This window comes from Ollibium composti (genome assembly GCF_004801285.1).
Taxonomy (GTDB): domain Bacteria; phylum Pseudomonadota; class Alphaproteobacteria; order Rhizobiales; family Rhizobiaceae; genus Mesorhizobium; species Mesorhizobium composti.
In genome coordinates, this window is the sequence record NZ_SSNY01000010.1 from 1 (window position 1) to 54,972 (window position 54,972).

At 64.5% G+C, this 54,972-nt stretch carries 58 protein-coding genes and 3 pseudogenes (1 of these 61 only partly in view); 20 read left to right on the forward strand and 41 right to left on the reverse strand.

Going from position 1 to position 54,972, the window contains the following annotated elements:
- Nucleotides 1-129: 129 nt before the first annotated feature.
- Nucleotides 130-571, reverse strand: a pseudogene (locus tag E6C48_RS16340) (IS66 family transposase).
- A 517-nt stretch (nt 572-1,088) separates the two neighbouring features.
- Between E6C48_RS16340 and E6C48_RS16345 the strand changes: the two are divergent.
- Both E6C48_RS16345 and E6C48_RS16350 read left to right on the forward strand, forming a co-directional pair.
- Nucleotides 1,089-1,475: a hypothetical protein gene (locus E6C48_RS16345; protein ID WP_136359146.1), complete on the forward strand. Its 387-nt coding sequence runs from the start codon at nt 1,089-1,091 to the stop codon at nt 1,473-1,475.
- A 387-nt stretch (nt 1,476-1,862) separates the two neighbouring features.
- Nucleotides 1,863-2,471, forward strand: a complete 609-nt coding sequence (locus E6C48_RS16350) for an HAD family hydrolase (RefSeq protein ID WP_136359148.1) — start codon at nt 1,863-1,865, stop codon at nt 2,469-2,471.
- A 27-nt stretch (nt 2,472-2,498) separates the two neighbouring features.
- On the opposite strand, the gene pseI is transcribed toward E6C48_RS16350, so the two are convergent.
- Nucleotides 2,499-3,545, reverse strand: a complete 1,047-nt coding sequence (gene pseI / locus E6C48_RS16355; RefSeq protein ID WP_136359150.1) for a pseudaminic acid synthase — start codon at nt 3,543-3,545, stop codon at nt 2,499-2,501.
- A gap of 203 nt (nt 3,546-3,748) precedes the next feature.
- On the opposite strand from pseI, the gene pseH reads away from it, so the two are divergent.
- Nucleotides 3,749-4,285 carry a UDP-4-amino-4,6-dideoxy-N-acetyl-beta-L-altrosamine N-acetyltransferase gene (pseH, locus tag E6C48_RS16360; RefSeq protein WP_136359152.1) on the forward strand — a complete coding sequence of 179 codons (537 nt, stop codon included), beginning with the start codon at nt 3,749-3,751 and terminating at the stop codon, nt 4,283-4,285.
- A complete protein-coding gene (locus E6C48_RS16365; protein WP_206086520.1) occupies nt 4,282-4,467 on the forward strand; it encodes a hypothetical protein in 186 nt (61 codons plus the stop codon). Before pseH ends, E6C48_RS16365 begins: the two co-directional genes overlap by 4 nt.
- Nucleotides 4,468-4,547: 80 nt before the next feature.
- On the opposite strand, the gene pseC is transcribed toward E6C48_RS16365, so the two are convergent.
- On the reverse strand, nt 4,548-5,753 hold the full coding sequence (gene pseC, locus E6C48_RS16370; RefSeq protein ID WP_136359156.1) for a UDP-4-amino-4,6-dideoxy-N-acetyl-beta-L-altrosamine transaminase: 1,206 nt from the start codon (nt 5,751-5,753) through the stop codon (nt 4,548-4,550).
- Nucleotides 5,754-5,789: 36 nt separating this feature from the next.
- Nucleotides 5,790-6,389, reverse strand: a pseudogene (locus E6C48_RS16375) (SDR family NAD(P)-dependent oxidoreductase); the annotation flags it as partial.
- Between the two features lie 192 nt (nt 6,390-6,581).
- Between E6C48_RS16375 and pseF the strand changes: the two are divergent.
- Nucleotides 6,582-7,295, forward strand: a complete 714-nt coding sequence (gene pseF, locus E6C48_RS16380) for a pseudaminic acid cytidylyltransferase (RefSeq protein ID WP_136359160.1) — start codon at nt 6,582-6,584, stop codon at nt 7,293-7,295.
- A gap of 34 nt (nt 7,296-7,329) precedes the next feature.
- Here pseF and E6C48_RS16385 read toward each other — a convergent pair whose 3' ends face one another.
- A complete protein-coding gene (locus tag E6C48_RS16385; RefSeq protein WP_136359162.1) occupies nt 7,330-8,463 on the reverse strand; it encodes a site-specific DNA-methyltransferase in 1,134 nt (377 codons plus the stop codon).
- 156 nt (nt 8,464-8,619) lie between these two features.
- On the opposite strand from E6C48_RS16385, the gene E6C48_RS16390 reads away from it, so the two are divergent.
- The gene (locus tag E6C48_RS16390; protein ID WP_136359164.1) at nt 8,620-9,306 is read left to right on the forward strand and encodes an HAD family hydrolase; all 687 of its coding nucleotides are present in this window, start codon (nt 8,620-8,622) and stop codon (nt 9,304-9,306) included.
- A gap of 102 nt (nt 9,307-9,408) precedes the next feature.
- On the opposite strand, the gene E6C48_RS16395 is transcribed toward E6C48_RS16390, so the two are convergent.
- Nucleotides 9,409-10,098 (reverse strand): hypothetical protein, encoded by a 690-nt coding sequence (locus E6C48_RS16395; protein ID WP_230978808.1) that lies wholly within the window; start codon nt 10,096-10,098, stop codon nt 9,409-9,411.
- Between the two features lie 128 nt (nt 10,099-10,226).
- Here E6C48_RS16395 and thrC point away from each other — a divergent pair, with 128 nt between their 5' ends.
- Genes thrC through E6C48_RS16415 form a run of 4 tightly spaced genes read left to right on the forward strand, consistent with a single transcriptional unit; the run spans nt 10,227 to nt 16,444 of the window.
- Entirely contained in the window at nt 10,227-11,624 is a 1,398-nt protein-coding gene (gene thrC, locus E6C48_RS16400; protein WP_136359166.1) for a threonine synthase, read from the forward strand.
- A gap of 14 nt (nt 11,625-11,638) precedes the next feature.
- On the forward strand, nt 11,639-12,931 hold the full coding sequence (locus E6C48_RS16405; RefSeq protein ID WP_136359168.1) for a M16 family metallopeptidase: 1,293 nt from the start codon (nt 11,639-11,641) through the stop codon (nt 12,929-12,931).
- Nucleotides 12,932-12,946: 15 nt separating this feature from the next.
- Nucleotides 12,947-13,543 (forward strand): GNAT family N-acetyltransferase, encoded by a 597-nt coding sequence (locus E6C48_RS16410; RefSeq protein ID WP_136359170.1) that lies wholly within the window; start codon nt 12,947-12,949, stop codon nt 13,541-13,543.
- Nucleotides 13,544-13,558: 15 nt separating this feature from the next.
- On the forward strand, nt 13,559-16,444 hold the full coding sequence (locus E6C48_RS16415) for an EAL domain-containing protein (protein WP_136359172.1): 2,886 nt from the start codon (nt 13,559-13,561) through the stop codon (nt 16,442-16,444).
- A gap of 26 nt (nt 16,445-16,470) precedes the next feature.
- Here the strand turns inward: E6C48_RS16415 and E6C48_RS16420 are convergent, their stop codons facing one another.
- Nucleotides 16,471-17,079, reverse strand: coding sequence for a YqgE/AlgH family protein (locus E6C48_RS16420; RefSeq protein ID WP_136359174.1), 609 nt, complete (start codon nt 17,077-17,079; stop codon nt 16,471-16,473).
- 148 nt (nt 17,080-17,227) lie between these two features.
- On the opposite strand from E6C48_RS16420, the gene E6C48_RS16425 reads away from it, so the two are divergent.
- Both E6C48_RS16425 and E6C48_RS16430 read left to right on the forward strand, forming a co-directional pair.
- Nucleotides 17,228-18,034 carry a protein-disulfide reductase DsbD domain-containing protein gene (locus E6C48_RS16425; RefSeq protein ID WP_136359176.1) on the forward strand — a complete coding sequence of 269 codons (807 nt, stop codon included), beginning with the start codon at nt 17,228-17,230 and terminating at the stop codon, nt 18,032-18,034.
- 74 nt (nt 18,035-18,108) lie between these two features.
- Nucleotides 18,109-18,591, forward strand: coding sequence for a peroxiredoxin (locus E6C48_RS16430; protein ID WP_136359178.1), 483 nt, complete (start codon nt 18,109-18,111; stop codon nt 18,589-18,591).
- A 206-nt stretch (nt 18,592-18,797) separates the two neighbouring features.
- On the opposite strand, the gene rnhA is transcribed toward E6C48_RS16430, so the two are convergent.
- From rnhA to coxB, 11 genes are all read right to left on the reverse strand, one after another.
- Nucleotides 18,798-19,346 (reverse strand): ribonuclease HI, encoded by a 549-nt coding sequence (gene rnhA / locus E6C48_RS16435; protein ID WP_136359180.1) that lies wholly within the window; start codon nt 19,344-19,346, stop codon nt 18,798-18,800.
- Nucleotides 19,343-20,323: a homoserine kinase gene (locus E6C48_RS16440; protein WP_136359182.1), complete on the reverse strand. Its 981-nt coding sequence runs from the start codon at nt 20,321-20,323 to the stop codon at nt 19,343-19,345. Before E6C48_RS16440 ends, rnhA begins: the two co-directional genes overlap by 4 nt.
- Nucleotides 20,323-21,327 carry a 4-hydroxy-3-methylbut-2-enyl diphosphate reductase gene (gene ispH, locus E6C48_RS16445; protein WP_136359184.1) on the reverse strand — a complete coding sequence of 335 codons (1,005 nt, stop codon included), beginning with the start codon at nt 21,325-21,327 and terminating at the stop codon, nt 20,323-20,325. Before ispH ends, E6C48_RS16440 begins: the two co-directional genes overlap by 1 nt.
- A gap of 85 nt (nt 21,328-21,412) precedes the next feature.
- Nucleotides 21,413-22,168, reverse strand: coding sequence for an SURF1 family protein (locus E6C48_RS16450; RefSeq protein WP_230978809.1), 756 nt, complete (start codon nt 22,166-22,168; stop codon nt 21,413-21,415).
- A gap of 35 nt (nt 22,169-22,203) precedes the next feature.
- Complete coding sequence (locus E6C48_RS16455; RefSeq protein WP_136359424.1) at nt 22,204-22,590, reverse strand: DUF983 domain-containing protein; 387 nt, start codon at nt 22,588-22,590, stop codon at nt 22,204-22,206.
- Nucleotides 22,591-22,681: 91 nt separating this feature from the next.
- Nucleotides 22,682-23,566 carry a cytochrome c oxidase subunit 3 gene (locus tag E6C48_RS16460; protein WP_136359188.1) on the reverse strand — a complete coding sequence of 295 codons (885 nt, stop codon included), beginning with the start codon at nt 23,564-23,566 and terminating at the stop codon, nt 22,682-22,684.
- Nucleotide 23,567: 1 nt separating this feature from the next.
- Complete coding sequence (locus E6C48_RS16465) at nt 23,568-24,197, reverse strand: cytochrome c oxidase assembly protein (protein ID WP_136359190.1); 630 nt, start codon at nt 24,195-24,197, stop codon at nt 23,568-23,570.
- 8 nt (nt 24,198-24,205) lie between these two features.
- On the reverse strand, nt 24,206-24,370 hold the full coding sequence (locus E6C48_RS22585; protein ID WP_168734558.1) for a hypothetical protein: 165 nt from the start codon (nt 24,368-24,370) through the stop codon (nt 24,206-24,208).
- A gap of 2 nt (nt 24,371-24,372) precedes the next feature.
- Nucleotides 24,373-25,317: a heme o synthase gene (locus E6C48_RS16470; RefSeq protein ID WP_136359192.1), complete on the reverse strand. Its 945-nt coding sequence runs from the start codon at nt 25,315-25,317 to the stop codon at nt 24,373-24,375.
- A gap of 75 nt (nt 25,318-25,392) precedes the next feature.
- Nucleotides 25,393-27,042, reverse strand: a complete 1,650-nt coding sequence (ctaD, locus tag E6C48_RS16475; protein WP_136359194.1) for a cytochrome c oxidase subunit I — start codon at nt 27,040-27,042, stop codon at nt 25,393-25,395.
- A gap of 38 nt (nt 27,043-27,080) precedes the next feature.
- Entirely contained in the window at nt 27,081-27,956 is an 876-nt protein-coding gene (gene coxB / locus E6C48_RS16480) for a cytochrome c oxidase subunit II (protein ID WP_407941005.1), read from the reverse strand.
- A 349-nt stretch (nt 27,957-28,305) separates the two neighbouring features.
- Between coxB and E6C48_RS16485 the strand changes: the two genes are divergently transcribed.
- Nucleotides 28,306-28,851 carry an invasion associated locus B family protein gene (locus E6C48_RS16485; protein WP_136359198.1) on the forward strand — a complete coding sequence of 182 codons (546 nt, stop codon included), beginning with the start codon at nt 28,306-28,308 and terminating at the stop codon, nt 28,849-28,851.
- Nucleotides 28,852-28,858: 7 nt separating this feature from the next.
- Here the strand turns inward: E6C48_RS16485 and E6C48_RS22590 are convergent, their stop codons facing one another.
- Entirely contained in the window at nt 28,859-28,996 is a 138-nt protein-coding gene (locus tag E6C48_RS22590; RefSeq protein ID WP_168734560.1) for a hypothetical protein, read from the reverse strand.
- Nucleotides 28,997-29,101: 105 nt separating this feature from the next.
- Between E6C48_RS22590 and tldD the strand changes: the two genes are divergently transcribed.
- Complete coding sequence (gene tldD, locus E6C48_RS16490; protein WP_136359425.1) at nt 29,102-30,508, forward strand: metalloprotease TldD; 1,407 nt, start codon at nt 29,102-29,104, stop codon at nt 30,506-30,508.
- Nucleotides 30,509-30,582: 74 nt separating this feature from the next.
- Here tldD and E6C48_RS16495 read toward each other — a convergent pair whose 3' ends face one another.
- The 13 genes from E6C48_RS16495 to aroC form a co-directional block, all read right to left on the reverse strand.
- Nucleotides 30,583-31,089, reverse strand: coding sequence for an RES family NAD+ phosphorylase (locus E6C48_RS16495; RefSeq protein WP_136359200.1), 507 nt, complete (start codon nt 31,087-31,089; stop codon nt 30,583-30,585).
- Nucleotides 31,082-31,453, reverse strand: coding sequence for an antitoxin Xre/MbcA/ParS toxin-binding domain-containing protein (locus tag E6C48_RS16500; RefSeq protein ID WP_136359202.1), 372 nt, complete (start codon nt 31,451-31,453; stop codon nt 31,082-31,084). Before E6C48_RS16500 ends, E6C48_RS16495 begins: the two co-directional genes overlap by 8 nt.
- A gap of 71 nt (nt 31,454-31,524) precedes the next feature.
- On the reverse strand, nt 31,525-32,766 hold the full coding sequence (locus E6C48_RS16505; protein WP_136359204.1) for a class I SAM-dependent RNA methyltransferase: 1,242 nt from the start codon (nt 32,764-32,766) through the stop codon (nt 31,525-31,527).
- The gene (locus E6C48_RS16510; RefSeq protein ID WP_136359206.1) at nt 32,763-33,527 is read right to left on the reverse strand and encodes a TlyA family RNA methyltransferase; all 765 of its coding nucleotides are present in this window, start codon (nt 33,525-33,527) and stop codon (nt 32,763-32,765) included. Before E6C48_RS16510 ends, E6C48_RS16505 begins: the two co-directional genes overlap by 4 nt.
- Nucleotides 33,528-33,568: 41 nt before the next feature.
- Nucleotides 33,569-33,853, reverse strand: a complete 285-nt coding sequence (locus tag E6C48_RS16515) for a hypothetical protein (protein ID WP_136359208.1) — start codon at nt 33,851-33,853, stop codon at nt 33,569-33,571.
- Nucleotides 33,854-34,023: 170 nt separating this feature from the next.
- Nucleotides 34,024-35,937, reverse strand: coding sequence for a 1-deoxy-D-xylulose-5-phosphate synthase (dxs, locus tag E6C48_RS16520; protein ID WP_136359210.1), 1,914 nt, complete (start codon nt 35,935-35,937; stop codon nt 34,024-34,026).
- A 101-nt stretch (nt 35,938-36,038) separates the two neighbouring features.
- Nucleotides 36,039-36,956, reverse strand: a complete 918-nt coding sequence (locus E6C48_RS16525; protein WP_136359212.1) for a pirin family protein — start codon at nt 36,954-36,956, stop codon at nt 36,039-36,041.
- Nucleotides 36,957-36,972: 16 nt separating this feature from the next.
- Nucleotides 36,973-37,365 (reverse strand): type II toxin-antitoxin system VapC family toxin, encoded by a 393-nt coding sequence (locus E6C48_RS16530; RefSeq protein ID WP_136359214.1) that lies wholly within the window; start codon nt 37,363-37,365, stop codon nt 36,973-36,975.
- Entirely contained in the window at nt 37,362-37,616 is a 255-nt protein-coding gene (locus E6C48_RS16535) for a type II toxin-antitoxin system Phd/YefM family antitoxin (RefSeq protein WP_136359216.1), read from the reverse strand. Before E6C48_RS16535 ends, E6C48_RS16530 begins: the two co-directional genes overlap by 4 nt.
- Nucleotides 37,617-37,685: 69 nt before the next feature.
- The gene (locus E6C48_RS16540) at nt 37,686-37,937 is read right to left on the reverse strand and encodes an exodeoxyribonuclease VII small subunit (protein ID WP_136359218.1); all 252 of its coding nucleotides are present in this window, start codon (nt 37,935-37,937) and stop codon (nt 37,686-37,688) included.
- Nucleotides 37,938-37,940: 3 nt separating this feature from the next.
- The gene (locus E6C48_RS16545; RefSeq protein ID WP_136359426.1) at nt 37,941-38,867 is read right to left on the reverse strand and encodes a histone deacetylase family protein; all 927 of its coding nucleotides are present in this window, start codon (nt 38,865-38,867) and stop codon (nt 37,941-37,943) included.
- Nucleotides 38,868-38,953: 86 nt separating this feature from the next.
- Complete coding sequence (gene ribB, locus E6C48_RS16550; RefSeq protein ID WP_136359220.1) at nt 38,954-40,051, reverse strand: 3,4-dihydroxy-2-butanone-4-phosphate synthase; 1,098 nt, start codon at nt 40,049-40,051, stop codon at nt 38,954-38,956.
- Between the two features lie 124 nt (nt 40,052-40,175).
- Nucleotides 40,176-41,276 (reverse strand): chorismate synthase, encoded by a 1,101-nt coding sequence (gene aroC, locus E6C48_RS16555; protein ID WP_136359222.1) that lies wholly within the window; start codon nt 41,274-41,276, stop codon nt 40,176-40,178.
- Nucleotides 41,277-41,427: 151 nt separating this feature from the next.
- Between aroC and E6C48_RS16560 the strand changes: the two genes are divergently transcribed.
- Nucleotides 41,428-41,808 (forward strand): VOC family protein, encoded by a 381-nt coding sequence (locus E6C48_RS16560; RefSeq protein WP_136359224.1) that lies wholly within the window; start codon nt 41,428-41,430, stop codon nt 41,806-41,808.
- Between the two features lie 200 nt (nt 41,809-42,008).
- Nucleotides 42,009-42,260, forward strand: a complete 252-nt coding sequence (locus E6C48_RS16565; RefSeq protein ID WP_136359226.1) for a DUF1344 domain-containing protein — start codon at nt 42,009-42,011, stop codon at nt 42,258-42,260.
- A gap of 23 nt (nt 42,261-42,283) precedes the next feature.
- On the opposite strand, the gene E6C48_RS16570 is transcribed toward E6C48_RS16565, so the two are convergent.
- The 4 genes from E6C48_RS16570 to E6C48_RS16585 all read right to left on the reverse strand — a co-directional run bounded on the left by E6C48_RS16570 (nt 42,284) and on the right by E6C48_RS16585 (nt 45,486).
- The gene (locus tag E6C48_RS16570) at nt 42,284-42,871 is read right to left on the reverse strand and encodes a histidine phosphatase family protein (protein ID WP_136359228.1); all 588 of its coding nucleotides are present in this window, start codon (nt 42,869-42,871) and stop codon (nt 42,284-42,286) included.
- Nucleotides 42,872-42,925: 54 nt separating this feature from the next.
- Nucleotides 42,926-43,744, reverse strand: a complete 819-nt coding sequence (gene fabI, locus E6C48_RS16575; RefSeq protein ID WP_136359230.1) for an enoyl-ACP reductase FabI — start codon at nt 43,742-43,744, stop codon at nt 42,926-42,928.
- Between the two features lie 311 nt (nt 43,745-44,055).
- Nucleotides 44,056-45,003 (reverse strand): DnaJ C-terminal domain-containing protein, encoded by a 948-nt coding sequence (locus E6C48_RS16580; protein ID WP_136359232.1) that lies wholly within the window; start codon nt 45,001-45,003, stop codon nt 44,056-44,058.
- A gap of 93 nt (nt 45,004-45,096) precedes the next feature.
- Entirely contained in the window at nt 45,097-45,486 is a 390-nt protein-coding gene (locus E6C48_RS16585; protein ID WP_230978810.1) for an RT0821/Lpp0805 family surface protein, read from the reverse strand.
- A gap of 156 nt (nt 45,487-45,642) precedes the next feature.
- Between E6C48_RS16585 and pdxH the strand changes: the two genes are divergently transcribed.
- Entirely contained in the window at nt 45,643-46,260 is a 618-nt protein-coding gene (gene pdxH / locus E6C48_RS16590; protein ID WP_136359234.1) for a pyridoxamine 5'-phosphate oxidase, read from the forward strand.
- A gap of 86 nt (nt 46,261-46,346) precedes the next feature.
- Here pdxH and E6C48_RS16595 read toward each other — a convergent pair whose 3' ends face one another.
- Nucleotides 46,347-47,096: a crotonase/enoyl-CoA hydratase family protein gene (locus E6C48_RS16595; RefSeq protein ID WP_136359236.1), complete on the reverse strand. Its 750-nt coding sequence runs from the start codon at nt 47,094-47,096 to the stop codon at nt 46,347-46,349.
- A gap of 17 nt (nt 47,097-47,113) precedes the next feature.
- On the reverse strand, nt 47,114-48,892 hold the full coding sequence (locus tag E6C48_RS16600) for an acyl-CoA dehydrogenase (RefSeq protein WP_136359238.1): 1,779 nt from the start codon (nt 48,890-48,892) through the stop codon (nt 47,114-47,116).
- Nucleotides 48,893-49,043: 151 nt separating this feature from the next.
- On the opposite strand from E6C48_RS16600, the gene E6C48_RS16605 reads away from it, so the two are divergent.
- Nucleotides 49,044-49,280, forward strand: coding sequence for a hypothetical protein (locus E6C48_RS16605; protein ID WP_136359240.1), 237 nt, complete (start codon nt 49,044-49,046; stop codon nt 49,278-49,280).
- 96 nt (nt 49,281-49,376) lie between these two features.
- Nucleotides 49,377-50,498, forward strand: a pseudogene (locus E6C48_RS23125) (glycoside hydrolase family 25 protein); the annotation flags it as partial.
- Nucleotides 50,499-50,511: 13 nt separating this feature from the next.
- On the opposite strand, the gene purD reads toward E6C48_RS23125, so the two are convergent.
- Nucleotides 50,512-51,786 (reverse strand): phosphoribosylamine--glycine ligase, encoded by a 1,275-nt coding sequence (purD, locus tag E6C48_RS22845; protein WP_136359244.1) that lies wholly within the window; start codon nt 51,784-51,786, stop codon nt 50,512-50,514.
- Between the two features lie 136 nt (nt 51,787-51,922).
- Between purD and ubiA the strand changes: the two genes are divergently transcribed.
- Entirely contained in the window at nt 51,923-52,906 is a 984-nt protein-coding gene (gene ubiA, locus E6C48_RS16620) for a 4-hydroxybenzoate octaprenyltransferase (RefSeq protein ID WP_136359246.1), read from the forward strand.
- A 32-nt stretch (nt 52,907-52,938) separates the two neighbouring features.
- On the opposite strand, the gene E6C48_RS16625 is transcribed toward ubiA, so the two are convergent.
- Together E6C48_RS16625 and E6C48_RS16630 are read right to left on the reverse strand one after the other, a co-directional pair.
- Nucleotides 52,939-53,505, reverse strand: coding sequence for a DUF6101 family protein (locus E6C48_RS16625; protein WP_136359248.1), 567 nt, complete (start codon nt 53,503-53,505; stop codon nt 52,939-52,941).
- A gap of 179 nt (nt 53,506-53,684) precedes the next feature.
- A protein-coding gene (locus E6C48_RS16630) for an FAD-binding oxidoreductase (protein ID WP_136359250.1) crosses the window boundary here: on the reverse strand, nt 53,685-54,972 show its 3' portion. It continues 143 nt past the right edge of the window; the window shows 1,288 of its 1,431 coding nt (coding positions 144-1,431); its start codon lies off the right edge, out of view; its stop codon occupies nt 53,685-53,687.

The window sequence follows — 54,972 nt, forward strand, 5'->3', positions numbered from 1 at the left end:
GCCCCGATCCTTCACCAGTCTCACCGCCTCGAGCTTGAACTCGCGGCTGAACTTCCTTCTCTGCATTCCAACTCTCCAGTTCCGTTAAACACCTTATCTCGGTGTCCACGAAACCGGCAGCAGGCCACATCAAACGATCCGTTCGAAGTACGGATTGCATCGATACCAAAGGACAACGTGGCGCCCGACATCAGAGTGTTTGCGAGACGCGACCGGGCGCGTCGACCGCGCGTCACTATTGGAGTCGAGTTCGATGCATCCATCATCGAGGAAGCGCGAGAGTTCCTCCCAGAGTGACAGCGTGTAGCGGATCACCTCGGCGAGTTTGGTCTTCTGGCTGATCAGGCCGGGTTTCTCGAGCAACCACGGTTCAAGCTGCGCTACGATCGGCCGGTTCCTCTCTTGGCGCACAGCACAACGTTCATCTGCAGATTGACCGCAGATATCGTCCTCGACGCGATAGAGTTCTGCGATGCACCGCAGCACTTCGCTCACGATCGGCGCTTGACCGGCGCCTGCGCACGTGCGCCCAGCAGAAGGTGAGGGTAGCGCCGCTATTCTCGGCCAGCACCTCATAGTCATCATGTCCGTCGACCTACAGGATACGGCTAAGGCCCGCCAAAGGAGAGATCGGTCGCACCCCTTTCGGTCCCGCGCATACACCTGTTGGCGCTGCCGACGGCGGGAGCCCGTCCACCTATCAAAATGGAGTTCGCTCCAGTATTTAAATAGTCAATTATTCGAATACCTTGAAAGATGGCACCATTCCAGTTGTCATCCCGAAAAAAATAACTATAAATACATCACTTATACGCTCGAATATCAAAGCGCCCACCAGGGATCGCAGTAGAAATTGGCGGTACAGAGGTGAAGATTCAATCGACAAACCGCCGCGCCATATGAAGCTTTTCATGGCATAATGGCATGCCATATGACGCACAAGGCTTGCCATATGACGCACAAGGCTTGCCATATGATATATTCCGGATTATGCAAATGACAATCCCATAGGAAACGAGCCGCCGCACCCTTTTATGAGCGAAATATATTCCTAGATAGGATTGTTTTTCCATAGTCGCAGGTCTTCAATGGTGAAAGATAAAACACAATTTTCCAAATTGATGGTAGAAATATCTAATTATTTTCACTTTTCAAACATTCAATCAACTATAGCTTTCGATGTATCATCGTCAACTTGGAATAGAATAAAAGCAAATAAATTTAAAGGAATTCTTTCAAAAGATCAAGAGCTTAGATGTATTTATATTAAAATTATGATAAATGCTGTGAAAGATTCAAATTTTAAAAATAAATGGATTCATGAATACACAATTTTTACTCCTCAAATAAGAACTCCATTCGAAATAATTCAAGATTCTGGACTTGCTGGCATGGCCATGTTGGTCTTACATCTTAAAAATCCGAACTTTAAGAGTTTTTGGGACACTCGCGGAGATTTGTCCAAGCGGATGTGACACTGCGAATTAATGCCAATCTCTGCCATTCCGCATTTTGAAATAACGGCATCACTTCTTCGACTGAAGCATCTCGGAAAATTTTTGCCTTAATTTTTTCGATTTAGATTTTTTTCTAAGGTTATGATATTTTCTTTAAAAGCAACTCCGGCAACATCGATAGAAGAATGTTCGGAGAAACACAACGTCATAATACACTACAGAATTATGATTGCATTTATGAGCAAGGTCTACGGCTATCGGAGTGCCGCCTAGAGCGCCAACCGTTTGCGATATCGGACCAAACCCAAATTAGATCCAGGTCATCGAGGACGAGAGCATTCAGCCGAAAAAAGCCATCGAGACCACCATTCCCGGTGCGACCAAACCGAAGCGAGTCCCCAAAGCATGACCGAAAACCACCATATCGTCTTCGACATCGGCAAGGTGCTGATCCATTACGACCCGGAATTGCCGTTCAGCCGGCTGATTCCGGACGCGGCGAAACGCAAATGGTTCTTCGACAATGTCTGCACCCACGACTGGAACATCGAGCAGGATCGCGGTCGTACCTGGGAAGACGCCGAGGCGATGCTGATCGCCGAACATCCCGGCCACGCGGAAAACATCCGCAATTTTCGCCGGACCTGGCACGAGATGGTGCCGCACGCCTATGACGACAGCGTTGCCGTCATGGAACGGCTGATCGACGCCGGCTACGACGTGACGATGCTGACCAACTTCGCCGCCGACACATTCGGCGAAGCGCGTGAGCGTTTTTCCTTCCTGAAGAAGCCGCGCGGGGTGACGGTTTCCGGCGAGGTCGGCCTGATCAAACCCGACCGCGCCATCTACGACCGCCACGCCGCAACCTTCGGGCTGGAACCGTCGGCGACCATCTTCATCGACGACAGCCGGGCGAATGTCGACGGCGCCAGGGCCGCCGGTTGGCAGGCGGTGCTGTTCACCGGCGCCAATCGTCTGGAGAGAGACCTTCAGGCCCTCGGGATTTCCTGAACGACGGGCGGCGGGTGGCAAACAGCGTCAGCCGACAAGGTCCCAACTCACCGGCGTCCCCACCGGAGCGTCCTTGCGCGCCCGCTTGCCGAGCACGATGTCATAGAATTTGGGCGGCAGGCCGAAGCCCGGCCGGATGATGCGGACGTTTTCCGCCGAAAGCACGTCACCGGCCTTGACGTCGCGTGAGATGTAAAGGGAGCGCCGGTAGGCCGTGGACTTTTCTTCCGCCGGCCGCACGCCATAGCTGACGGTTCCAAGCGCCTGCCAGGCCCGTTCGGTTTCGACGCGCAGTTGCCTGAACTCATCGGGCTCTAGCGAGAAGGCCGAGTCGACGCCGCCGTCGGCGCGGCTGAGCGTAAAATGCTTTTCGATCAGCACCGCGCCGTGCGCGACGGCGGCGGCCGCCGCGCCGCAGCCCATTGTATGGTCGGAAAGGCCGACTTCGCAGCCGGGAAACGCCTCGCGCAGATGCGGTATCGTGCGCACATTGGTGTTTTCGGGCGTCGCCGGATAGGTGCTGGTGCATTTGAGCAGCACGATATCCAGGCAGCCGGCCGCCCTCGCCGTCCGCACGGCGTCGTCGATCTCGGCCAGGGTCGCCATCCCCGTCGAAACGATCATCGGCCTGCCGGTCGAGGCCACCTTGCGGATCAACGGCAGGTCCGTGCATTCGAACGAAGCGATCTTGAAGGCGGGCACGTCGAGCGACATGAGGAAGTCGGTGGCGGTGTCGTCGAACGGCGTCGAAAAGCAATGCAGGCCGCGGCTCGCCGCGCGCTCCATGATCGGCTTGTGCCATTCCCAGGGCGTATGCGCTTCCTGATAGAGTTCGTAGAGCTGGCGTCCGGCCCAAAGGCTGCCCTCGTCCTCGATGACGAAGCCGGGGGCGCGGATGTCGAGCGTCATCGTGTCGGCGTTATAGGTCTGGAGCTTGATGGCGTTTGCTCCTGAGCGGGCGGCGGCATCGACGATCTCCAGCGCCCGCTCGAGCGACTGATTGTGGTTGCCCGACATTTCCGCGATCAGATAGGGCCGATGACCGAGCCCGATTTCACGACTGCCGATCTTCAAGACATCATCCTTTTTCCTGGGCGGGAGCGCGCCGGCCGCAACTCACGCGGCTGCGATCCAGCCGTTTCTTAGCATCTGGAAAACGAAGCCGACAGGGCTTGCGGGCCTCTGGCCGAAACCGCTGGATGCGGTGTTTTCTTCGGCTATGCTGACCGATCGAAAGACCTCCGGTCCGAAGATCGCGCGCCCGATGGAGGGATGAAATGAACAAGCCCAATGCCGTCGTCTTGCATTTTCGGAACGTGACGGAGCTTTCCGAGGCCGATCTCTCCAAAATCCTCTCGATCAGGAATGAGCCGCCTGTAAGAAACAATATGTACACCAGCCACCAGATTGGAGTTGAAGAGCATAAGTCATGGGTAGACGGCATTCGCTCCTCACCGGACAGGAAGTTCTTTTCCGTCGAACACGAGGGAAACATCGTCGGTGCGGCCGGGCTCAGCGCGATAAATTTCACGCACAAAAGAGCCGACTGGGCGTTCTACATATCGGAGGCCTTCCATGGCCGCGGCATCGGCTCCGCCCTGGAACAGCAGTTCCTCGATCTGGTGTTTTCCACTTTCGACATCGAGAAACTGAATTGCGAAGTCATCGAGTTCAATGAAAAAGTCATCGCCATGCACGAACGCTTCGGCTTTCAGCGCGAGGGGTTTCGACGGGACCACGTCATCCGGGACGACAGGAAGTATGGCGTCGTCCTGATGGGAATAACGAAGGCGGAATGGGAAACCAGGAAATGAAGGACTACAACGCCATCATCGACCAGATCGAGGCGGTCAGGCGCAAGAACAACAAGAACTGGATGGATTTGATGCGGCTTGCCTTCCAACACGCCCCCGAAGAAGCGGCCGCGATCGTTGCGGACATCTACCGGGAAGACGGCGAGATTTCCGCCCTCGCCGCACAGCTCATAGGGAAGTGAAGCCCTGTTCCCAGGCAAAAGCACAGGCGGCCTGAAGGAGGCCACCGGACGGACCCTGGCTCAGACCGATCGCAGCCGGCTCATCGCGACAGCACCTGCCTGACCGCATCGACCACCCGCTCGGCATCCTGGTCGGTCAAGAGCGGATAGTAGGGGATGGACAGCGCTCTGGCGTAGTATGCGTCTGCGCCGGGAAGTTCGACTATGCCGTTGTGCCGAACATAATATGGCTGCCTATGGACTGGGATGTAGTGAACCTGCGTTCCGATACCCAGCGCACGCAGTTCCGCCATCACCCGCGCGCGGTCTCGTCCGAGCGTCGCGAAATCGATCAGTAGCGGATAGAGATGGAGGATAGGCTCGCCGTAAGGCGCAGCAGGCACCGGCGTCACGAGATTGCTCAGGCCTGCGAAGCTCTTGTCGTAGAACGCCTTCAACCAAACGCGGCGCTCGGCGAACCGCGGCAACTTCTTCAACTGCGAATGAGCCAGCATACAAGCGAAGTCGGAAACTCGGTAGTTGAAGCCGAGTTCCTGCATCTCATAGTACCAGGGATTCATGCTTTCATTGCCTGAGAAGGCCAACTCATGATCGACGATCTGCTCCGGCGCCTTGACCACGCCGTGCGACCGCAGCCGTTTTAGCCGTTCGTAGACAACCGGATCCTGTGTAGTGATGACCCCGCCTTCGCCCATGGTGATCGTCTTGACCGGATGGAGCGAGAACACCGTCATCGTCGAGTGGCGGCATGCTCCGACCTTGACCATGGTGCCATGTTCATCACGATAACTTGTGCCCAAGGCATGGCAGGCATCTTCGACCAGCACGATCCCGTGTTCGGCCGCGATGCGGGCGATCTCGGGCATGGCGACGGGATTGCCGTTTAGGTGCACCACCACCGCCATCTTGACCGGTCGCGTCGCGCGGGCAATGGCGGCGCGAAAGGTTTCCGGCGTCACGAGGCCGGTATCGGGATCCGCGTCGGCGAACAGGATGCCGGCGCCCGTGTAGCGCATGCCGTTGGCCGAGGCGAGGAACGACATGGTGGGAGCGATCCCAAGATCTTCCGTTCCGACATGTGTCACTAGGGCAGCCAGATGCAGCGCGACGGTCCCGTTGGCCACGACGACGGCATGGCGTGCGCCGACCGCTTGAGCAAACGCGGTCTCGAACGCCTCAGCAGCCGGCCCAGTGGTAAGCCAATCGCTGCGCAGGCTTTCGGCGACGGCCGCGACGTCGTCCTCATCGATCCAATGACGGCCGTATGGAATGAACTTGTCGGACATGGCAGAGCCTCAGACGCCCGCGCCGGCAACCATCTCGGCCTTGTTCGCCACCAGCTTGCGGAAGAAGGGCAGCACGCTGCCGCGCGAGCCCATGACGTTGCCATAGCGAACCACCGAGAAGCGCGCGCCTGAGCTGCCGGAAATGTTGTTGGCCGCGATGAAGATCTTGTCGGAGGCGAGCTTGGAAGCCCCGTAAAGGTTGATCGGATTGGCGGCCTTGTCGGTGGACAGGGCGACGATCCTCTTCACGCCCTTGTTCAGGGCGGCGCGCACGACGTTTTCAGCGCCGATGATGTTGGTCTGGATGCATTCGAAAGGATTGTATTCGGCGATCGGCACGTGCTTGAGCCCCGCCGCGTGCACGACGTAGTCGACGCCGGCCATGGCCATTTCAAGGCGGGCCTGATCGCGCACGTCGCCGATGAAATAGCGCAGGCAGGGATACTCCTGATTGCCGAGGTCCTGGTTCATCTCGTACTGCTTCAACTCGTCGCGCGAGAAGATGATCAGGCGCGAAGGCTTGAAGCGTTGCAGGACGGTGCGCACGAAAGCCTTGCCGAACGAGCCGGTTCCACCTGTGACCAGAATGGCCTTGCCATCCAGGTTTGGCACGGGCTCGAGAAAACTGCGGATCATGGCGAGACTTCCGGGTGGGGTTGACCGAATGGAACGCGGCTCTCCGGTTCAATACCCGGACTAGCTTGCCCGGAGCCTGCGAAACTTGACCTGACGCCGATATTTCATGGTGTATGTAGGCAGCAGTGCCGGGGACTCGGCGCGAACGAACTGTAACACAACCGGCAAACCTTGCCGGCGAAAGGGAGAGCCATGAAGCCGACTGTCCTGGCGGTGCTGCCCGCGCGCGGCGGAAGCAAGCGCATACCCCGCAAGAACGTGGTGGACTTCCATGGCCAGCCGATGATTTCCTGGCCGATCCAGGCGATCAAGGCGTCCGGCATTGCCGACGCGATCATCGTTTCGACGGACAGCGCCGAAATCCGTGCCGTCGCGGAAAAGTACGGCGCTCAGGTCCCGTTCGAGCGGCCGCCGCACCTTTCCGGCGATTTCGTCGGCACGGCCGAGGTGACCCGGCATGCGCTCGAGTGGTTCGTGGACACTCACGGCAAGCCGCAATACGTGCTGACCGTCTACCCGACAGCCGTTTTCGTTTCGGCCGAAGACATAGCCAGCGCGCTGACGCTGATCGAGCGGGAGGGAACGGACATGGTCTTTTCGGCCGCCGAATTTCCCGCCCCGATCCAGCGGGCCCTCTTCATCGACGACAAGGGCATTGCGCGCATGTTCCAGCCCGAGAACTACCTGCGGCGCTCGCAGGACCTTGTCCCGGCCTATCACGATGCCGGGCAGTTCTATCTGGTCAGGACGGACGTCGCCCTGCAAGGGCTGTCGTTCAACGAGCGGCCCGCATCGCTCTACATCATGCCGCGCGACCGGGTGATCGACATCGACACGGCCGAGGACCTGCGCCTCGCCGAAAAACTGTTCGAGGATTTCCGCAAAACCGGCCCGACGCGGAACTGACGCCGTAGGCTCCGGCTCTCGGCAAAAAAGCTTTTCAGGCTCCGGCCCGCTCCATGCCGAGGCGCGCGATCCTGCGCAACTCGTCGATGGGGGTCAGCCCTCCCGCCCGCTCGTAGTGCCAGAACGTCCAGCCGTTGCAGGCATCCAGGCCTTGCACCTGCGCACCGACCCTGTGGATCGAGCCAGCATTATCGCCGACGACCAGCGTACCGTCGGCACGCACCTTGGCACTCCAGCGCCGCTTGGCATCGCAAAGCGTGGTGCCCGGCGCGATCAGGCCGGTGTCGATGAGACTGACGAAGGCGACGCGCGGCTCGGCGCGCTTGCCGGTCAATACCGCCAGTGAAGCTTCGTCCAGCGGCCTGACCGCCGCGATGCGCTCGTTGGCGGCGTCGATATAGGCCTGCTCGCGTTCGATGCCGACGAAATGGCGGCCGAGGCGCCTTGCCACCGCGCCCGTCGTGCCGGAACCGAAGAAGGGATCGAGCACCACGTCGCCCGGCTTGGTCGACGCCATCATCACGCGCGCCAGCAGCGCTTCGGGCTTCTGCGTCGGATGCACCTTGTTGCCGTCGTCGTCCTTCAGCCGCTCGGCACCGGTGCAGATAGGAAACAGCCAATCGGAGCGCATCTGCACATCGTCGTTGGCGGCCTTCATCGCTTCGTAGTTGAACGTGTAGCCCTTGGCCTTCTGGTCGCGCGAGGCCCAGATCATCGTCTCATGGGCGTTCTGGAACCGGCGGCCGCGAAAATTCGGCATCGGGTTGGTCTTGCGCCACACCACGTCGTTGAGGATCCAGAAACCGAGGTCCTGCATGCGGGCGCCGACGCGGAAGATGTTGTGATAGGAGCCGATGACCCAGATGGTGCCGTTCGGCTTCAGCACACGGCGCGCCGCGAGCAGCCAGGCGCGGGTGAAGGCGTCGTAAGCCTCGAAGCTCTCGAACTGGTCCCACTCGTCGTCCACCGCGTCCACCCTGGACTGGTCGGGACGATGCAGGTCGCCGTCGAGTTGGAGGTTGTAGGGCGGGTCGGCGAAGATGACGTCGATCGACTTCTCGGGCAGCCGGTCAAGCGCTGCGACGCAATCGCCCTTGAGGATCGTATCCAGCCATTCGGCCGGCTGAGGAGTATGGGAAAGCTCGTCCAGGAGACGCACGGCAGACATCGGACACCCAGATACGCGTTACTGTTTACCTGCTGTTATGGTTACCGTTTTGCGTAAAGATTTCATGAAGTGCGGCCCGCTGTTTGCGATGCAGCCGGCACTGGTGTATGCCGCCGCTTCGTCAGACAGCCCCTTTCCTTCCAGCCGCGGATAGTCATGCCTCAACCCGACCTGGTCATCTTCGATTGCGACGGCGTGCTCGTCGATTCCGAAATCATCGCCGCGCGCGTCGAGGCCGAACTGATCACTGCCGCCGGTTTTGAGATCTCGGCCGAGGAAATCGCGCAGACCTATGCCGGGCTGACCTTCAAGGATATTTTGATGAGCATCGAGGAAAGGTCCGGCGTGGCTTTCCAAATCGCGCTCATCGACCGCGCCGAAACGCTGGTCGGCCAGCGGCTGAAGCGCGACGTGCGCGCCATCGAGGGCGTGCATGAGGCTGTCGCCTCGATCACCGCGCCGCGCTGCATCTGTTCCAACTCGCGCTCGGAGCGCATCGAATTCATGCTGGAGCGCACGCGGCTCCTGCCGCTGTTTTCCGGCCGCATCTTCTCCGCCGAGGAGACGCCGACCGGCAAGACCAAGCCGGCGCCGGACGTCTTCCTGCATGCGGCGGCAACGCTGGGCGCCGACCCGGCCAAAACCTTCGTCATCGAGGATTCCGTCCACGGCGTCACCGGCGCCCGGCGCGCCGGCATGCGCGTGATCGGCTTCACCGGCGGGGCGCACAGCTATCCCGGCCACGCCGACGCGCTGACCGAGGCCGGAGCGGAAACGGTCATCCGCCGCTGGGCGGAACTGAAGAGCGTGGTCGCCGCCCTGTCGGAATGGACCGACGAGTAGGCGCCGTCGGCCTCACGCGCATCGGGTCCTTACGATTCGCCCGCGCTCAGGATCCCAACGGTCCTTGGCCCGAAACCGCTGCCCGGTTGCGGGAGCCATGCGTCAGCGCGGAATGTCGGAGATCGAAGTCTGCGAGCCTGCCGGTTCGGTCGGCGCCGGCTTCTTCTTGACGACCTGCACCTTCTTGCGGCGCGGTTTCGGCTTGTCTGCGTTGGCGACCGCCTTGGCGGGGCCTTCGTCGTAGCCGGCGAAGATCTGGTAGGTTCTCGCCGTCGGGTCGGGAACCACGATGCTGGCGTCGTTGAAGACGAACTGCGTGGCCGCCGACAGGTCGGACACCTGAACCGGATACTGATGCAGCTTGGAATAGAGCACGTCCGTGCCGTTCAGCACGACGATGCGGATCGGCATGGTCACGGTTCCGGGCTTTGCCAGCGGACCCGGCACGACCTTTCCGGCCACCGCGACGTTGAGGGTCAGGGAACCGTTAGCGCGGCTGCAATCGCGGGTCACGTCGCTGATCGACGCCTGGTAGACGATTTTCGTCTGGTCGCCCTGCCCGCCCCTGGCGTAGGTGTCGAAATAGGCGGTGCCGTCGCGCAACGTGACCTTGGGGCAATAGGCCTGCAAAGAGCTTGCCGTCACCTTCGGCGCGGGCGGGGTATCCTGTTTCTGGCTTGCGAGGTTCAAAACGCCGCTGCTGTCGCTCGACTGGCAACCGGCGACGGCGAACATAAAGCCGACCAGCGCGACACCGGCCAAAAAGCGACCGTTGAACGAACGAAACACCATCGATAGCCCTTCCCTCTGGCAAAGCCGGTGTCCTATAGCAACCCGGCGGCAAAAATGCGACTGACGACGCGAACAAATCCCCCGTTGCGTGCCGCGCAACGGTCGGGACATCAGGCAGGCGGTTGACGATGCGCTACGTGAGCACCCGCGGGGAAGCCCCCGTGCTTGGATTCTCCGATGCGGTGCTGGCAGGGCTGGCGCGCGACGGCGGCCTCTACGTCCCCGAGGAATGGCCGCATTTTTCGGCCGCCGACCTCCGCGCCATGCGCGGCCTGGCCTATCCCGACCTCGCCGTCCGCCTGCTGACGCCTTTTCTCGGCGGCGAGATCGCAGCGCCGGTGTTCGACAAGATGGTGCGCGAGGCCTACGCCACCTTCCGCCATGACGCGGTATGCCCGCTCGTCCAGATCGGCCCCGGCACCTTCGTACTCGAACTGTTCCACGGCCCGACGCTCGCCTTCAAGGACGTCGCCATGCAGCTTCTGGCGCGGCTGATGGACCATGTGCTCGCCGAACAGGGACGGCGCGCAACCATCGTCGGCGCCACGTCGGGCGATACCGGGGGCGCAGCGATCGAGGCCTTCGCCGGGCGCGAACGGACCGACATATTCATCCTGTTCCCGCACGGACGCGTCTCGCCGGTGCAGCAGCGCCAGATGACGACGTCGAACGCCGCCAATGTCCATGCGCTGGCCGTCGAGGGCAACTTCGACGACTGCCAGGGCCTTGTGAAGGACATGTTCAACAACCATGCCTTCCGCGACCGGGTGGCGCTTTCGGGCGTCAACTCGATCAACTGGGCACGCATCATGGCCCAGATCGTCTATTATTTCTCCTCCGCGCTGTCGCTCGGCGCCCCCGACCGGCCGGTGTCCTTCACCGTGCCGACCGGCAATTTCGGCGACATCTTCGCCGGCTACGCGGCCAAGAAGATGGGCCTGCCGATCGAGCGGCTGGTCATCGCCACCAACGACAACGACATCCTGGCGCGCACGCTGGCAAGCGGCGAATACAGGACCAGGGGCGTGGTGGCGACCACCTCGCCGTCTATGGACATCCAGGTCTCCTCCAATTTCGAGCGGCTGCTGTTCGAAGCGTCCGGCCGCGACGCCGGCACGGTGCGCCGCTATATGGGTTCATTGAAGCAGTCCGGCGCCTTCACGCTCGATGCGAAGGACCTGTCGCGCGTCCGCGCCGAGTTCGATGCCGGCCGCGCCGACACGAAGGAAACGGCTGCCACGATCGGCGCCACGCTTTCGCGCAGCGGCTATCTGCTCGACCCGCACACCGCCACGGCCGTGCATGTTGCCGCCACCCGCCCATCCGGCCCCGTGCCGATGATCGTGCTCGCGACGGCGCACCCGGCCAAATTCCCCGCCGCCGTCGAAGCGGCGAGCGGCATCGCGCCCGCCCTGCCCGCCTGGCTGTCCGGACTAATGAGCCAAGAGGAGCACTACGCGGTACTTCCATCGGAGATAAAAATGGTGGAAGATTACGTGAGCCGTCACACAAAGGCGGTGCGTTAGGGAGTTTCCGTTACATGGGTGTTGAGGTAAGCCGTCTGTCGAACGGCCTGACAGTCGCCACCGAAACCCTTCCAAGCATCGAATCCGTCGCCCTCGGCGCCTGGGTCAAGTCCGGCGCCCGCAACGAACGCGACGACGAGCACGGGATGGCTCATCTTCTCGAGCACATGGCGTTCAAGGGAACGAAGCGCCGCAGTGCCTTCCAGATCGCCTCCGAGATCGAGAATGTGGGCGGCGAGATCAATGCCGCCACCAGCGTCGAGACGACTTCGTTCTATGCGCGCGTTCTATCCAACGACGTGCCGCTGGCGGTCGACATCCTGTCCGACATCCTGCAGGAGTCCGAATTCGATCCCGACGAACTCGACCGCGAGCAGAACGTCATCCTGCAGGAGATCGGCGCCGCGCACGACACCCCCGACGACATCGTCTTCGACCGGTTCACGGAAACGGCCTTCCGTCACCAGACCCTCGGTCGTTCGATCCTCGGCACGCCGGAAACGGTCAAATCCTTCACCTCCAAGCAGCTTCACGACTTCATGGAGCGCCAGTACGGCGCCGAACGCATGGTGGTGGTTGCCGCCGGCGACATTCGCCACGACGACTTCGTGCGCGAGGTGGAAAAGCGGCTGGGCGGCTTCCGCACCAAGGCCGACGCCACGGCACCGCAATATGCGCAATATGTCGGCGGCGACTTTCGCGAGAACCGCGACCTGATGGATGCGCAGATCGTGCTCGGCTTCGAAGGCCGCGCCTATCATGTGCGCGACTTCTACGCGAGCCAGGTCCTGTCGATGATCCTCGGCGGCGGCATGTCGTCCCGCCTGTTCCAGGAAGTGCGCGAAAAGCGCGGCCTGTGCTACTCGGTCTATGCCTTCCACTGGGGCTTTTCCGACACCGGCATCTTTGGTGTTCATGCCGCCACCGGCCAGGCCGATCTCGCCGATCTGGTGCCCGTCATCATCCGCGAACTGGCTCGGGCCGGACAGGATATCCAGCAGGACGAACTCGACCGCGCCCGCGCGCAATACCGCGCCGGCCTCATCATGTCGGGCGAAAGCCCGGCCAGCCGCGCCTCGCAGATCGCCCGCCAGCTTCTGCTGTTCGGCCGGCCGATCCCGAAGGAAGAGCTTATGGAACGCCTGTCGGCGCTGACGACCGACCGGCTGACCGACCTTTCCTCACGCCTGTTCTCGACCAAGCCGACTCTGACGGCTGTCGGACCGGTGGGCGCGCTGGTTCCGTACGAGGCGGTTCTCGATGCCCTGCCCGGCACCGAGCCTGCCGCGCGCAGGCTCGCCGTCTGATTCAGCGGCGAGCCGATGTTCGCCCTCCCTTTCCTTCGCCGTGACCTGCCGGCGCTGAAAGGCGAGAAGGTGTTGCTGCGCCTGCCGCTGACCGGCGACTACAACGAATGGGCCAAGCTGCGCGGCGAAAGCCGCAGCTTCCTGGAACGCTGGGAGCCACGCTGGACGCCCGACGAACTCGATCGTTCGGCATGGCGCCACCGCATCGGCCGCTACCGCGAAGACCATGCACAGGGCACGGCGATCGCTTTCTTCATCGTCGAGAAGGAACACGGCCGGCTGGCCGGCGGCATCACCATCGGCAACATCCGCCACGGCGTCGCTCAGAGCGGCCATCTCGGCTACTGGATGGGGGAGCGCTATGCCGGGCGCGGACTGATGACCGACGCCGTCAACGTGCTCACCCGCTTCGCTTTCGATACGCTGCGGTTGCACCGGATCGAGGCTGCCTGTATCCCTGACAATCAGCGCTCGATCCGCGTGCTTGAAAAAGCCGGATTCACGCGCGAAGGACTTCTGCGATCCTACCTCAGGATCAACGGCATCTGGCAGGACCACTATCTCTATGCCCGGATCGAGGACGATCCTGCAGGCAATCGAACGAAGGGCTGATTTTTGAGGATTTCGATGCGATTTCAGGCGCTGATCGCATTCGTCGTCGCGACGGTGACGATGCTGTGCGCCATGGCCCCCGCCCTCGCCATCGAGCCGATCAAGATCGCCCGCGACGACGTCGCGCTCGACCTGTCGCGCGCCGTCGAAATCTACCGCAACCAGGGCGACAATTTCCAGGTTTCCACCGCCCCCGGCGCCGACGGCATCGTGCGGCGCATCGAAGTGGAAGCCAACGACGCGCGCTCCACCGGCGACTGGGCGGTGTTCGCGCTCTCCAACTCGACCGACCAGCAGCTCGACCGGCTGATCGTCGCGCCGCATTTCCGGTTGGTCAATTCGGGCATCTTCTGGCCCGATCTCGGCTCGACCCGCATCGCCGCCATCACGCCTTCCGAGGGCTTTGCGCTCGACCGCCAGACCAGTCCCGACGCCGACGTGTTCAGGGTGACGCTGAACCCCGGCACGGTCGTCACCTTCATCGCCGAGCTTGCCTCGCCCAAGCTGCCGCAGGTCTATCTGTGGGAACCGGAAGCCTACAAGGACTCGGTCAACTCCTACACGCTCTATCGCGGCATCGTCATCGGCATCGCCGGCCTGCTTGCGCTGTTCATGACCATCCTGTTCGTGGTCAAGGGAACGTCGATGTTTCCCGCCACGGCGGCACTCGCCTGGGCGGTTCTTGCCTATATCTGCGTCGATTTCGGCTTCCTCAACAAGATCATAGAAGTCTCTCCCGGCAACGAGCAGATGTGGCGGGCAGGAACGGAGGTGGCGCTGGCGGCGACCCTTGTGGTGTTCCTTTTCGCCTATCTGAACCTCAACCGCTGGCACGGTCATTTCAGCTACGGCGCACTGGTGTGGATTTTCGGCCTCGCCCTGATCGCGGGCGTCGCCATCATCGATCCGCCGATCGCCGCCGGCATCGCCCGCATCTCCTTCGCGGCGACGGCACTGACCGGGCTTGGCCTCATCGTCATGCTCGGCATACGCGGCTACGACCGCGCCATCATGCTGATTCCCAGTTGGGTGATGGTGCTCTTGTGGCTCGTCGGCTCGTGGATGGCGATCACCGGCATGCTCGACAACGACATCGCGCAGCCGGCGCTTGGCGGCGGGCTGATCCTGATCACGCTGCTGATCGGCTTCACCGTCATCCAGCACGCCTTTGCCGGCGGCGCGCTCTATCAGGGCCTGTTCTCCGACCTTGAGCGGCAGGCGCTCGCCGTCGCCGGCTCCGGCGACACGGTGTGGGACTGGGACGTACTGCGCGATCGCGTCGTCACGCGGCCCGACATTTCCCTGCAGCTCGGGCTCGCGCCCAACAGCCTCGGCGGGGCGGCGCGCAACTGGCTGCCGGTGCTGCATGCCGACGACCGCGATCCTTTCCGCACGACGCTCGATGTCGTGCTGGAGCACCGGCGCGGCCGGGTGGCGCAGAATTTCCGCCTGCGCGGCGCGGACGGCCACTACCACTGGTTCTCGCTACGCGCCCGGCCGGTGATCGGCTCGGACGGCGAGGTGATCCGCTGCGTCGGCACGCTGGTCGACGTCACCGAGCAGAAGAAGGCCGAGGAACGGCTGCTGCACGACGCCGTGCACGACAACCTGACCGGCCTGCCGAACCGCGAACTGTTCATGAACCGGCTGGAGGCGATCATCTCCATCGCCCGCACCGAGGAGAAGGTGCGCCCGACCGTCTTCGTCATCGACATCGACCGCTTCAAGCAGGTCAATGACGGGCTGGGCATCTCGGCCGGCGACACCATCCTGCTCACCGTGGCGCGCCGCCTGCACCGGCTGCTCAAGCCGAAGGATTCCCTGTCGCGCTTCGCCGGCGACCAGTTCGCGCTGATGCTGTTGTCGGATCAGGACCCTGCCCGCATCGCGGCGATGGCCGACGCCATCAAGCACGCCATCAGTTCGCCGATCACCTTCGCCAAGCGCGAGATCGTGCTGACGGCCTCGATCGGCCTCATCACCTGGACCACCGAGCAGGCGTCGGCGGAAGATCTGGTCAAGGACGCCGAGCTTGCCATGCATCAGGCCAAACGCTTCGGCGGCGACCGCATCGAGCCGTTCCGCCCCGCCTTCCGCACCGTCGGCACCGACCGGCTGCAATTCGAATCCGACCTGCGGCGCGCCATCGAGCGGCGCGAATTCACCCTCGCCTACCAGCCCATCGTGCGACTGGAGGACAACAGCATCGCCGGCTTCGAGGCGCTGCTGCGCTGGGATCATCCACGCCGCGGCATGATCCCGCCGGCGGACTTCATCCCGGTGGCGGAAAGCTGCGGGCTGATCGTCCAGCTCGGCCTGTTCGCCATGCAGAAGGCGGCGGACGACCTGGCGCTATGGCAGAAGCAGTTCGGCGACACGCCGCTGTCGGTCTCGGTCAACCTGTCCAGCCGCCAACTCATCCGCCGCGATCTGGTCAGCGACGTCCGCTCGGTCATCGCCCGTTCCAACATCAAGCCGCGCTGTCTCAGGCTCGAACTCACCGAATCGCTGGTGATGGACAATCCCGAACAGGCCGCGCATGTGCTCACCAAGCTCAAGAAACTCGGCATCGGCCTGTCGCTCGACGACTTCGGCACCGGCTATTCGTCGCTGTCCTATCTGACGCGCTTCCCCTTCGACACGATCAAGATCGACAAGAGTTTCGTCGACGACGCAACGCCGAAGCGCTCGGTACTCATCCGTTCCATGGTCAACATGGCCCATGAACTCGGGCTCTCGGTCGTGGCAGAAGGCATATCGGACCAGAGCGACGCGCTGGAGCTCAGGCAAATGGGCTGCGAATATGTGCAGAGCTTCATGTTCGGCCCGCCGGTCGCCGGCGAACAGGTCCCCAGGCTGCTGAAAGAGCAGATCGCCGCCTCGCAGCCAGCGCGCGCCTGATCCGCTTCGCTTGCTCTCAGGCCGTGTCAGGCGTGTCCGGCCGCGGCGCTCAGGCGCGTGGGATCGACGCCGATGGAGGCGAGGATCCTCTCATATTTGCGCTCGATGTCGGCATCAAACAACAGGTCGGGATCGGCAGGACAGGTCAGCCAGCCGTTCTCGGCGATCTCGCCTTCCAACTGTCCCGCCCCCCAGCCGGCATAGCCGAGCGCCATCAACGCCTGGCGCGGACCGCGGCCGGTGGAAATCGCCCGCAGGATATCGACGGTAGCGGTGAGGCAGACATCCGGCGAGACAGGCAGGGAGGATTCGACCCGGTAGTCGCCCGAATGCAGGACGAAACCGCGCGAGCGGTCGACCGGGCCGCCGTTGCGCACGACGAAATCGCGCGCCTGCCGGGGCAGACGGATCACTTCCTGCTCGCTCATGATGCCGAGCTGCACCAGAAGGTCGGGAAACAGCATCTGCTGCGTCTGGTTGATGATCAGGCCCATCGCTCCTTCGTCGGAATGGGCGCAGACGTAGATCACCGAACGCGCGAACCGCTCGTCCTTCATGCCCGGCATGGCAATCAGGAACTGGTCATCCAGAAAACCGCGCTCGGCGGCGTCCTTCTTTTGACGCAGTAGGTCCATGTCCGAAGCCTAACGCGTTTCCGGCATGCTTGAAAGGTGCCCTTTGGACGGATTTGAGACGGCGGGCGGTGCACGGGTCACGCAAATATGATGCCGCCGTGCTTGAGAAAGCGGTTGCCTCGTTGCGATGAGCCGGTCAAATCAGCCCATGCAAGCCCACTTTCTTTTCTCCCTCGGAACGGTTGCAACCCTGCTGTCCAGCCTGCCGGCGGCCGCATCCTCCTCGGCCTGGTTCCAGTCGGAAGGCGGAAAGGTGCGGCTCGTCACCACCGGCGCGCCCGACGAGGCCGGCCGGCTGCAGGGCGCGCTGGAGATCGTGCTCAAGCCCGGCTGGAAGACCTACTGGCGCGACCCCGGCGACAGCGGCGTGCCGCCGCAACTGGACGTCGGCGCCAGCACCAACATCGCCGGCGCGGAGATGGCGTTTCCCGCGCCACAGCGCCATGACGACGGCTATGGACAGTGGTCCGGCTATGACCGGTCCGTCGCCTTTCCGGTCGTGTTCACCGTGGCGAAGCCGGGCAAGACGGCAACGATCGACGCCGATGTCTCGCTCGGCATGTGCGAGACGATCTGCATTCCGGTGCAGACGCAGCTGACCGTCGATCCGGCCGACGGCGCCGACGACGCGGCCGACGCCGAGGCCGTCAAGGCGGCGCTTGCAGCTCTGCCGGCCAAGGCGACGGCCGATTTCGGCATCACCGCCCTGCCCGGCGACCACGAGACGCTGGAGGTCGAAGCACATGTTCCCGGCGACCCGGCGGCGGCCGATTTCTTCGTCGCGGGGGCCAACGACTATATGTTCGCCGCGCCGCGCCGCAGCGACGACAACGGCAAGGTCGTCTTTTCCGTACCGATCCTCGACCGCCCGACGACGACACCCACCGGCGCCGGACTGCACTACACGCTGACCGGCTCGACCGGCGCGGTGGCAGGCGTGCTGCCGTATCCGTAATCTCGACGCCATTGCGGGCGCGCCGAGAACCCGTTATCGCTTCCGTCGTCTAACAACGCCTGGATGAGAACACGATGACCATTGCCGTCGGCGACACGCTGCCCCAAGCCACCTTCAAGACGATGACGTCGGATGGCTCGAAGGACATCACCGGGGCCGAGATTTTTTCCGGCAAGAAGGTGGTGCTGTTCGGAGTGCCGGGCGCCTTCACGCCGACCTGCTCCAACAACCATCTGCCGGGCTATCTGGAAAACCACGACGCGATCCTGGCGCGCGGCGTCGACACGATCGCGGTCGTCGCGGTCAACGACCAGCATGTCATGGGCGCTTGGGCGCGCTTCACCGGCGGCGAGGGCAAGATCCTCTACCTCGCTGACGGCAACGGCGATTTCGTCAAGGCGGTTGGCCTCGATACCGATTTCTCCGCCAACGGCATGGGCCTGCGCTCCAAGCGCTTCTCGATGATCGTCGACGACGGCAAGGTGGTTGCGCTCAACGTTGAGAGCAAGCCGGGCGTCAACGAATCGAGTGCGGCGCATATTCTCGAGCAGCTTTGAGGGCGGGGCTTCGGTCAAACGCCGGCGCCGCCCCTCATCTGCCTGCCGGCATCCTCTCCCCGTAAACGGGGAGAGGCGCGCTTTCATGATGCTTTCGCCAATCGCCAACGCTGGAAATGTAGTGATGAGGTCGCGGCCGTCCTTCCTCGCCCCGTTTACGGGGAGAGGATGCCGGCAGGCAGGTGAGGGGCGGCGCGGACGCTAGATCAATAACTCTGGCTCGACCGCCGTGGCGGCTTTGGCGCCGGCTTGCCGGGTTTCGGCTTCGCGGCCGGAGCAGCGCCCTGCGCCCCAACCACCTTCTTCTTGAACGGCGCCATTCCGGCGCGTGCGAGTTCATCGGCGCGTTCGTTTTCGGGATGGCCGGCGTGGCCCTTCACCCAATGCCACGTCACCTTGTGACGCTTGCGGGCCGCATCGAGCGCCTGCCACAGTTCGGCGTTCTTCACCGGCTTCTTGTCGGCGGTGCGCCAGCCGTTGCGCTTCCAGCCTTCGATCCAGCCGGAAATGCCGTCCTTGACGTAGTTCGAGTCGGTGTAGAGATCGACGGTGCTGCCTTCCTTGATGGCGTCGAGTGCGCTGATGGCAGCCGTCAGTTCCATGCGGTTGTTGGTGGTCAGTTGTTCGCCACCGTTCAGTTCGCGCATCGCGCCGTCGTTCGGCCCGTCGCTGCGCAGCCTGAGCACCGCGCCCCAGCCACCGGGGCCGGGATTACCGGAACAGGCGCCGTCCGTATACGCCTCGACGCGCCTCATGCCGTCGCCCCTTGCGGCTCCAGGCCATATTCGGCCGGCGACCGGACCTGCCGGTGGAAGCGCATGCGGCGCAGGTATTCGAGCGGGTCCTTCTTGACCACCAGGCTGCCTTCCGGCGTGTTCAGCCAGTCATAGAGGCGCGTCAGCATGAAACGCAGCGCCGATCCGCGCGCCAGAACGGGCAGCATCCCGGCCTCGCGGTCGGACAGCGGGCGTACGGTGGTGTAGCCGCCCAAAAGCGCCCTGCCCTTGGTCAGGTTGAAGGAATTGTCCTTCTCGAAGCACCAGGCGTTGAGGCAGATGGCGACGTCGTAGGCGAGCAGATCGGTGCAGGCGAAATAGAAATCGATCAGGCCCGACAGGCGCTTGCCGAGGAAAAAGACGTTGTCGGGAAAGAGATCCGCATGGATGACGCCGACCGGCAGGTCCGCCGGCCAGTTGGCCTCCAGAAAGGCCAGGTCGGCTTCCGTTTCCTCCGCAAAGCCCGGCGCCACCTCGTCGGCGCGCGGCTTTGCCCGCTCCCAGAGCGGCCGCCATCCCGAAACCGAAAGAGCGTTGGCGCGGCGAAGCGAAAAATCGCTCCCCGCCAGGTGCATGGCCGCGAGTGCCGCGCCCACCTCGCGGCAGTGCTCGACGGTAGGACGCCGCATCCACATGCCTTCCAGGAAGGTGACGAGGGCGGCGGGCCGCCCGGCAAGCTGGCCGATGGTCGTGCCGTCCTTGCGGCGCACCGGCAGCGGACAGCTTATGCCGCGATCGCTGAGATGCTGCATCAGGCCGAGGAAGAACGGCAGATCGTCCGGGTTCACCCGCTTCTCGTAAAGGGTGAGGATGTAGGCGCCGCTGGAGGCGTGCAGCAGGAAGTTGGAATTCTCGACGCCCTCGGCGATGCCCTTGTAGGAGAGCAGTTCGCCGACATCGTAGTCGCGCAGGAAGGCGGCGAGATCGGTTTCGGAAATGTCGGTATAGACGGCCATCAGCGGGACCCGTTGACAAAGGCCATATCCGCCGGCGTCAGTTCGACATCGCGCAGCGCGCGCATGACCGGGAATTCCTCCGTCTCGGTCGCCGTCACGGCGAGTTCGACGGACACGTCGAAGCGGGCGCGGAAAGCGTCGATGATCTCGTCGACGATGATTTCCGGCGCCGACGCCCCGGCTGACAGGCCAAGCGTCGAGATCGAGCCGATCTCGTTCCATGGAATGTCGGCGGCGCGTTGCACCAGCAGCGACATGGCGGCGCCCGCGCGTTCCGCCACCTCGACCAGCCGGCGGGAATTGGACGAATTGGGAGCGCCGACGACGAGGAACAGGTCGGCGCCTTCCGCGGTTTCCTTCACCGCCTCCTGCCGATTGGTGGTGGCGTAACAGATCGACTCGGCGGCTGCTGCCTGCATGGCGGGAAAACGCTCCTCAAGCACGCGGATGATGCCGGCGGTGTCTTCCACCGACAGCGTCGTCTGGGTGACGAAGCCGAGCGCCTCGGCATCCGCCGGCTCGAACGTGCGCGCGTCCGCTTCCGTCTCGATCAGCGTCACCGCGCCTTCCGGCAACTGACCCATCGTGCCGATCACTTCGGGGTGGCCGGCATGGCCGATCAGAAGCACGTGGCGCCCGAGCCGCTGGTGGCGCATCGCCTGCTTGTGCACTTTCGACACCAGCGGGCAGGTCGCATCGAGGTAGAAGAGGTTGCGTGCCTCGGCATCGGCAGGAACCGACTTCGGCACGCCATGGGCCGAGAACACCACCGGGCAGTGGCGATGCTCCGCCGGAATCTCGGAAAGTTCCTCGATGAAGACGGCGCCAAGGTTCTGCAGGCCCTCCACCACGTAACGGTTATGGACGATCTCGTGGCGGACATAGACCGGCGCGCCGTATTTCTTCAGCGCCAGCACGACAATCTGGATCGCCCTGTCGACGCCGGCGCAGAAGCCGCGCGGCTGGCACAGTCTGATCGTCAGGGGCGGTTTGGTCTGGAGCATGGAGCGGACATGCTGTACCGGACGCCGGCCTGTCAAGAGAAGGAATGCCGCGCTGCCCGGCAATGCGACAGCCGCCGAGGCCGGGTCACCCCGGTTTGCGCTGCCGCAGCAGCCAGGCGATCAACACGCCCGCAAGAGCCGCAGCCAGCCCGTACCAGGTGACGGCGTACTGCAAATGGTTGTTCGGCAGGTCGACGATGGTCGTGCCGCCGACCGGCAGCCCGCCGGGATTGGGGGCGTCGCCGGCGTCGACGAACAGGCCGAGCACCTTCGCATCGGCCGGCAGGCCGGAGCTTGCCGCCATGGCGCGGATGTCCTTCCAGTAGAAGATGTTCTTGCCCGGCTCGTTGTCGGGCACCAGCGACGACGGTTTTTCCGCCAGAACGGGGCGCAACAGCCCGGTGACGGTGACGCGGCCCTGCACCTCGCCCTGCTCGCGGGTCGAGGGGTCCTTGCGGTCATAGGGCACGAAGCCGCGATTGACGAAAACCCAGTCGCCGTCGTCGAGCTTGAGCGGCGTGTAGACGTTGAAGCCGGCCTGCCCCTTGAAGGTCGCCAGGAAATGCCGCTCGAAGCGGTGGTCGAACGTACCTTCCACCGTCACCGGGCGGTATTCCTGCGCCGCGACGTCCGGATCGGCCTTGAGGGCGGCGAGCAGATCGACGGGCGGTTCCGCCATGCGGCTGGCGATGGTGGCGATCAGCCCTTCCTTCCAGTGCAGGCGCTGGACCTGCCAGGTTCCCAGGGCGATCAGGATCAGGAAGACGATGGCGCCGGAAACGACGGCGAGGGCCTTTCTCGGCCGGCGCCCGGCGGCAACTGTCGCCCCGCCCTCTGGCACCCCGCTCCTTGACTCCGAGTTCACCGGCTTCCCGCTCACTGGCCTCTGTCCAACCTGCCCTCGGCCGCCTTGTTGCGGTATTGCAGCGCGATCAGCACGCCCTTGATCAGGCGCAGCGCGACGAGACTGAGGACCAGCGTCAGCGGAATCCAAAGCATGAAATGCAGCCACAGCGGCGGATTGAAGTTCACCTCCATCCACAGCGCCAGCCCGACGACGATGAAGCCGATGATCAGGATGACGAACACCGCCGGGCCGTCGCCGGCATCGGCGAAGGAATAATCCAGCCGGCAGGTGGAGCATTCCTTGCCGACCGTCAGGAAGCCGGAGAACAGCCTGCCCTCGCCGCAGCGCGGGCAATGCCCTTTCAACCCGGTGGCGATGGGCTCGACGGGCGGCCAGATCGCCTTGTCCTCCTGGATATGAGGGCCTTCGCTCATCGGGTTCTCGCCTTTTAAAAAATGAAGGCGGCCGCGTCGCCGCAGCCGCCCCCGTTTGATTTCCGTGTGCGGATCAGCCGGCGTGTTCGATCACAGCACCGGCCGAAGCCCAGACGTAGATGCAGGCAAACAGGAACAGCCACACCACGTCGACGAAATGCCAGTACCAGGCCGCCGCCTCGAAGCCGAAATGCTGCTTCGGCGTAAAGTCGCCGCGGATGGCGCGGATCAGGCAGACCGCCAGAAAGATGGTGCCGATGATGACGTGGAAGCCGTGGAAGCCGGTCGCCATGAAGAAGGTCGCGCCGTAGATGGAATCCTTGAAGGCGAACGGCGCGTGCATGTACTCGTAGGCCTGCACGAAGGAGAACAGCACGCCGAGCGCGACCGTCAGCGTCAGGCCCCAGACGAGCCCCTTGCGGTCGCCGTGGATCAGCGAATGGTGCGCCCAGGTGACCGTCGTGCCGGAAAGCAGCAGGATGACGGTGTTGTAGAGCGGCAGGTGGAAGGGATCGAGCACTTCCAGGCCCTTCGGTGGCCACACGCCACCGGTGAAGGCTGCACGGGCGACCTGCTCGGTTTCGGCCGGGAACAGGCTGGCGTCGAAGAAGGCCCAGAACCAGGCGACGAAGAACATCACCTCGGAGGCGATGAACATGATCATGCCGTAGCGCAGGTGCAGCGACACGACGCGCGTGTGATGCCCCTCATGCGCTTCCTTGATGGTGTCAGACCACCAGGAGAACATGGTATAGAGCACGATCAGGAGGCCGATGAAGAAGATCCACGGCGAGGCGATGTTGACCCCGAACAGGTGGAACTCGTTGCCCTTCATGTACTGCATCCAGGCAACACCACCGACCGCCATGACGAGCGCGCCGACGGAGCCGGTGAACGGCCACGGGCTCGGATCGATGATGTGGTAGTCGTGTTGCGGTTTTGCGTGCGCGTCTGCCATGTCAGCCCCCGAGGGTCTTTGCGGTATCGGTGTTTATCTTGTTTCCCGTTTCCGGTGCCGAAGCGACCGGCTTGTCCCCCTCCGCCGGGAACATCGTGTAGGAAAGCGTGATGGTCTTGATGTCCTTGAGCTCCGGCTGGTTGACGATGTCGGGGTCCACGTAGAAGACCACCGGCATGTCGGCCGTTTCGCCGCCTTTCAGCGTCTGTTCGGTGAAGCAGAAGCACTCGACCTTGTTGAAGTAAGCGCCGGCAAGGTCCGGCGTGACGTTGAACGTGGCGCGGCCCGTCGTTGCCGTCGGCAGCTTGTTGACGGCCTTGTAGTGGGCGCGCGCGGTCTCGCCGATCTTGACGGTGATGGAGCGGGCGACCGGCTCGAAATCCCACGGCACGCCGGCCGTGTTGGCATCGAAGCGGATGGTGATGTCGCGATCGAGCACCTTGCCGGCATATTGCTGCTCGACGCGCTGCGTGGTGCCGGCATAGCCTGTGACCTGGCAAAAAACCCTGTAGAGCGGCACCGCCGCGTAGGCCATGCCGATCATGCCGGCGAAGAACGCCACGCAAGTACCGGCGATGACCATATTGGTCTTCTGCTTGCCCGGACGCGGGGACGGTGCCTGGTTGTCCATCTCTACCCTCACATCGGCCCGTTCGGCATGAAATGACCGAACTTGATGAAGGTCGCCACGTAGAAGATGACGACCAGCGCGCCGAGCGCGAGGCCAATTGCGACGGACCGGCTGCGCCGTGCCTTCTTCTGACGCTCGGTCAGTTCGATCATTTCCAGCTTGTCGTCGGCCATCGTCACGCTCCGCCCATGGCGAGCGCCCGCTCGACGACGCTATCGGCCAGACAGGCAGCGAAGATGGCGAACAGATAGAGCAACGAATAGCCGAACAGCGCCTTGGCCGGCCGCATGACGCGGTCGCTGTCGGGCATCATCAGCACCTTCCACGAATACCAGACGAAGCCGACGCCGAGGATGGCCGACACGATACCGTAGCCGATGCTGACATAGCCGAGGAACCACGGCAGGACGCCGACCGGAGCCAGAATGAGCGCATAGGCGAAGATCTGGCGCCGGGTCGAGGCCTCGCCCGCGACGTTCGGCATCATCGGGATGCCGGCGCGGCCGTAGTCCTGCGCCTTGAACAGGGCGAGCGCCCAGAAATGCGGCGGCGTCCACAGGAAGATGATGAGGAACAGGATGACGCTTTCCAGGCTGACCGAGCCGGTCACCGCGGCCCAGCCGATCACCGGCGGAAAGGCACCGGCCGCGCCGCCGATGACGATGTTCTGCGGCGTCCAGCGCTTCAGCCACATCGTATAGATGACGGCATAGAAGAAGATGGTGAAGGCGAGCAGCGCCGCCGACAACCAGTTGACCAGCACGCCGAGCGTCATCACCGAAAGGGCGGAAAGAACAAGGCCGAAGCTCAAGGCCTCGCCGGGCGACACGCGACCGGAAGGAACCGGGCGCGAGGCCGTACGGGTCATCACAGCGTCGATATCGGCATCGTACCACATGTTGAGAGCGCCCGACGCGCCCGCGCCAATGGCGATGGCGAGGATCGCGATCATCGCGATCAACGGATTGATCGACACCGGTGCCGCCACCAGGCCGACGAAGGCGGTGAAGACGACCAGCGACATGACGCGCGGCTTCAGCAGGGCGAAATAGTCGCCCGCCGTCGCTTCCGACATGCGGAATGCGGCGTCTTCGATGCGTGTTTCTTCAACCAGGGCCATGCGTACTTAGAAAATTCCAGGGTTCCGTTTGGCTGATACCGCCGACCGGGGCCGGCGGTATCGATGAGTCTCAGCCTACTTGACCTTCGGCAGCTGCTCCCACTGGTGGAAGGGCGGCGGCGAAGGAAGCTGCCATTCCAGGGTCGTCGCGCCCTCGCCCCACGGGTTGGCGCCGGCGACGCGCTTCTTCTGGAACGCCTCGAAGACGCCGTAGAGGAAGATCAGCACGGCAAAGCCGGAGATGTAGGAGCCGTAGGACGACACCATGTTCCAGCCGGCATAGGCATCCGGATAGTCGATATAGCGGCGCGGCATGCCGGCAAGGCCGAGGAAATGCTGCGGGAAGAACACCAGGTTGACGCCGATGAAGGTGACCCAGAAGTGGGTGTTGGCGATCACCGGCGAATACATGTAGCCGGTCATCTTCGGGAACCAGTAGTACCAGGCCGCGAAGATGGCGAACACGGCACCCAGCGACAGCACGTAGTGGAAGTGGGCGACGACGTAGTAGGTGTCCTGCATAGAGCGGTCGAGACCGGCATTGGCAAGCTGCACGCCCGTCACGCCGCCGATGGTGAACAGGAAGATGAAGCCGATCGCCCACAGCATCGGCGCCTTGAAGGAGATCGAGCCGCCCCACATGGTGGCGATCCACGAGAAGATCTTCACGCCGGTCGGCACCGCGATGACCATCGTGGCGAAGACGAAGTAGCGCTGCGTGTCCAGCGAGATGCCGCTCGTGTACATGTGGTGCGCCCACACGACGAAGCCAACCGCGCCGATGGCGACCATGGCGTAAGCCATGCCGAGATAGCCGAAGATCGGCTTCTTCGAGAACGTCGAGATGACATGGCTGACGATGCCGAAGCCCGGCAGAATCAGGATGTACACCTCAGGATGGCCGAAGAACCAGAACAGGTGCTGGTAGAGGATCGGGTCCCCGCCGAACTCGGGCGCGAAGAAAGAGGTGCCGAAGTTGCGGTCGGTCAAAAGCATGGTGATGGCGCCCGCCAGAACCGGCAGCGAAAGCAATAGCAGGAAAGCGGTGATCAGCACCGACCAGGCGAACAGCGGCATCTTGTGCAGCGTCATGCCCGGGGCGCGCATGTTGAAGATGGTGGTGATGAAGTTGATGGCACCGAGGATGGAAGACGCGCCGGCGATGTGGATCGACAGGATCGCGAGATCCATGGCCGGCCCGGGCTGACCCGAGGTCGAGAACGGCGGATAGAGCGTCCATCCGCCGCCGACGCCGTAAGCGCCCGGCGCGCTCGGGACGAACATGGAGGTGATGAGAAGAATGAAGGCCGGCGGCAAGAGCCAGAACGAGATGTTGTTCATGCGCGGGAAGGCCATGTCCGGCGCGCCGATCATGATCGGCACCATCCAGTTGGCAAAGCCGCCGATCAGCGCCGGCATGACCATGAAGAAGATCATGACCAGCGCGTGCGCAGTGGTGAAGGCATTGAACATCGACTTGCCGGCGTCGAGGGCGGCATCGCCGTCAACACCATAGACCATCGAGGCGAGGCCCGGGAAAATCTGGATGCCCGGCTCGGCCAGTTCCCAGCGAATCATGATCGACAGCGCCCCGCCGACGATGCCGGCGCAGATCGCGAAGATCAGATAAAGGGTGCCGATATCCTTGTGGTTGGTCGAGTAAACCCAGCGGACCCAGCCGCGCGGCTTGTGGGCGTGATCGTCGTGCGCTGCAGCGTGAGCCATGTTCCGCTCCGTTGTTCCCTAATCTTGCTGGCCGCGGCTCAGTTGCCGGCGACCGCTACCTTTTTGGTACCGTCGACTTGAGCCATCAGCGCTTTGTTGGCGCCGGGCAGATCGTTCTTGGCCGCAGCCATCCAGGTATTGAACTGGTCGTTCGACACCACCCGGATGGCGATCGGCATGAAGGCGTGGTCCTTGCCGCACAGTTCCGAACACTGGCCATAGAAGATGCCTTCCTTCTCGGCCTTGAACCAGGTCTCATTGATGCGGCCCGGAACCGCGTCGACCTTGATGCCGAAGGCGGGCATGGCGAAGGAATGGATAACGTCGGCGCCGGTCACCAGCACGCGGACGACCTCGCCGACCGGCACGACCATCTCGTTGTCGACGGCCAGCAGGCGTGGATAGGTGGCCTTGTCTTCCTTGCCGGCGGCGGCGCGGTCCTTGTCGTCAAGGATAGCCGAATTGAAGGAGAGCGGCTCCTCAGCCTGATACTCGTAGTCCCAGTTCCACTGGTTGCCGGTGGCCTTGACGGTCAGCTTCGGCTCTTCCGGCGGAGAATACTGGGCGGTGAGAAGCTGGAAGGACGGCACGGCGATGAACAGGAGCACGACCACCGGGCCGACCGTCCAGATCACCTCGATCAGCGTGTTGTGGCTGGTGCGCGAAGGCGTCGGGTTGGCACCGGCGCGGAACTTCACGATGCACCAGGCAAGCAGCACCAGCACCAGGAGCGTGATGGGGACGATGAACCACAGCGTGTAATGCTCGAACCAGGCAATCTGGCGCATGATATCGGTGGCAGGCTGCTGGAAGGTGGTTTCCCACGGCCGCGGCTGGTCGGCATGGGCAGCGCCCGCGAAAAACACGGCGGAGGCGCCTACGCCAGCAAGAAGTTTCCTCATCGCCCTGATCATCTCCCAGTCCCCACGACCGCGTAACAACCGCGTATTGCAAATGAACCATGGCGGGATGGGAATCCCGCGCATTCTCGATCTGGTTCAAACCATACTCTTTTTCCTATCGCAAGGAAGGAGCAGGCCAAATCATGCGGCATTTTTGCGCGCGCCCCGCGGCGCGGCGCCCGCCTGTGGAAAGGCCCGGCGGCAGCCAAACGGCCGGGAGGCGACCGAACGGCCGTAAATCGGGCCGGTTTCGGCACCAAAACCGCATTGTGGCCGCATTCGCGTTCGATTGGGCCGTGCCTCACGCTTTTTTTCGATCCGGCTGGGGCTTAAAGTGCCGTGATTCGCAGGTGGAGCCGTCATGAACCCTTGGGTTTCGAGAACCTTGGCGAAAGTCGCCTTCGCCGCCGCCCTGTCCGTCGGGGGATTGGCGGTCGCGGGACTGTCGGTCGCCGGCCAAGCCTATGCGGCCCAGCCGAGCGGCACGGTGAAATCCACCCACGGCGCCTGGTCCATCATCTGCGACACGCCGGCCGGCGCCTCGTCCGAGCAATGCGTGATGATGCAGAACGTCGTGGCCGAGGACCGCCCGGAAATGGGCCTTTCGGTCGTGGTGCTCCGGACAGCCGACAACAAGGCCGAGATCCTGCGCGTGCTGGCGCCGCTCGGCGTGCTGCTGCCGAACGGGCTCGGCCTCAACGTCGACGGCAAGGATATCGGCCGCGCCTATTTCGTCCGCTGCTTCCAGGACGGCTGCTACGCCGAGGTGATTTTGGAGAAGCCCTTGCTCGACACGCTGAAGAACGGCAAGGCGGCGACCTTCATCGTTTTCCAGACGCCTGAAGAGGGCATCGGCATCCCGGTCGACCTGAAAGGCTTCGCGGACGGCTTCGCGGCGCTGCCCTGACGTTCCTTCAGCGCATCGCAAGCGTGATCGCGATGCCGCCGGCCATGCCGATGCCGATCCCCGCAATGGCGTAGTCGGCGCCGAATACCATGCCCACGGCGAAACCGACCACTGCGCCGACGAATATCCAGTATGATCGTTTCAAGCCTGCTCCTCACGCGAGCTTGACCCTTACCGGGATGCAAGCCGCCTCTGCCGTGCCTATATTGCGCTTCACCGAATACGAACAGGGAGCCGCGCCTTGCGTTCCATGCTGACCGAGCAATTCGACGTTTCCGAAAGCCGCCTGAAAGAGATCGTCGCGGATGCCGTGCACGGCGCCGACGATGGCGAGCTTTTCCTCGAATACAGCGAGAGCGAAGCGCTGATGTTCGACAACGGCCGGTTGAAGACGGCCAATTTCAGCACCGACCAGGGCTTCGGCCTGCGCACCGTCGCCGGCGAGGCCAGCGGCTACGCCCATTCGAGCGAGCTTTCGGAGGCCGCGCTTCTGCGCGCCAGCGATGCCGTGTCGACCGTGAAGGACGGCTATTCAGGCACGTTGGCCGACGCGCCGGCGCGCACCAACCGTCATCTCTACAGCGACGAGAACCCGATCCCCTCGCCTTCCTTCGAGGCCAAGGCGAAACTGCTCACCGAGATCGACGGCTGGCTGCGGAACCGCGACCCGCGCGTGCGCCAGGTCACCGCCTCGCTCGCCTCGTCATGGCAGCATGTCGAAATCGTGCGCGGCGACGGGCAGATCGTGCGCGACATCCGCCCGCTGGTGCGCGTAAACGTGTCGGTCGTCGTCGGCGAGGGAGACCGACAGGAAAGCGGCTCCTACGGCATGGGCGGGCGCACCGGCTTCGGCGAATTCCTCGTCGAGGAGAACTGGAAGCACGCGGCGCAAGAGGCGTTGCGTCAGGCGCTGGTCAACCTGGAGGCCGTGCCGGCGCCGGCGGGCACGTTCGACATCGTGCTGTCGTCCGGCTGGCCGGGCGTGATGCTGCACGAGGCAGTCGGGCACGGGCTGGAAGGCGATTTCAACCGCAAGAAGACCTCCGCCTTCGCCGGCCTGATGGGCCAGCAGGTCGCCGCCAGGGGCGTCACCGTGGTCGACGACGGCACCATCGCCGAGCGGCGCGGCTCGCTGACGGTGGACGACGAGGGCACGCCGACCAACCGCACGGTGCTGATCGACGACGGCAAGCTGGTCGGCTATATGCAGGACCGCCAGAACGCACGGCTGATGGGCATGGCGGCGACCGGCAACGGCCGCCGCGAAGGCTACGCGCACCAGCCGATGCCGCGCATGACCAACACCTACATGACCACCGGCGACCACACGCCGGAGGAGATCATTGCCTCGGTGAAGAAGGGCATCTATGCCGTGTCCTTTGGCGGCGGGCAGGTCGACATCACGTCGGGCAAATTCGTGTTCGGCTGCACCGAGGCCTACATGATCGAGAACGGCAAGGTCACGCAGCCGATCAAGGGCGCCATGCTGATCGGCAACGGGCCGGACGCCATGCACCGCGTCGCCATGGTCGGCAACGACACGAAGCTCGACACCGGCATCGGCATGTGCGGCAAGGCCGGACAGGGCGTGCCGGTCGGCGTCGGCCAGCCGCACCTGCGCATGAACCAGATGACGGTCGGCGGCACGCAAGTGTAGAGCATTTTGCAGCCAGACGGACTCTCGTCTGGCGTTGCACAAATGCGGCTAAACAAAGAGCCAGAGCGCCCGGCCTACAGCCATGACGCCGCAGTCTTCGGCAGCCTGTGGTCGGGATCGATCACGTCGAGCCTCGGCGCATCCTTGTCGTTCCAGCGCCACAGCGCCACGCAGCTTCCGCCCGGCGACATATGCGACGGGTAGATCACGCCGTCATGGCCTTGCGCGAGAAGCCTGCGCCGCAGCCGGTGCGTTTCCGGCACCTTGCCGCGATCCATCAGGTCGCGCCATTCGCAGAGGTGAATGTCCGGCCTGACCTTCAGGTCGGCAAGAACGGCCGGGTCCGTCAGGTCCGCCAGATTGGCGCCGGTGAGTTCCAGCCGCGCGATCAGCGCGGGATGCTGAACAAAACCCTGATTGTATTCGGCCCACGCCGTCGAAAGCTCGCACGCCGCATAGATGGCCGGCGCGCCGACCGGGTTCCAGCGACCGCCGAAACGGGCAGCGCCCTCGCCCGACAGCGGCAGATGCGCCCAGCGCGGCACGAAGGCGCGCCATAGCGTCAGCGGCGCATCAGGCATAGACGCCGGCGCGCACGGCCTCCAGATAGGCGAGCACCTTGTCGGCCTTGTCCTCGCGCACGAGATCGTAGGCGGTCTTGCCGGCCCAGCCGGGTATCGGCTGATGCTTGAACCAGATGGCGGCGCGCTGCTCGCTGCCCGCCATTTCGCTCGCCATCGCCAGGATGCGCACGACGGGGCTCAAGGCGGCGTCGACCTTGCGGGCGCCAGTGCGCGCCGTCAGCGTGTTGCGTGCGACGCCGATCAGCCCGGCCAGTTCGGTCAGCGTGACGCCGAGCAGTTCGGCGACGCGGCGGGCCGACAGGAACGGCGCACGGCCATCGCCGAAGCGCAGGGCGGGAGACTCGAATGTTGCGACGGTCATGGCACAATCCTTACATGATTTGACCGGTTCGCGCTTAAAATAAGCTCAAATCGAGCGCGTTTCAAGAACGACTACCGTCGCTTTCTCGGCTTCTCCAGCAGCGCCACCGCTTCGACATGCGGCGACCACAGGAACTGGTCGATCGGCACGACGCTTTTCAGCGCATAGCCGCCGTCGAGCAGGATGCGCAGGTCCCGCGCCAGCGTCACCGGGTTGCAGGACACGGCGGCGACCAGCGGCACCTGCGAGCGCGCGAGTTGTTTCGACTGATCCTCGGCGCCGGCGCGCGGCGGGTCGAAGACGACGCCGTCGTAGCCATCCAGTTCCTTTGCCGTCAGCGGGCGGCGGAAGAGGTCTCGCTTTTCCATCGTCACCCGTTTCAGGCCGGGCGCGAAACGAAAGCCGCGGTCGAGCGCGGCCAATGCCGCGGCATCGCTCTCGACCGCGTGGATTTTCGCCTTCGGCGCCAGCCGCAGGGCGAAGCTGCCGCAGCCGGAAAACAGGTCGGCGATGCGTTTGGCACGGGACAGGTGGCCGGCGACCAGCCCGGCCATCGTCATTTCCGCGGCTTCGGTCGCCTGAAGAAAAGTGCCGGGCGGCGGCTGCACCGCGATATCGCCGAACATCACCACCGGCTTCTTCGGCTCGATGACGATCTCCGCATCGACGGTCACTCTGGCCAATCCCTCGCGAATGGCGAAATCGGCGAGTTGGTGGCGGCGTCGCTCGTCCAGGCGCCCGGCGTCGTGGATCGCGACATCGAGGCCGGATGCCGTGGCAGTGACAGCTATGTGGAAGGGTTTTGGCGTGCCGCAGGCGAGCGCTGCCAGCGCGCGCAGCATGGGCAATGCGGCAACGATCTCGGGCAGCAGCACCGGGCACTCCTCCAGCGCGACGATCTCCGTCGACAGATGCCGGTTGAAGCCGAGCAGCATGCCGGCCTCCGTGCGGCGCGCCGTGAAGGCGGCGCGGCGGCGGGTGCCCGGTTCGCAGGCGACCAGCGGCGCGACCTCGGCCTCGATCTTCCTGCTGCGCAACGCCTGCACCACGCGCTCGCGCTTCCAGGCGCGATAGGCTTCGCCCTGCATGTGCTGCAGCGCGCAGCCGCCGCAGGTGCCGAAATGACGGCAGGCAGGATCGATGCGCAGCGGCGAGGGATCGAGCACGGCGATCAGATCGGCGCGATCCTTCAGGCGGGCCGCCGTCACCGTCTCGCCCGGCAGCGTGAAAGGAATGAACACTTCGCCCCCCTCGCCCGCAGCGATGCCGTCGCCCTGCGCGCCCAGCCTGTCGATGACGAAACGGCTGCTCATCTGTCCTTTACCCCACCCAGCAGGAATTCTCGGTTGCCGTCACCGCCTTCGATCGGCGACGGGATGAGCCCCAGCGCCCGCCAGCCCGGCAAGCCGTCGAGCCAAGACCGGAGGTCTTGCGCGACCGAATCGGCGAGCTCAGGCTCCCTGAGCAAGCCGCCCTTGCCGATGGCTTCCTTGCCGGCCTCAAATTGCGGCTTGACCAGAAGCAAGGCTTCCGCCCCCGGACGGGCAAGGTCGAGCGCCGGCGGTAGCGCCAGTTTCAGGGAAATGAAGCTGACGTCGGAGACGACGAAGTCGGGCGCCCGGCCTTCCAGATCGGCGGCCGTGAGGTCGCGCGCGTTCAGGCCCTCGATGGACCGCACTCGGCGGTCGGCGGCAATCGAGGGATGCATCTGGCCATGGCCGACGTCGATGGCGGTGACATGGGCGGCGCCGCGCTCCAGCAGGACCTGCGTGAAGCCGCCGGTCGAGGCGCCGATATCGAGAGCCCCGCAGCCAGCGACATCGAAGCCGAAATGGTCGAGCCCTGCTATCAGCTTCAAGGCCGCCCGCGACACATAGGCACGGGCAGGATCGTCGACGTCGAGGACGGCATCGGGCGCCATCATCTGTCCCGGCTTTGCCGCGATGGTGCCGTTGACCAGCACGGTGCCGCGCTCGACCGCATCGCGGGCACGCGAGCGGCTGGCGAACAAGCCGCGGCTGACCAGAAGATCGTCCAGGCGCCGGCGGCCCGAAGCTGGCGGGTTTGGCTTCATCGGCCTTCATTGGCGAAAGCCGGCGGCGAAGGCAAGCGCGCTCAGTTCAGCACGGAACCCGACGGGCCTTCCACAGCAGGCACAAGGCCGTCGTCGGGCGCGGCGGCAGGCGGCGGCATATCAGCCGCTGTCATCGCCGGGGCACTTTGCACCACGACGAACTGTGGCTTCTGCCCGAACGAAAACCCGCCCCTTATATCGCCCATCCTGGCTGCGACGATCTCGGCAGCCGCCTTTTCCAGATTGTGGTCATAGCGCGGCTCAAGGGCCTGCGCGGCCGACGCGAGCGATGACGTGAAGGCGAAAGCCATCAGCACCTTTTTCATTGTTTTTCTGCTCCCTGCCGGCCCTCGCATTAGCAAGGTGACGTTGAGAAACGCCCAAGACAAAGGGTAAGCAGAACGCCAAAGCGCAGCGTAAACAAATAATTACGGGTGACTTCCGAGAAACCGATTCGGCCTGTTCGCGAACTGATTCAGGTCGTTGATGCGATGAATCAGGCGCGTTGCGTAGCCGCACCATGGCCCAGCGCGGCAAAGACGGCATGCACGATGCCGGCCGCATCCAGACCGGCCGTCGCGTACATCTTTTCCGGCTTCGCATGATCGGTGAAGACGTCCGGCAGCACCAGCGGCCGAACCTTCAGGCCGCTTTCCAGCAACCCGTCATGGGCGAGGAAATGCAGGACCTGACTGGCGAAACCGCCGACCGACCCTTCCTCGACCGTCAGCAGAATCTCATGCGAACGCGCCAGACGGCGGACAAGGTCCTCGTCGAGCGGCTTGGCGAAGCGGGCGTCGGCCACCGTGGTCGACAAGCCGGCCGCCCCCAGTTCCTCCGCCGCCAGCAGGCAATCGGCGAGGCGCGTGCCGAAGGACAGAAGCGCCACCTTGGTGCCTTCCCTGAGTATGCGTCCCTTGCCGATCTCGAGTCGCGAGCCGCGCTCCGGCATGTCCACGCCGACGCCGTTGCCGCGCGGGTAGCGGAAGGAGATCGGCCCCTCGTCATAGTCGGCGGCCGTCCGGACCATGTGCTTCAGTTCCGCCTCGTCGCTCGCGGCCATGACGACGAAGCCCGGCAGCGAGGCGAGATAGGCCGTGTCGAAAGCGCCGCAATGGGTCGCCCCGTCCGCCCCGACGAAGCCGGCGCGATCGATAGCGAAACGCACCGGAAGGCCCTGCAACGCGACATCATGCACCACCTGGTCATAGGCGCGCTGCAGGAAGGTGGAATAGATCGCGGCGAAGGGCTTGTAGCCTTCGGTCGCCAAGCCGGCCGCGAAGGTGACGGCGTGCTGCTCGGCGATGCCGACATCGAAGGTGCGCTTCGGAAAAGCCTCGCCGAACAAGTCAAGGCCGGTGCCGCTCGGCATGGCGGCGGTGACGGCGACGACGCGCTCGTCCTTTTCCGCCTCGCGGATCAGGCTCTCGGCGAAGACCCTAGTGTAGCTCGGCGCGTTCGCCGGGGCCTTCGCCTGCGCGCCGGTGATGACGTCGAACTTGTTGACGCCGTGATACTTGTCGGCTGCGGCTTCGGCCGGCGCGTAGCCCTTGCCCTTCTGGGTGACGACGTGGATGAGCACCGGGCCGCGCGCGTGGTCGCGCACGTTCTTCAGCACCGGCACCAGATGCTCCAGGCTGTGCCCGTCGATCGGACCGATATGGTAGAAGCCCATTTCCTCGAACAAGGTGCCACCGGTGACATAGCCGCGCGCGTGCTCGACGGCGCGGGTGATGGCGCGGTCGACGCGCTTGCCGAGATAGGAGGTCAGCTTCTTGCCGATGTCGCGAAAGCCCTGATAGGTGCGTCCGGACGCGAGCCGCGCGAGATAGTGGCTCATGGCGCCCGTCGGCGGGGCGATCGACATGTCGTTGTCGTTGAGGATGACGATCAGGCGGGCATCGAGCGCACCGGCATTGTTCATCGCCTCGTAGGCCATGCCCGCCGACAGCGCGCCGTCGCCGATGACGGCGATGACGTTGTTTTTGCCGCCGGAAAGGTCGCGCGCCACCGCCATGCCGAGGCCGGCCGAGATCGACGTCGAGGAATGCGCGGCGCCGAAGGGGTCGTATTCGCTCTCGGCGCGCCGGGTGAAGCCGGAAAGTCCACCCTCCTGCCGGAGCGTGCGCATGCGGTCGCGGCGGCCGGTGAGGATCTTGTGCGGATAGGCCTGGTGGCCGACATCCCATATCACCCGGTCGGCGGGCGTGTCGAAGACATAGTGGAGCGCCACCGTCAGTTCGACCACGCCGAGACCGGCGCCGAGATGGCCGCCCGTCTGCGAAACGACATCGACCAGTTCGGCGCGCAGTTCGGCGGCGAGCTGCGGCAGGTCGCGCTCCGGAAGCGCGCGCAGGTCTGCCGGGATACGAACCTTGTCGAGCAGCGGCGTTTGCGGTTTTTGGTTCAAGGAATGCGCCTCTGGCATTTGTCCGAAGCGGGATAGGCCGCAAAAGGTGGAAAGTAAATGCGCGATGAAGCCGCCGGCCGCGGCTTCATCGCCGTCGAACCCTACTCTGGCAGTGGAACGAATTCTTCCTCGTCGCCCGGAACGATGTCGAAACGGCCGGTCTTCCACTCCTGCTTGGCCTGTTCGATGCGCTCCTTCGAGGAGGATACGAAATTCCACCAGATATAGCGTTTCGACGGCAGCGACGCACCGCCGAACAGCATGAAATGCGCGCCGGAACCGGAAGAAACGACGATCTCGTCGCCCGGCTTGAAGACCAGAAGCCGCTCGTGCGGGAACGTATCGCCAGCAATCGTCACTTCGCCGGACAGCGTGTAGATCGCCCGTTCCTCGGCATCGGATGGAATCCTGACGCTGGCGCCGGGGTCGAGCCGGATATCGGCGTAAAGCGTGTCCGAGTAGACGCCGACCGGGGATTTCAAGCCCTCGAAGGTGCCGATGACGACGCGGCCGCAGACGCCCTCGGCATCGAACTCGGGCAGGTTGGCGGAGGTCGTATGGTCGAAGACCGGCGCGATCTCCTCCTTGCCGTCCGGCAGAGCGAGCCATGTCTGGAGGCCGGAAACGGACATCGGCGCGCCGCGCAGTTCCTCCGGTGTACGCTCGGAATGGACGATCCCGCGACCGGCCGTCATCAGGTTCACATCGCCCGGTTCGATGACCATTTCGGTGCCGAGCGAATCGCGATGGCGGATCTTGCCGTCGAACAGGTAGGTGACGGTGGACAGGCCGATATGCGGGTGCGGCCGAACGTCGAGCGCCTGACCGGCCCGCAGGATGGCCGGCCCCATTCGGTCGAAGAAGATGAACGGGCCGACCAGCCGGCGCCTTGCCGTCGGCAGCGCGCGGCGGACCTGGAAGCCGTCGATGTCGCGCGCGTTCGGCACCACCATCAGTTCGATGGCGTCGCAGCCGAAGGCGTCGCCGATGTTCGGGTCGTTTCCGGGAAAGAAGCTCATACGCGCATCATCCTCGTCAGGGCCACGTCAGGATGCCCACATCATAGCGCGAGAGGTGGCGGTCGTATGTCACCAACTGCATATTCTCTATAATGGCCTGCGCCAGCATCAGCCGGTCGAACGGATCGCCATGGAGCGGCGGCAGGCGCTCGACGAAAGCGGCGTGAGCGGGCGTGACATTCATCAAGGAAAAGCCGGCATTCTCGAAATGCCCGATCGCCTCGTGACCGGAGAACGGCGGGCTGTCCGGTCGGTGCAACCGGTGCTTTATAGCGATCTCCCATACCGCAGCCGCCGAAACGGCGACCGCATTTTCAGTATCACCGATCATATCCATGAAACGCGCTGGAATGCGTTTCGGCTCCGTCAGCGTCCAGACGGCAATATGCGTATCGAGGAGAAGCCTCACTTCTCTTCGCCAAGGAACATCGCTTCGATTTCGGCGTCCATCGCCTGAAACGCCTCAAAATCCATTGACGGATATTTGCCGGCGAGCAACCCCAGCCGACGCCTCTTCTTCGGCGCAGCATCAATCGGCACCAACCGCGCAGCCGGCTTGCCGTTGCGGGCGATGATGATTTCTTCCTCGGCCCCGCTCTCCACCGCTTCCACCAGCTTGGAGAGCGAAGTCTTGGCTTCATGCATATTGACCATTCCCATGGCCATCTCCTTAGCTAAGCCTGGCTAAGTATATGTCGAAGACCAAGCGGGTTCAACCAGACGCCAGCGTCACTCCCCGTCGAGCGGCTCCATGCCGACGGGCTTGCCGTCGCGGGAAAGGCGAATCTTTTCAACCTTGTCCTCGGCCGCCTTCAACAAGCGGTCGCAATGCGCCTTCAGCGCCTCGCCGCGCTCGTAGATGCGGATCGACTGGTCGAGCGGTACGTCGCCGCGCTCCAGATCGTCGACGATCTTCTCCAGAGCGTCGAGCGCCTGCTCGAAGCTCATCGCCTTGACGTCCGCATTCGCTTCATCGGCCATGGATCATCCTTTCATGAGACGCCCGACATGGGCGGCGACCGAAAACGCCAGCCCCTGCAGGTCGTAGCCGCCTTCCAAGAGGCTGACCAGCCGGCCGGCGCTATGGCGTCCGGCCTGCTCCATCAGCTGCCCCGTCGCCCAGTCGAAATCGTCCTCGACGAGATTGATCTCGGCCAGCGGGTCGCGGTGGTGCGCGTCGAAACCGGCCGAGACAATGATCAAATCGGGGCGAAACGCATCCAGCGCCGGCAGGACGCGCGAGGAAAAGGCGTCGCGAAACGTCTCGCTGCCGGTGCGCGGCGCCAGTGGCGCATTGACGATGTTGCCGGCTCCCGTTTCGTTCTTTGCGCCGGTGCCGGGATAGAGCGGCATCTGGTGGGTGGAGCAATAGAGAACCGACGGATCGTCCCAGAAGATGTCCTGCGTGCCGTTGCCGTGGTGCACGTCCCAGTCGACGATGGCGATACGTTCAGCGCCGTGCCGGCCCTGGGCATGGCGAGCGGCGATCGCCGCATAGTTGAACAGGCAAAAGCCCATGGCCGTCGTCTTCTCGGCATGATGACCGGGCGGGCGCGCGGCGACGAAAACATTGTCCGCTCTGCCCCCGAACACATCGTCCACCGCCGCGTTGGCAGCGCCAATCGCCGTCAGGGCCGCCTGCCAGCTCCTGGGGCTGAGCACGGTATCCCCATCGATGCCTACAAGCCCATCCTGTGGCACGGCCGCCTTGATGCGCTCGACGAAGTCGCGCGGATGCACGGCAAGGACCGTTTGCGGATCGCCCTCGGGCGCCTCCACCCGGTCGAGCGGCGCGAATGCCTCGTCGTCCAGCACGCGCTGGATGGCGCGCAGCCTGTCCGGCCGCTCCGGATGACCGGGCGGGGTCAGATGCTCGAGATAGATCGGATGCGTATAGAGACGCGTCGCCATGCGCCCGATATAGGCGCGGGCGACCGGCTTGACCATGGCCGGAGGCGACGCACCGGCAGTGTTCAACAGAAGATCGGCCTGATCGTCTAAAGGATTTCGGTCCGCACGATATGGATGCCGAAACCTTCGAGCCCGACATAGTGCCTCTCGCGGGAGGCGATCAGGCTGATCGACGAGATGCCGAGATCCTTGAGGATCTGGGCGCCGAGGCCGATTTCGCGCCACTCGCTCTCGCGACGGCGGGCTTCCTCGTGGTCCTCGCGCTCGCCTGCCGGGCGGTTGCGGTCCTGATGCGCGACGCCGACCGAGCCTTCGCGCAGGTAGACGACGACGCCGCGCTTCTTCTCGCCCATGGCGCGCATGACGCCGTCCAGTCTGTGGTCGGTGCCGAAGACATCGGTGACGACGTCCTCCGGATGCAGGCGCACGGGAACGTCCTCGCCGTCGCGAATATCGCCGAAGACGACGGCCAGATGGTGCATGACATCCCACGGCAGGGTGTAGGTGTAGGCCTTGGCCTTGCCGCCGGGGGTTTCGATGTCGGTGCAGGCAACGCGCTGCACCAGCGTCTCCTGCCGCTGGCGGTAGGCGATGAGGTCAGCGACGGAAACCTGCTTCAGGCCGTGCTTTTCGGCGAAGGCCGCCACCTGCGGCCCGCGCTTGACGGTGCCGTCGTCGTTGACCAGCTCGGAGATGACGCCGACCGGCGGCAGGCCGGCCAGCTTGCACAGGTCGACCGCCGCCTCGGTATGGCCGGAGCGCATCAACACGCCGCCCTCGCGCGCGATCAGCGGGAAGATGTGGCCGGGCCGGACGAAATCGGCAGCGCCGACGTTGCCGTTGGCGAGGTTGCGCACGGTCAAAGTTCGATCGTCGGCCGAAATGCCGGTGGTGGTGCCGTGCTTGAAATCCACCGAAACGGTGAAGGCCGTCGTGTGGGCCGAATCGTTGTCGGCCACCATCGGCGCAAGGTTCAGGCGCCGGGCGTCCTCCTTGGTCATCGGCGTGCAGACGATGCCGGAGGTGTGGCGCACGATGAAGGCCATCTTCTCCGGCGTGCAATGGACGGCCGAGACGATCAGGTCGCCCTCGTTCTCGCGCCCGTCATCGTCCATGACGACGACGATCTCACCGCGCTCGAAGGCGCGGATGGCTTCGACGGTCTTTTTCTGGTCGTAAGGCATGGGGCTCGCTTCGTTCGCAGGGCAGACGGGAAGACAGTAGGGCAGTTAGGGCAATAGGGCAGTATGTTAAAAAGTCTAGGCAACAGACTGCCTTACTGCCCTATTGCCTTACTGCCCTAATCCCCTACTGCCTTCCAGTCTGTCCTCTATGCCGCAGATAGTGATCGGCGATCGCGCAGGCCACCATCGCCTCGCCGATCGGCACGGCGCGGATGCCGACGCAGGGATCGTGGCGGCCCTTGGTCATGACCTCGACATCGTGGCCGTCCTTGTCGATGGACTTGCGCGGCGTCAGGATCGACGAGGTCGGCTTGACGGCAAAGCGCGCGACGACCGGCTGGCCGGTCGAGATGCCGCCGAGGATGCCGCCGGCATGGTTGGAGAGGAACACCGGCTTGCCGTCGTTGCCCATGCGCATCTCGTCGGCGTTCTGCTCGCCGGTGATGCGGGCCGCCTCGAACCCGTTGCCGATCTCGACGCCCTTGACCGCGTTGATCGACATCAGGCCCGACGCAATGTCCTGGTCGAGTTTGGCATAGATCGGCGCGCCGAGCCCTGCCGGCACGCCTTCGGCGACGATCTCGATCACCGCGCCGACCGAGGAGCCGGCCTTGCGGATGCCGTCGAGATAGGCGGCGAAGACCGGGACGGAAGCGGGGTCCGGCGTGAAGAAGGGATTTTCGGCGTCGCCGACAAAACTCCAGTTCCAGTTGGCGCGGTCGATGGTCTTGTCGCCCATGGAGACCAGCGCGCCGCGCACCACCAGTCCCGGCACCACTTTCCGCGCCAGCGCGCCGGCGGCGACGCGCGCGGCCGTCTCGCGCGCCGAGGAACGGCCGCCGCCGCGATGGTCGCGCAGGCCGTATTTCACCTCATAGGTATAGTCGGCATGGCCGGGACGATACTGGCGGGCGATCTCGCCGTAATCCTTCGAGCGCTGGTCGACGTTCTCGATCAGCATCGACACAGGCGTGCCGGTGGTGACCATCGTCTCGCCGTCGTCATCGAGGATGAATCCGGACAGCACTTTCACCGCATCCGGCTCGCGCCGCTGGGTGACGAAGCGCGACTGACCGGGCCGGCGCCTGTCCAGCTCCGACTGGATATCGGCCAACGTGAAGCGGGTGCCGGGCGGGCAGCCGTCCACGACGCAACCGAGCGCTGCGCCATGGCTTTCGCCCCAGGTGGTGACTCGGAACAGATGGCCGAAGGTGTTGTGGGACATTTTCTCGCCGAGCTTCGCCGGCTGCCGCCGGCCCATCGCGCTTCTATTGGCGTTTTCGCCCCCGGTCAAATTGCCCGACGCCGACCCTTCATCTCCACTTGAAGCCAACGGCGGCATTTGATTTCTTGTCCGCGAACCATCGGAGGAAACCATGTTCAGTCACATCGTCGTCGGCAGCAACGATCTCGAGCGGTCGCGCAGGTTTTATGACGCAACGTTCGGCGCCGCGGGTGCCGCCCCCGGCACGATCGACGCCAAGGGTCGCCTCGTCTACTCGAAGGACGGCGCGCGTTTCCTGATCACCAAGCCCATCGACGGCATGGCGGCCTCGCACGCGAACGGCGGCACGATCGGCCTGAAGATGGAAAGCCCCGAGATGGTCAAGGCATGGCACGACGCCGGCGTGGCCAGTGGCGGGAAATCCATCGAGAGCCCGCCCGGCATCCGCGAATCCGCCGCAGGAAAGCTCTATCTCGCCTATCTGCGCGACCCTGACGGCAACAAACTCTGCGGCAGGGCGGTGGCTTCCTAGCGCCGCCCCTTCCGACCGGTTTCATCGGGCTGGCTTGGCTGCGGACGCGCCACGCCTGTTGATAAGGTATTGGAATCAAACATGCGTCAGAAAGCCGTTTTAGTTTTGACACAAAGGAATGGCTTCTGCTCTCCACACCGTGCCGGAAAACAGGCCGTGCGCCGCTGGAGCGGGCGGCGCTGAAAAAGCGAGGTCAATCCATGCGTATCCTGTTTAGCGTCATTGCCGCAGCAACCCTGCTGGCCGCGGGCTCCGCCTTCGCGGGCCAGACCGAAGGCCTCATCAAGAAGGTCGACAAGGACGCCATGACGCTGACCCTCGACGACGGCAAGTCCTACAAACTGAACGCCGAGATGGACGTCGATTCGCTCAAACCCGGAATGGACGTGGTCATCGCCTACGACGTGACGGACGGCCAGAACGTCATCACCGACATGGAATTACCCGAATAGGGGAATTGCCCGGGTAGCGCCCTTCAAAGCCAGTCCAGCCTGCCGCCGCTCATGCGCAGGACCTGATCCTGCGGTATCTCGATAGCGGCCGCCTCGTCCTTCGACAAGCCGCCGGCCAGCCTGAACCGGGCACGGATGACACCGCCATGGGTGACGCAGACCGTGTCGCGGGCAAGCGCCTCGAAGAACGGGCAGACCCTTGCCGAGAGTTCTTCATAGCTTTCGGCGCCCGCGCCCGGTGGCACGAAATCCCATTTGTCGGCCTGCCGCTTGCGGTACGCTCCGGGATAATCGGCTTCCAGCTCGGCAAAGGTAAAGCCCTGCCAGTCGCCGAAATTGATTTCCACAAGGCGCGAATCGGTCCGATAGGCCGCCGGGTCGAGCCCCATCGCCGAGCGGATCAATTCCATCGTATGGCGCGTGCGCAGCATCGGGCTGGCGACGAAGTCGAACGCCGACGGATCGGCGATCAGGCCGGCCAGTCGGCGGCCGTTTGCGCTTGCCTGCCGTCGCCCGGTGGCGTTCAGGTCGGTGTCGGCCTGGCCTTGCAGCCGAAATTCGGCGTTCCAGTCGGTCTGGCCGTGGCGCACGACATAGACAAGCGGAGGCATGGCGCGGGGCGTCTTCCCAAAGCTGGCCGATGATCGGTCGGGTGACTTGCCCGATCAGTCCTTGATGGTGGAGATATCGGGCGCGTCCACCGCCTTCATGCCGACGACATGGTAGCCGGAATCGACGTGATGAACCTCGCCGGTGACGCCCCGCGACAGGTCGGAGAGAAGATAGAGCCCCGAATCGCCGACTTCCTCGGGCGTGACGGTGCGCTTGAGCGGCGCGTTGTATTCGTTCCACTTCAGGATATAGCGGAAGTCGCCGATGCCGGAGGCGGCCAGCGTCTTGATCGGCCCGGCCGAAATGGCGTTGACGCGCATGCCCCTGGCGCCGAGGTCAACGGCGAGGTAGCGCACGCTCGCCTCCAGCGCCGCCTTGGCGACGCCCATGACGTTGTAGTGCGGCATCACCTTCTCGGCGCCGTAATAGGTCAGGGTCAGCAGCGAGCCGCCGTCCGTCATCAGCGGCTCGGCGCGCTTGGCGATGTCGGTGAAGGAGAAGACGGAAATCTCCATCGTGCGCTGGAAATTGGCGCGCGTCGTCTCGACGTAGCGGCCGTCCAGTTCCTCCTTGTCGGAGAAGGCGATGGCGTGGACGAGGAAGTCCAACTTGCCGAAATGCGCCGCCACGTCGGCGAAAACGGCATCGAGGCTGGCGGGATCGGTGACGTCGCAATGGCCGGAGACGTGCGCGCCGAGTTCCGCCGCCAGAGGCTCGACGCGCTTCTTGAACGCCTCGCCCTGATAGGTCAGCGCGATCTCCGCGCCCTGGTCGACGCAAGCCTTGGCGATGCCCCAGGCAATCGAGCGATTGTTGGCGACGCCGAGAATGAGGCCGCGCTTGCCGGCCATCAGGCCCTGTCCACCCGCCATTTAAGCGTTCTCCGCAAGGTTGTCTGCTTTGCGACAGCCTATCGCACAGGCACACCGTGCCTTCAAGCTTCAAACGGTTGAAGGGCCTTCAAGCTTCAAACGTTTGAAGGGCCTTCAAGCTTCAAACGGTCGAAGGGCCTTCAAGCTTCAAACGGTCGAAGGGCGACCAGAGCCCTTTTGAAAAACCGTCAGGCGGCGACGAAAACGGTGACCGGCGAGCACCGGAGCGGAGCGTACATCAGGTACGTGAGCACCGGAGCGCAGTTGGCCGCCGTTTGCAGCCCCGCCTCACGGAATTTTCAAAAGAGCCCTCAGCCTTCGCCGCGCAGCAGCTTTTCCAGCGCTTCGTCGCCGTGCTCCGGCAGCATGATGCGGACGTGGACGTAGAGATCGCCGTGGCCGCCGGCCTTGAGCGGCAGCCCCCTGCCCTTGATGCGCAGCACCTTGTCGGAGCTCGACCAGGCCGGAACGTTGACCGCCACGCGGCCGGCCGGCGTCTCGACCGCCACCTTGGCGCCCAGCGCCGCATCCTTGAGCGGCACGGGAAGATCGGCGTGCAGGTCGCGGCCTTCCACCCGGTACCGGCCGTGCCGCGCCAAGCGCAGCGTCACCAGCGCGTCGCCCGGCTGGCCGCCGAAGGGCGAAGCCTCGCCCTGCCCTTTCAGGCGGATCACCTGGCCGTCCTCGACATAGGTCGGCAGCTTCACCGCGATCTTGCGGCCGCCGGGGAACACAGCCGTAACCTTGGGGGCGGTCGCGGCTTCCTCGACGGTGATGTCCAGCGTCACGTTGAGGTCGGCGCCGCCAGGTGCTGCCTGCTGCCGGCGTCCGCCTGCCCCGGAATGCTGCTGCTTGAAGGCGTTTCCGAAAATCTGGCTGAAAATATCGTCGCCCGCATCACCGCCGAAGGGATTGCCGCCGCCCGGGCCGCCGCTGCGGAATTCGAAATGGGCGCCGCCCGGTCCGTTGCCGGAACGGCGGAAACCGGAGAACGGATCGCCGCCGCCGGGCGCGCCCTCGAAACCATGGAAGCGCGGCTTGCCGTCGGCATCGATCTCGCCACGGTCGAAAGCCGCGCGCGCCTTCTCGTCGCCGAGGATCTCATAGGCCGTGTTGGCCGCGGCAAAGCGATCCTTGGCCTTGGGATCGTCCGGATTCTGGTCCGGATGATACTTCTTGGCCAGCTTGCGATAAGCTGATTTTATATCCTTGGCCGAAGCGTTCTTCGCAACGCCCAGCACCTCGTAAGGGTCGCGCATGCCTGTGTCTGCACCGTGGGTTCAAAAGTCCTTCCCTATATGCGCCCGCATAGGAAGAAATTCCAGTGCCGCCCGCCGCCGGGACAGACGAAATCAAAGTGCCTTGAACGTTTCGAGGCGCCAGGCGCCCTGGCCGGCGAGACAGGCTTCTCCCTCGAACATGGCCACACCGTCGAAGCTTTCGCGCGAACCGGTGAAGGAGCGGCACAGGCGTCCGTCCCGCCTCGCTTCGGTCAACCGGGTTATCGTCCCTCGCGCGCCGGTGTCGGCATTGGCCCAGGCGATCTCCTTGCCGGCGACTTCCTCGACGTCGGCGGAGGAAACGGCATTGCGGATGGTGACCTGGTCCGCCTCGATGCCGCCCGATCCGGAGGCCTGATCGGCACTCACGCTGTTGGTTATCAGGGATCGGTCCACGTCGGCCTTTTCGAGGCTGAAGCCGCCGACGCCGCAGCCGGCCAAGGCTAGGACACCCGCCGCCACGGCAATCCCGCGGCAACAGGCCGAAACGAAAAGTGCGGCTGGTCCGTTGTGTGGATCGTCGGGGAAAGGTTTCAATGCGGTCGGATCATGGTCGAAAGCTTGCAGATATGCGGCAATCGGCACTCCCCCAATGCCGAACCGGAACTTTATGAAACTATGAGCGAAACCGAGTTAACAACAGGTGACTTTACCGAGCGAAGCGAGCCGTACAAGCTGTTCGCCGAATGGCTGCAGGACGCCACCGGCTCCGAGCCGAACGACCCCAACGCGGTCGCGCTGGCGAGCGTCGACGCGGACGGGCTGCCGGACGTGCGCATGGTGTTGCTGAAGGGGTTCGACGAGCGCGGTTTCGTCTTCTACACCAATTTCGAGAGCGCCAAGGGCCGCGAGATCCTCGGTTCGATGAAAGCCGCCATGTGCTTCCACTGGAAATCGCTACGCCGGCAGGTGCGCGTGCGCGGGCCGGTCGAGGTGGTCAGCGACGCCGAGGCCGACGCCTATTACGCCACGCGCCCGCGCGGCAGCCGCATCGGCGCCTGGGCCTCGAAGCAGTCGCGACCGCTGGAAAGCCGCTTCGCGCTGGAAAAGGCGGTCGCCGAATACACCGCCCGCTACGCCATCGGCGACATCCCGCGGCCCAAGCACTGGTCCGGCTTCCGCATCCTGCCGCAGACGATCGAGTTCTGGCACAACGGGGCGTTCCGGTTGCATGACCGGATCGTGTTCTCACGCAAGGGCGACGGCGGCTGGGACAAGACGCGGCTTTACCCGTGAGATTTGCCCGGCGCCGACCTATTTAATGCGGCTTGCTTTCGCCGCGCAAAGTCAAACCAAATCGAAACCAGCAAACGGCCGGCGGATCATTTCTTCCGATTCATGAAAGCGACGAAGGCAGCGCGCGCTTCGTCCGATCTCAAGCGCTCGCGGAACCGCTCCGCTTCCTCGCCGATGCGGGCCACCAGGTCCTCGCGCGAGCCGCGCATCAGGTCGCGGGCGATCTTCAGCGCCTGCGGCGGCTTGGCGGCGACGGTTTCGGCGGCAGTGAGCGTGACCGCCTCCAGTTCGTCCTCCGGCACGACGGCATGGATCAGGCCGGCCGCTTTCGCCTGTTCCGCCGGCAAGCCTTCGCCCAGCCCCAGCATGGCAAAGGCCGCCTGACGACCAAGGAGCTGCGGCACCAGCAGGCTGGACCCCGCCTCCGGCACCAGCCCGAGATCGACGAAGGGCGTGCGGAAGACGGTGCGCGGCGTGGCGAAAGTCAGGTCGCAATGCAGGTTGAGCGTGGTGCCGATGCCGACCGCGATGCCGTCGACGCCCGACACCATCGGTTTTTGCGATTTGGCAAGCGTCATCAGGAAATCCCAGACCTCGTTGCCGCCCTCTCCGCCGGTCGCCACCGCGAGGAAATCGGCGAGGTCGTTGCCGGCGCTGAACATGCCGGGCAGGCCGAGGAAGACATGCACGCGCACGTCCGGATCGGCGTCGCCTGCGGTGAGCGCGGCCGCCATCGCACCGTACATGGCGCGCGTCAGCGCGTTCTTCTTGTCGGGCCGGTTCATGCGAATAACTTGAACCGCGCCGCGGCGCTCGATGAGGATATGGTCCGTCATGCTGTTTCCCGTCGCGATCAGGCCGAGATGAGCGATTGGCCGGCGGCCGCAAGGCTCGCCGCGCCACCCAGCACGCTATCGGCTAGCGCCCGCGTTTCCCCCAGCAGGTTTTCGGCGAAGAAGCGGCAGAGCGCGGTGCGCACGCCGGTCTCGTCGGCCAGCGCGCCTTGTGCGACATAGGCACCGCCGGCGGCCAGTGAAATCAGCCTCAAATATGGCGTCGCCCCTGCCAGCGCCTCGTCCTGCCGGCCTTCGGCGGTAGCGGACAGCAGGAAGCGCGTCGCCTCGGAGACGGCATCCAGCGCCTCGTCCAGCCGCGCGGCGGTGCGGCCGAAGCCATCGCGGTTGGAGTCGCGCACCGCGTCGGCGACCGCCTTCAGTTCAGCAATGTAGCCATGGACGTGCTCGCCGCCTTCCAGCGGCAGCTTGCGGACGACAAGATCGATCGCCTGGATGCCGTTTGTGCCTTCGTAGATCGGCGCGATGCGGGCGTCGCGCAGATAGGCGGCGGCACCCGTCTCCTCGATGAAGCCCATGCCGCCGTGCACCTGTACGCCGAGCGACGCGACATCGACGCCGACATCGGTGGAGAACGCCTTTGCCAGCGGCGTGAGAAGATTGGCACGCGCCTGCCAATGGCCGCGTTCCGCCTCCGTCGCTGCGAGCCGGCCCATGTCGATGGCGTGGGCGCAGTTGTAGGCTATCGCGCGCGCAGCCTGCGTCAGCGCCTTCATCGTCAGGAGATTGCGCTGCACGTCCGGATGATGGACGATCGGCGCCATGCCCGGCCCGTCGTAGCCCCCCGCCTTGCCCTGCCGGCGCTCATTGGCGTAGGCGATGGCCTTCTGGGTGGCGGCTTCGGCCACGGCGACGCCCTGCATACCGACAGACAGGCGGGCGTTGTTCATCATGGTGAACATGCAGGCCAGCCCCTTGTTCTCCTCGCCGATCAGCCAGCCGACGGCGCCTGGCGCCTGCCCCTTGAAGCCGTCGCCGTAGATCATGGTGCAGGTGGGCGAGGCGTGGATGCCGAGCTTGTGCTCGATGCCGGAACAGAACACGTCGTTGCGGGCACCGGGCACGCCGTCGTCGCCGACCAGGAACTTCGGCACCAGGAACAGCGAGATGCCGCGCGTGCCGGCCGGCGCGTCCGGCAGGCGGGCCAGCACCAGATGGACAATGTTGTCGGTGAAATCGTGCTCGCCGTAGGTGATGAATATCTTCTGGCCGAAGATGCGGTAGGTGCCGTCCTCAGCCCGCTCGGCACGGGCGCGCAACGCCGCGAGATCGGAGCCAGCCTGCGGCTCCGTCAGGTTCATGGTGGCCATCCACTCGCCCGACACGAGCTTGGCCAGGTACTTGTCCTTCAAAACCGGCGCCGCGTGCTTTTCCAGTGCCTCGATGGCACCCATCGTCAGCGTCGGGCCGATGCCGAAGGCCATCGAGGCCGAGTTCCACATTTCCAGCACCGCCATGGCGACGCTGATCGGCAGCGCCTGGCCGCCGAATTCCTCTGGGCCGGACAGGCCGTTCCAGCCGCCCTCGACCCAGCGCCGATAGAGATCGCGCCAGCCGGGCGGCATGGTGACTTCCGCATCCTTCAACACGGCGCCGACCTCGTCGCCCACCTTATAGAGCGGCGCCACTTCCTCGCCGGCGAAACGGCCAGCCTCCGACAGGATCGCATCAACCAGATCCTCGCCGAGATCGCCCAGCAGACCGGCATCGATGGCCGGCTTCAGCCCGGCCACCTGCTTGAGCGTGAAGGCGATGTCATCGAGCGGTGCCTTGTACATGCCTTACTCCTCAGCGGCGCTTGCCGGCGCGCTTCACCATAGATCGCGCCCGGCGCCAAAACCACTTTCTTTTTACGTAAACGTCAAACTTTGTCACGCGGATTTTGCAATCCGCCCGAGCGCGGTAGATAAGGACCGAAAGGAGCGCGCCATGCTTGCCAGACCGGAGACCCGCCGTTGCGTCGAATGCGGCCTCGCCTATGGAACCGATGCTTTCGGTTACCACGAAGGACGCATCGAGAACGGGCCGGCCTACTGGTCCGATCGCGGAATCCTGTGCTCGCCGGCCTGTTCGCTTGCCCACTACCGGCGCCGCAAGGCGGAAGGTACGCTGCCGACCACGCCGGCACCCGATCCTTTCGAGTTCGACCCGGCCTTTCGCCGTTAGGCGCATCGCAAGCGTTCGTTAACCATATCGCGCGCAGCATCCACCGATATTCAGCGGGGGTGCGGATTGAAGGGGCTCGCCCGACAGTTTTTGCGTATTGCGACGGCGGCGTTCTGCGGCGCGGTCGTCCTTGCGCGGCCTGCCGCAGCCTCCGACTTCTCCGAGCCATGGAAGAACCCCGACCGCGCGCTGGTCGTCGACGCCTATGAGTACAATTCCATCGACTGGGCAGCACTTGCCGGCGACAAGCGCATCGTCGCCTTCATCAACAAGGCGTCCGACGGCCTCCCCCCTCCCTATTCATGCTCGGGCGACGACACCCAGGTCCGGCTCTGCAAGGCGCTGTGGAAACGCCATGCGGTGACACGCGAACTGTTCCAGACGCGGCGCACCGTCGCTAAGGCGCTCGGGCTGAAATGGGGCGCTTATCATCTCGCCCGCCCCGGCAACCCGGTCGAGCAGGCGGACAATTTCATCGACTTCGCCGACCCGGCGCCCGACGACCTTTTGGCGCTCGACATCGAGGACAATGACCCGGCGCAATGGATGTCGTTGGGGGACGCGGAAGAGTTCGTGCGACAGGTGCATCGCCGCGTCGGCCGCTTCCCGTTGCTCTACACCAACGATTCCACCGCCCGCCACATTGCCGACAACCGCGCCCGCTATCGGCTGCTGTCGCGCCTGCCCTTGTGGTACGCACGCTATAAGCCCGAAATCGGCCTGCATTTCCCCAAGGGCCATTGGGAGAGCTACGCGCTGTGGCAGTTCTCCTCGCACAGCAATTGCGGCCGCATCCGCTGCCCCTATCGTGTCGCCGGCACGCCGGACGACATCGACGTCAACGTGGCCGCCATGAGCGCGGTGGAGCTCAGGGCGGCATGGCCGTTCGGAGGCCTGCTCGACGTGCCGCCCGACACGCTGCTCAGCGTGCCGATCCCGGTCTCGCGCGAGGATGGTCTCAAGGGCAACGTGACAATCGCCTATGCTGATGTCGCACCGCTGCCGACGCCGGGCGAACTCTCCGCCGCACTCGTCAAGGGATGGAGGGGTTTTGTCGCCGGCTTCCACATGCCGGCGAACCAGCCATCGCCCTACGCCAACGGCATGGCTGAATATGCGGCTGCGAAACAGGACGAACGGCGGATCGTCCCCGTCGCGGAAGCCTCCCAGGCCGGCATAGACCCGGTCGTGACGGGAACGATCGTGCCCGCCCGCCCGGCGCGGAAGCCGGTCAGCGCCGCTCCCGCTCCACGGCGCGCCAACCTATGTCGCGGCGGCAAAAGCCCTGCGGCCAGTCGATGCGATCGACCGCGTCATAAGCCTTCTTCTGCGCCTCGGCGACGGAAGCACCGGTAGCTGTCACGTTGAGCACGCGCCCGCCGTTCGCCACCAGCGCGCCGGCGTTGAGCGCCGTGCCGGCATGAAAAACCTCGACGCCGTCGCGAGCGGCTTCGTCCAGGCCGCGAATGACGGAGCCTTTTTCCGGCGTGCCCGGATAGCCGTTCGCGGCCATCACCACCGTCAGCGCCGTCTCGTCCCGCCAGCGCACCGAGGTATGGGCGAGCTGGCCGTCGGCGGCGGCGTTCAGCAACACCAGCAGGTCGTCCTTCAGCCGCATCATCAGCACTTGGCATTCGGGATCGCCGAAGCGGACGTTGTATTCGATCAGCTTCGGCCCGTCGGCGGCAATCATCAGGCCGGCGAACAGCACGCCGGAAAACGGCATTCCCCGCGCCGCCATGCCGCGCATGGTCGGCTCGACGATCTCGCGCATGGTGTGCTCGACCATGTCCGGCGTCATCACCGGCGCCGGCGAATAGGCGCCCATGCCGCCGGTATTGGGACCGGTGTCGCCCTCGCCGACGCGCTTGTGGTCCTGCGCCGTGCCGAAGGGCAGCGCGGTGGTGCCGTCGCACAGGCAAAAGAAGCTCGCCTCCTCGCCGACCAGCATCTCCTCGACCACCACTTCGGCGCCGGCCCCGCCGAACGTGCCGTCGAAACAGGCCTCCAGCGCCGAAAACGCCTCGTCCAGCGTCGTCGCCACCGTCACGCCCTTGCCGGCGGCCAGCCCGTCGGCCTTGACGACGATCGGCGCGCCGACCTTTTCGACATAGACTTTGGCCGCCGCCAGCGTGTCGAAACGGCCATAGGCGGCGGTCGGTATGCCGAACTCGGCGCAGAAATCCTTGGTGAAGCCCTTCGAGCCTTCGAGCTGGGCCGCTGCCTTCGACGGGCCGAAAACGCGGATGCCCGCTGCGCGCAGGTCGTCTGCCAGGCCTGCAACCAGCGGCGCTTCCGGCCCGACGACGACGAGGTCGATGCCCTTTTCGCGGCAGAAGCCGGCGATGGCCCCATGATCAGCGACATCCAGGGCTGCCAGTTCCGCCACTTGCGCGATACCGGGGTTGCCGGGCGCGGCGTAGAGCGTCGTCAGCAGCGGCGATGCGGCGATCTTCCAGGCCAGCGCATGTTCGCGCCCGCCGGAGCCGAGAAGAAGAACGTTCATGCCCAGTCACCTCCGGCCGATATTGGGATTGGCATTGCGGTAGGTCGCCCCGCATCGAGGGTCAAGCGCAGGATCACCTTATCAAGGACAAATCGCCGGCTTGACGCCTTCCCCTTCCCCTGCCACTCCATCGACCATGGAAACAATCCAGTCGAAAGCAGCCCAGGGGCGGGTCGCGGACGCGCCGAGCGGGCATTGGGTGTACCGCATCCTGCCGCGCGGCCTGTGGCCCTATGCGCAGCTCGCCCGCTGGGACCGGCCGATCGGCTGGCAACTGCTGTTGTGGCCGTGCTGGTGGTCGGCGGCACTGGCGGCGTCCGCCTATGCAAGGCCGGATGACAGCCTCGCTTCGCTGCTGCCCCAACTCTCGACGTTGTTGTTGTTCCTGATCGGCGCCGTCGCCATGCGCGGCGCCGGATGCACCTACAACGATCTGGTCGACGAGGGCATCGACAACCAGGTCGAGCGTACGCGCTCGCGTCCGCTGCCTTCCGGTCAGGTCAGCCGCCGGCAAGCCTGGGCGTTCCTTATCCTGCAAGCGCTCGCCGGCCTCGTCGTGCTGGTGCAGTTCAACAGCTTCGCCATCCTGCTCGGCCTTTGCTCGCTCGTGGTGGTGGCGATCTACCCGTTCATGAAGCGAATCACCGACTGGCCGCAATTCGTTCTGGGGCTTGCGTTTTCCTGGGGCGCGCTGATGGGCTGGGCAGCCGAGTTCGGCGATCTCGACGGCCCTGCCATCCTGCTCTACGCCGGTTCGATCCTGTGGACGATCGGCTACGACACGATCTACGCCCACCAGGACAAGGAGGACGACGCCATCGTCGGCGTGCGCTCCACCGCGCGCCTGTTCGGCACCAACACCAAACCCTGGCTGGTCGGGCTCTACGGCGGGGCACTGCTGTGCTTCGCGCTGGCTTTCGCTTCCGCGCAGGCTCCCGTCGTGGCACTTGCGGGGCTGATCGCGGCCGGCGCCCACATGACGCGCCAGATCACCACGCTCGACATCGACAATCCCGACCAGTGCCTGCGGCTTTTCAAGTCGAACAATGTCGTCGGCTGGCTGATCTTCGCCGGCCTGATCGGCGCCGCCCTGTGGGTGGCGCTGAAGCCGATGATCTGAGAATGATCCCTCCCTCGAAGGGAGGGAACGAGTCATGCCCGGGCGATGATCTCCTCACCGCCGATGACCAGTCGAAGCCCGAGGTCTCCGGTGCGGCGGCGGGCGAGGAAGCGCGGCCGGCGCTGCGTGGAGATGCGGCCCTTGCGGCGCGCCTTGGGCGGCGCGGTCTTGACGACGGTGCCGAGCGACTCTTCCAGCGTGCGGGCGACACCATCGGCCTCGATCAGCAGCATCGGCAACCGATAGGCATCGGCCCAGGCGCGCCAGTCGGCGGCGATATCGTCGAGATCGTCTGCGACCAGCAGCGGCACCGACAACGCCGCGTCGTCGTGCAGCAGTTCCAGCGTCACCGTGACGGCACCCACGTCGTCCTCGATGGCGCGCGCGGCAACACCGCGGAAAACGTGTGCCGGCAGGGCGATGATGGCCGGCAGCCCGCTTCTTTCCAGCGTGCGGCGGAGGACGGCGCCGCGATGGTCGATGGTGACGGTGACGTCGCCCACATCGTCGCGCGTGGCGTAGCTGACTGCCTGCGGCAGGCGAAAGGGGTCCAGCCGCATGTTGCGGCCGGCCCAGACTGGCTTCAGTCCGGTGTTCATCGAAAAGCCTTCCTGTCTCTCCTGAGAGCCGGTTTCCCGGTTCCCTGCGGGCCGGTTATTCCGGCCTCTGTGCGAAGGAAGGTAGCGCGGGGCTGCTATCGCCCCGCTTAAGAAAGTCGGTTAAATTTTGCTGATCCGCCGCATGGTTATCTAAATGCAACCGGCGAAGCGCGGCACCGTCAGATGACCTTGCCGGGGTTCATGATGCCGGCCGGATCGAAAGCGGCCTTGACGCGCCGCATCAATTCGATCGCCATCGGCGGGGCGGTGGCGATCAGTTCGTCGCGCTTCAACTGGCCGATGCCGTGCTCGGCCGAAATCGAACCGCCGAGCGAGCGCACGACATCGTGGACGGCCCTGTTCATCGGTTTGTAAAGGCCAAGGAAGGCTTCGTCGTCGCCATCCACGGGCCGCGAGATGTTGTAGTGCAGGTTGCCGTCGCCCATGTGGCCGAAGCAGACGACGCGCGCGCCGGGACTGACCGAGCGAACCGCAGCCTCGCCCCTTTCGATGAAAGTCGGGATCGCCGCCACCGGCACGGATATATCGTGCTTGATGGAGGCGCCTTCCTTCTTTTGCGTCTCCGGCAGGACTTCGCGGAAATTCCAGAAGGCGTCGCGCTGGCTCAGGCTGACGGCGATCACAGCATCACCTGCCGTACCATCCTCCAGCATGGCGGCAAGGGTATCCTCCATCAGGCCGCGCGCGTCCTCGGCCGAGCCGCCGGACGAGATCTCCATCAGAACGTACCAGGGCCAGTCCTGGGCCAGCGGGCGCACCACGCCGGGTACATGGCGTAGCGTGAAATCGTAGGGCCGGCGGGCGATCAGTTCGAAGGCAGTGAGCGCGGAGCCGGCACGGCCGGTCGCGGCCAGGAACAGCGTCAGCGCCGCCTCGGGCGAACCCAGGCCGACGAACGCCACCTCGCGTCCCTTCGGCTTCGGGAACAGCTTCATGACGGCGGCGGTGATGACGCCCAGCGTGCCCTCGGCGCCGACGAACAGGTTCTTCAGGTCGTAACCGGTGTTATCCTTCTTCAACTTGCGCAGGTCGTCGAACACCTCGCCGGTCGGCAGGACGACCTCGACGCCGAGACAGAGTTCGCGCGCATTGCCATAGGCCAGCACGCCGGTGCCGCCGGCATTGGAGGAAAGATTGCCGCCGATCTGGCAAGAACCCTGCGCCGCCAGCGAGAGCGGAAACAGCCGATCGGCGGCGTCGGCCGCCTCCTGCAAGGTTTGCAGGATGACGCCGGCTTCGACGGTCGCCGTGTTCGACTGCACGTCGATCTCGCGGATGCGGTTCAGCCTGGACAGGGAAAGCACCACCTGCCGGCCCGAGGCATCCGGCACCTGCGCGCCGACAAGGCCGGTATTGCCGCTTTGCGGAACGATGGGCGTGCCCGTCTCGCTGGCCAGCCGCATGATGCGGCTCACCTCCTCCACGCTGCCGGGCCTGAGCACCAGC

Coding starts and splice junctions, on each gene's coding strand:
- E6C48_RS16345 (WP_136359146.1), top strand. CDS start 1,089: ATGGTGAAAGATAAAACACAATTTTCCAAATTGATGGTAGAAATATCT.
- E6C48_RS16350 (WP_136359148.1), top strand. CDS start 1,863: ATGACCGAAAACCACCATATCGTCTTCGACATCGGCAAGGTGCTGATC.
- pseH (WP_136359152.1), top strand. CDS start 3,749: ATGAACAAGCCCAATGCCGTCGTCTTGCATTTTCGGAACGTGACGGAG.
- E6C48_RS16365 (WP_206086520.1), top strand. CDS start 4,282: ATGAAGGACTACAACGCCATCATCGACCAGATCGAGGCGGTCAGGCGC.
- pseC (WP_136359156.1), bottom strand. CDS start 5,753: ATGTCCGACAAGTTCATTCCATACGGCCGTCATTGGATCGATGAGGAC.
- pseF (WP_136359160.1), top strand. CDS start 6,582: ATGAAGCCGACTGTCCTGGCGGTGCTGCCCGCGCGCGGCGGAAGCAAG.
- E6C48_RS16385 (WP_136359162.1), bottom strand. CDS start 8,463: ATGTCTGCCGTGCGTCTCCTGGACGAGCTTTCCCATACTCCTCAGCCG.
- E6C48_RS16390 (WP_136359164.1), top strand. CDS start 8,620: ATGCCTCAACCCGACCTGGTCATCTTCGATTGCGACGGCGTGCTCGTC.
- E6C48_RS16395 (WP_230978808.1), bottom strand. CDS start 10,098: ATGGTGTTTCGTTCGTTCAACGGTCGCTTTTTGGCCGGTGTCGCGCTG.
- thrC (WP_136359166.1), top strand. CDS start 10,227: ATGCGCTACGTGAGCACCCGCGGGGAAGCCCCCGTGCTTGGATTCTCC.
- E6C48_RS16405 (WP_136359168.1), top strand. CDS start 11,639: ATGGGTGTTGAGGTAAGCCGTCTGTCGAACGGCCTGACAGTCGCCACC.
- E6C48_RS16410 (WP_136359170.1), top strand. CDS start 12,947: ATGTTCGCCCTCCCTTTCCTTCGCCGTGACCTGCCGGCGCTGAAAGGC.
- E6C48_RS16415 (WP_136359172.1), top strand. CDS start 13,559: ATGCGATTTCAGGCGCTGATCGCATTCGTCGTCGCGACGGTGACGATG.
- E6C48_RS16420 (WP_136359174.1), bottom strand. CDS start 17,079: ATGGACCTACTGCGTCAAAAGAAGGACGCCGCCGAGCGCGGTTTTCTG.
- E6C48_RS16425 (WP_136359176.1), top strand. CDS start 17,228: ATGCAAGCCCACTTTCTTTTCTCCCTCGGAACGGTTGCAACCCTGCTG.
- E6C48_RS16430 (WP_136359178.1), top strand. CDS start 18,109: ATGACCATTGCCGTCGGCGACACGCTGCCCCAAGCCACCTTCAAGACG.
- rnhA (WP_136359180.1), bottom strand. CDS start 19,346: ATGAGGCGCGTCGAGGCGTATACGGACGGCGCCTGTTCCGGTAATCCC.
- E6C48_RS16440 (WP_136359182.1), bottom strand. CDS start 20,323: ATGGCCGTCTATACCGACATTTCCGAAACCGATCTCGCCGCCTTCCTG.
- ispH (WP_136359184.1), bottom strand. CDS start 21,327: ATGCTCCAGACCAAACCGCCCCTGACGATCAGACTGTGCCAGCCGCGC.
- E6C48_RS16460 (WP_136359188.1), bottom strand. CDS start 23,566: ATGGCAGACGCGCACGCAAAACCGCAACACGACTACCACATCATCGAT.
- E6C48_RS16465 (WP_136359190.1), bottom strand. CDS start 24,197: ATGGACAACCAGGCACCGTCCCCGCGTCCGGGCAAGCAGAAGACCAAT.
- E6C48_RS22585 (WP_168734558.1), bottom strand. CDS start 24,370: ATGGCCGACGACAAGCTGGAAATGATCGAACTGACCGAGCGTCAGAAG.
- E6C48_RS16470 (WP_136359192.1), bottom strand. CDS start 25,317: ATGGCCCTGGTTGAAGAAACACGCATCGAAGACGCCGCATTCCGCATG.
- ctaD (WP_136359194.1), bottom strand. CDS start 27,042: ATGGCTCACGCTGCAGCGCACGACGATCACGCCCACAAGCCGCGCGGC.
- coxB (WP_407941005.1), bottom strand. CDS start 27,956: ATGATCAGGGCGATGAGGAAACTTCTTGCTGGCGTAGGCGCCTCCGCC.
- E6C48_RS16485 (WP_136359198.1), top strand. CDS start 28,306: ATGAACCCTTGGGTTTCGAGAACCTTGGCGAAAGTCGCCTTCGCCGCC.
- tldD (WP_136359425.1), top strand. CDS start 29,102: ATGCTGACCGAGCAATTCGACGTTTCCGAAAGCCGCCTGAAAGAGATC.
- E6C48_RS16495 (WP_136359200.1), bottom strand. CDS start 31,089: ATGCCTGATGCGCCGCTGACGCTATGGCGCGCCTTCGTGCCGCGCTGG.
- E6C48_RS16500 (WP_136359202.1), bottom strand. CDS start 31,453: ATGACCGTCGCAACATTCGAGTCTCCCGCCCTGCGCTTCGGCGATGGC.
- E6C48_RS16505 (WP_136359204.1), bottom strand. CDS start 32,766: ATGAGCAGCCGTTTCGTCATCGACAGGCTGGGCGCGCAGGGCGACGGC.
- E6C48_RS16510 (WP_136359206.1), bottom strand. CDS start 33,527: ATGAAGCCAAACCCGCCAGCTTCGGGCCGCCGGCGCCTGGACGATCTT.
- E6C48_RS16515 (WP_136359208.1), bottom strand. CDS start 33,853: ATGAAAAAGGTGCTGATGGCTTTCGCCTTCACGTCATCGCTCGCGTCG.
- E6C48_RS16525 (WP_136359212.1), bottom strand. CDS start 36,956: ATGAGCTTCTTTCCCGGAAACGACCCGAACATCGGCGACGCCTTCGGC.
- E6C48_RS16535 (WP_136359216.1), bottom strand. CDS start 37,616: ATGGGAATGGTCAATATGCATGAAGCCAAGACTTCGCTCTCCAAGCTG.
- E6C48_RS16540 (WP_136359218.1), bottom strand. CDS start 37,937: ATGGCCGATGAAGCGAATGCGGACGTCAAGGCGATGAGCTTCGAGCAG.
- E6C48_RS16545 (WP_136359426.1), bottom strand. CDS start 38,867: ATGGCGACGCGTCTCTATACGCATCCGATCTATCTCGAGCATCTGACC.
- ribB (WP_136359220.1), bottom strand. CDS start 40,051: ATGCCTTACGACCAGAAAAAGACCGTCGAAGCCATCCGCGCCTTCGAG.
- aroC (WP_136359222.1), bottom strand. CDS start 41,276: ATGTCCCACAACACCTTCGGCCATCTGTTCCGAGTCACCACCTGGGGC.
- E6C48_RS16560 (WP_136359224.1), top strand. CDS start 41,428: ATGTTCAGTCACATCGTCGTCGGCAGCAACGATCTCGAGCGGTCGCGC.
- E6C48_RS16565 (WP_136359226.1), top strand. CDS start 42,009: ATGCGTATCCTGTTTAGCGTCATTGCCGCAGCAACCCTGCTGGCCGCG.
- E6C48_RS16570 (WP_136359228.1), bottom strand. CDS start 42,871: ATGCCTCCGCTTGTCTATGTCGTGCGCCACGGCCAGACCGACTGGAAC.
- fabI (WP_136359230.1), bottom strand. CDS start 43,744: ATGGCGGGTGGACAGGGCCTGATGGCCGGCAAGCGCGGCCTCATTCTC.
- E6C48_RS16580 (WP_136359232.1), bottom strand. CDS start 45,003: ATGCGCGACCCTTACGAGGTGCTGGGCGTTGCGAAGAACGCTTCGGCC.
- pdxH (WP_136359234.1), top strand. CDS start 45,643: ATGAGCGAAACCGAGTTAACAACAGGTGACTTTACCGAGCGAAGCGAG.
- E6C48_RS16595 (WP_136359236.1), bottom strand. CDS start 47,096: ATGACGGACCATATCCTCATCGAGCGCCGCGGCGCGGTTCAAGTTATT.
- E6C48_RS16600 (WP_136359238.1), bottom strand. CDS start 48,892: ATGTACAAGGCACCGCTCGATGACATCGCCTTCACGCTCAAGCAGGTG.
- E6C48_RS16605 (WP_136359240.1), top strand. CDS start 49,044: ATGCTTGCCAGACCGGAGACCCGCCGTTGCGTCGAATGCGGCCTCGCC.
- purD (WP_136359244.1), bottom strand. CDS start 51,786: ATGAACGTTCTTCTTCTCGGCTCCGGCGGGCGCGAACATGCGCTGGCC.
- ubiA (WP_136359246.1), top strand. CDS start 51,923: ATGGAAACAATCCAGTCGAAAGCAGCCCAGGGGCGGGTCGCGGACGCG.
- E6C48_RS16625 (WP_136359248.1), bottom strand. CDS start 53,505: ATGAACACCGGACTGAAGCCAGTCTGGGCCGGCCGCAACATGCGGCTG.